This is a genomic window from Pseudomonas sp. S8 (assembly GCF_050473925.1).
Taxonomy (GTDB): Bacteria; Pseudomonadota; Gammaproteobacteria; order Pseudomonadales; family Pseudomonadaceae; genus Aquipseudomonas; species Aquipseudomonas parakoreensis.
This window is the reverse complement of record NZ_JBFDVZ010000016.1, coordinates 5648092-5704952: the sequence shown is the minus strand read 5'-3', so window position 1 is coordinate 5704952 and position 56861 is coordinate 5648092. Positions and strand designations below refer to the sequence as shown.

The following is a 56861-nucleotide window of genomic DNA, read 5'->3' as shown; positions in this document are numbered from 1 at the left end:
CTGACCCGGCTGCCGACACCGCGCTGAAAGCCGATCTGGCCGCTACCGAAGCCAAGATCCAGGTCATGGTCGATCACGCCAACAAGGGTGAGCACTACGACCAGTTGATCGCTGCGGGCAACACCGCCGGCAATCAGATCGTGCGTGACGCCATCGCCGCGCTGGTCAAGCAGACCGGTTCGATCGAAGCCGCTGCCGGCAAGCTGGGCATCAGCGACCTGAACCCGGACAACGCTGATCACGAGTTCTGATCACGCGCGTCTGCGTCAAAAAAGGCGACCTTCGGGTCGCCTTTTTCATGCCTGCTTTTTGCGGTGATGCTGATGGCCTCATCGCTGGCAAGCCAGCTCCCACAGGTTTCGCGGTGTTCACACACCCCGGGTACAACACAAATACTGTGGGAGCTGGCTTGCCAGCGATGGCTGCGCCTCGGTCTCGAGTGAAACCCTGCCGCAAATCAAGCAAACGATAATTCCTCTTATTCAAACTCCCCCGCCCTGTTAGACTTTGCGCCTTTGTTTTCGCCCGCCCGCAGGATGTCTGATGCCCTCGCTGCTGCTTCGCTTGTCCGCACTGTTTCTGGCCCTGGGCCTGAGTGCCTGCGATGACGCCCCGCGCTTTACCAAGGCTGAGCCCGGTGAAGCGCGTTCGGGCGGGGCGACGACTGTGCGCAAGACCGATCAGAATGCGTTCTCGCTGCCTTCGGCCAATCTACCGCCGTCGCGTCGGGTCGACTTCAGTGTCGGCAACAGTTTCTTCCGCAGTCCGTGGGTGATCGCCCCGTCGACCACCACCGCCCGCGATGGCCTCGGCCCGTTGTTCAACACCAACGCCTGCCAGAACTGCCACATCAAGGATGGTCGTGGACATCCGCCAACGCCGGATGCGGCGAACGCGGTGTCGATGCTGGTGCGCCTGTCGATTCCTGATTCGCCGGCCTATGCCAACGTCATCGAGCAACTCGGCGTGGTGCCGGAGCCGATCTACGGGGGGCAGTTCCAGGACATGGCCGTGCCCGGTGTCACGCCCGAAGGCAAGGTGCGCGTCGAGTACACCCCGCTGCCGATTCGTTTCAAGGACGGCACCGAAGTGGAGCTGCGCAAACCGGTTCTGCAATTCACTCAGTTGGGCTACGGCCCGATGCACCCGGACACGCGTTTCTCGGCCCGGGTTGCGCCGCCGATGATCGGCCTCGGCCTGCTCGAAGCCATTCCCGAAGAAGCGATCCTCGCCAACGCCGCCGCGCAGGCCAAAGAGAACAACGGCATCAATGGCCGAGCGAATCGAGTATGGGATGACGCATTGCAGAAGACCGTCATGGGTCGATTCGGCTGGAAAGCCGGGCAACCCAATCTCAATCAGCAGAATGTCCACGCGTTTTCCGGAGACATGGGCCTCACGACCAGCCTGCGCCCCTTCGATGACTGCACCGACGCACAAACTGCGTGCAAACAGGCGCCGAACGGCAATGGCCCGGACGGCGAGCCGGAAGTCAGCGACAACATCCTGCGTCTGGTGCTGTTCTACACACGCAACCTCGCAGTGCCGGCACGTCGTGGCGTCAATGACGAACAAGTGCTGGCCGGCAAGAACCTGTTCTTCCAGGCCGGCTGCCAGTCCTGTCACACCCCTCAATACACCACCGCCGCCAACGCCGCCGAACCTGAATTGGCCAATCAAGTGATTCGCCCGTACAGCGATCTGCTGCTGCACGACATGGGCGACGGCCTGGCCGACCACCGCAGCGAATTCCAGGCCTCCGGCCGCGACTGGCGCACCCCGCCGTTGTGGGGCATTGGCCTGACGCAGGCAGTCAGTGGTCACACCCAGTTTCTGCATGACGGCCGCGCCCGCAACCTGCTCGAAGCCGTGCTCTGGCATGGCGGCGAAGCGCAGCAGGCGCAGCAACAGGTTTTGTCTTTCAACGCCGAGCAGCGTGCTGCGCTGCTGGCGTTCTTGAACTCACTTTAAACACTTAAAAGAATCGGGAGCCCGACATGTTCCGTCCCAAGTTGTTGTTCACCAGCCTTGCCGCACTCGCCCTCGGCGCCTGCTCGCCGCAGGACCCGCAAGCAGTCACGTCGGCGGCCATCGCCAAATCGGTGATCCTGCCCACCTACACCCGTTGGGTCGAAGCCGACAAGCAACTGGCGGTCAGCGCCCTCGCCTACTGCCAAGGCAAGGAAACCCTGGAAACCGCCCGCGCCGACTTCCTGCACGCGCAGAAAGCCTGGGCCGAGCTGCAACCGCTGCTGATCGGGCCATTGGCCGAGGGCAACCGTTCGTGGCAGGTGCAATTCTGGCCGGACAAGAAAAACCTCGTTGGTCGTCAGGTCGAGCAACTGGTCACCGCCCAGCCGCAGATCGACGCCGCCGCACTGGCCAAATCCAGCGTGGTGGTACAGGGCCTGTCGGCGTACGAGTACATCCTTTTCGATGAAAAGCCGGACGTCGCCAACGCCGAGCAGAAAGCCAAGTACTGCCCGTTGCTGATCGCCATCGGCGAGCGTCAGAAGCAACTGGCCGAGGAGATTCTGCAGAGCTGGAACAACACCGACGGCATGCTCGCGCAGATGAGCAAATTCCCCAACCAGCGCTACGCCGACTCCCACGAAGCGATTGCCGATCTGCTGCGCGTTCAGGTTACCGCCCTCGACACCCTGAAGAAAAAACTCGGCACGCCAATGGGCCGTCAGAGCAAGGGTGTGCCGCAACCGTTCCAGGCCGATGCATGGCGTAGCCAGTCGTCGCTGACCGCGCTGGAAGCCAGTCTGGCAGCGGCCAAAACCGTCTGGGAAGGCGTCGACAACAAGGGCCTGCGCGGTCTGTTGCCGGCCGAGCAGAAACCGTTGGCAGACAAAATCGACGCCGCTTACGCCGCGTCGCTGGAGCTGTTCGGCAGCACGCAGCGCTCGCTGACCGAAATGCTCCAGGACGACGCCGGTCGTCAACAACTCAACGATCTCTACGACAGCCTCAACGTCGTCCATCGCCTGCACGAAGGCGAACTGGCCAAGGCGCTGGGCATCCAACTGGGCTTCAACGCCAACGACGGTGACTGATGAGGGCAAGTGCCATGCTGCGACGCCAGGCTCTGACTTTAGGTAGTTTGCTGCTGGGAGCAGTGACACTGGGCGGCTGGACGCTGTTCAAGCGCAAGGATCAGAGCCCGCTGTTGCTCTCGGCGCGCGATGACACCGACGGCAAGCATTACGCCGTCGGTTATCGGCTGGACGGTACGCGAGTGTTCGCCACCGAAGTCGGCCAGCGTTGTCACGACATCATCAACCACCCGACGCTGCCGATCGCGCTGTTCGTCGCCCGCCGCCCGGGCACCGAGAGCTACCTGATCGACCTGCGCGACGGGACCTTGCTGCAAACCGTGACCTCGCAGCCGAACCGGCATTTCTACGGCCACGCCGTGGTGCACAAGGACGGCGAATACCTGTACGCCACCGAGAACGACACCACTGATCCGGGGCGTGGCCTGCTCGGGGTGTACAGGTTCGAAGGCGAGCGGCTGGTGCACAGCGGCGAGATTTCCACCCATGGCCTCGGCCCGCATCAGGTGTCGTGGATGCCCGATGGCGAAACCCTGGTGGTGGCCAACGGCGGGATCCGCACCGAGGCCGAAAGCCGCGTCGACATGAACCTCAACGCCATGGAACCGAGCCTGGTGCTGATGCAGCGCAACGGTACCCTGCTGAGCAAGGAAACCCTTGCGCAGCAGATGAACAGCGTGCGCCACCTGGGCATTGCCAGCGACGGCACCATCGTCGCCGGCCAGCAGTTCATGGGCGCGTCGCATGAGCGTTCCGAGCTGTTGGCGATCAAGCGTCCGGGCCAGCCTTTCGTGGCATTCCCGGTGCCGGAGCATCAGTTGCAGTCGATGGGGCATTACACCGCCAGCGTTGCGGTGCACAGTGAACTGCGTCTGGTGGCGTTGACCGCACCGCGCGGCAACCGCTTCTTCATCTGGGACCTGGACAGCGGCGAAGTGCGCCTCGACGCGCCGCTGCCCGATTGCGCCGGTGTTGGTGCGGTGAAGGACGGCTTCGTCGTGACCTCGGGTCAGGGCCGTTGCCGTTACTACGATTGCCGCCAGGATCAACTGCTGGCCAAGCCGCTGGAATTGCCGGCGGGGCTCTGGGACAACCATCTGCACTTGATCGCATAACCCACCTGTTCTGAGTACGACTCATAACCTGTGGCGAGGGGATTTATCCCCGATCGGCTGCGCAGCAGTCGCAAAACCATCGCACACGGTTCAATTGACAGACCGCGGTGTCAGGTTTTGGGGCGGCTTCGCCACCCATCGGGGATGAATCCCCTCACCACAGGTTCAGTGTTCAGACTTCTTCACTCCGTCCTCCCCTGTAATAACTGGCAGTTGGAATCCCCACCTGAGTCGGGGTAATGTGCCCGCCTGTCTCACCTGATTTATCCAAGGAACTGGAAAAATGCTGCGTCGCCGCATGCTGATCATGTTGGGTGTTGTCTTGCTGGTCGTCCTGGTATTGGGCGGGTACAAAGCCTTTTCGATCTACACCATGATCCAGGGCTTTGCCAAACCGAAACCGCCGATCAGCGTCGCCGTGGCTCGCGCTACCGAACAGCCGTGGCAGATGCGTTTGCCCACCGTCGGTTCGCTCAAGGCCTTGCAAGGCGTCGAGCTGAGTCTTGAAGTCGCCGGCACCGTCACTGAACTCAAATTCGAATCCGGACAGAAGGTCAAGGCCGGGCAGCCACTGCTGCAGCTCGACAGTGCCGTCGAAGCCGCCCTGCTGGAAACCGCCAAGGCGGATCTGGGCCTGGCGCAACTGGATTTCGGCCGTGGCAGCCAGTTGATCGACAGCCGTGCCATCTCCAAAGGTGAATACGACCGGCTCTCGGCGGTGCTGCAAAAGGAGCGGGCCACGGTCAATCAGCTCAATGCAGCACTGGCGAAAAAGCGCATCGTCGCGCCGTTCAGCGGCACCATCGGGATTCGCCAGGTCGACATCGGCGACTACCTCGCCAGCGGCACTAAAATCGCCACCCTGCAGGATCTGAGCAGCCTCTACGCCGACTTCTATGTGCCGGAGCAATCGGTGCCAAAACTGGCTATCGGCCAACCGGTGCAGATCGGTGTCGCGGCCTATCCCGGACAGACCTTCCCCGGCGCCATCAGCGCGATCAACCCGATTGTCGAGAGCACCACGCGCAATATTCTGGTGCGCGCGACCCTGGCCAACCCCGACGGCAAGTTGCTGCCGGGCATGTTTGCCAGCCTCGACGTGCTGCTGCCCGATCCACAGCAACACATCGTGGTGCCGGAAAGCGCGATCACCTACACCCTCTACGGCAACTCGCTGTATGTGGTCGGGCAACAGAAGGCCGAGGATGGCAGCGTGATCAAGGACGACCAGGGCCAGCCGGTGCTGATCGCCGAACGCCGTTTCATCGAGACCGGTGAACGCCGCGATGGCCTGGTAATGATCAACAAGGGCGTGCAGAGCGGTGAACAAGTGGTGACCGCCGGCCAGATCAAACTGGACAACGGCGCACACATTGCCATCAGCGACGACAAGACCTTCGGCGAGCAGAACAGTCCGCCCCGCGCTGACTGATCAAGGAATCCCCATGGCTTTTACCGATCCGTTCATCCGCCGCCCGGTGCTCGCCACCGTGGTCAGCCTGCTGATTGTGCTGCTGGGTTTCCAGTCCTGGAGCAAACTGCCGCTGCGCCAATACCCGCAAATGGAAAACGCCCTGATCACGGTGACCACCGCCTACCCCGGGGCGAACGCCGAGACCATTCAGGGCTACATCACCCAACCGATGCAGCAAAGCCTGGCCAGCGCCGAAGGCATCGACTACATGACCTCGGTCAGCCGTCAGAACTTCTCGGTGATCTCGATCTACGCGCGCATCGGTTCCAACACCGACCGTTTGTTCACCGAACTGCTGGCCAAGGCCAACGAGGTGAAGAACAAACTGCCGCAAGACGCCGAAGACCCGGTGTTGAGCAAGGAATCAGCCGACGCCTCGGCGCTGATGTACATCAGTTTCTTCAGCAAGGATTTGAGCAACCCGCAGATCACCGACTACCTGTCGCGGGTGATCCAGCCGAAACTGGCGACCCTGCCGGGCATGGCCGAAGCGGAGATTCTCGGCAATCAGGTGTTCGCCATGCGCCTGTGGCTCGACCCGGTGAAGCTCGCCGGTTTCGGCCTCAGCGCCAGCGATGTGACCAACGCCGTGCGCCAGTACAACTTCCTCTCCGCCGCCGGCGAGGTGAAGGGCGAATACGTGGTGACCAGCATCAACGCCAACACCGAACTGAAATCCGCCGAAGCCTTCGCGGCGATTCCGCTCAAGGTCAGTGGCGACAGCCGCGTGCTGCTCAGTGACGTGGCGCGGGTCGAGATGGGCGCGGAAAACTACGATTCGATCAGCTCGTTCGGCGGCACGCCGTCGGTGTACATCGGCATCAAGGCCACGCCCGGGGCCAACCCGCTGGACGTGATCCGCGAAGTGCGCAAGCTGATGCCGGAGCTGGAAGCGCAGCTGCCGCCCAACCTCAAGAGCGAGATTGCCTACGACGCCACGCTGTTTATTCAGGCCTCGATCGATGAAGTGGTGAAAACCCTGTTCGAAGCGGTGCTGATCGTCATCGTGGTGGTGTTCCTGTTCCTCGGCGCGTTGCGCTCGGTGGTGATCCCGGTGGTGACCATCCCGCTGTCGATGATCGGCGTGATGTTCTTCATGCAGATGATGGGCTACTCGATCAACCTGCTGACCCTGCTGGCAATGGTGCTGGCCATCGGTCTGGTGGTGGACGACGCGATCGTGGTGGTGGAGAACATCCACCGGCATATCGAGGAAGGCAAGACGCCGCTGGAGGCCGCACTGGAAGGCGCACGGGAAATCGCCATGCCGGTGGTGTCGATGACCATCACCCTGGCGGCGGTGTATGCGCCGATCGGCTTCCTCACCGGACTGACCGGGGCCTTGTTCAAGGAGTTCGCCCTGACCCTGGCCGGTGCCGTGGTGATTTCCGGGATTGTCGCCCTGACCCTGTCGCCGATGATGTGCGCCCTGCTGTTGCGCCACGAAGAAAACCCCAGTGGCCTGGCACACCGCCTCGACCGCATTTTCGACAGCCTCAAACGCCGCTACCAGAGCATGCTCCACGGCACCTTGAACACGCGGCCGGTGGTGCTGGTGTTCGCAGTGATCGTGCTGTGCCTGATCCCGGTGTTTCTAAAGTTCACCAAGTCGGAACTGGCACCGGATGAGGATCAGGGCATCATCTTCATGATGGCCACGGCCCCCCAGCCGACCAACCTCGATTACCTGAGCACCTACACCGACGAATTCATCAAGATCTTCAAGGAGTTTCCGGAGTACTACTCCTCGTTCCAGATCAACGGCTACAACGGCGTGCAGGCGGGCATCGGTGGCTTCCTGCTCAAGCCGTGGAACGAGCGCAGCCGCACGCAGATGCAGATCCTGCCCGAGGTGCAAGGCAAACTGGCGAGTATCCCCGGCCTGCAGATTTTCGGCTTCAACCTGCCCTCCTTGCCCGGCACCGGTGAAGGTTTGCCGTTCGAATTCGTGGTCAATACCGCCAACGACTACGAATTGCTGCTGCAAGTGGCCGACCGGATCAAGAAACGTGCGATGGAGTCGGGTAAGTTCGCCTTCGTCGACCTCGACCTGGCATTCGACAAACCGGAAGTGGTGGTCGATATCGACCGTGCCAAAGCCGCGCAGATGGGCGTGTCGATGCTCGACCTGGGCGGCACCCTGGCGACGCTGCTGGGTGAGGCGGAAATCAACCGTTTCACCATCGAAGGCCGCAGTTACAAGGTGATTGCCCAGGTCGAGCGACCGTACCGCGAAAACCCCGGCTGGCTGAACAACTACTACGTGAAGAACACCCAGGGCGAGCTGCTGCCGCTGTCGACCCTGATCAAGGTCAGCGACCGGGCGCGACCGCGCCAGCTCAACCAGTTCCAGCAACTCAACGCGGCGAAGATTTCCGGATTCCCGCTGGTCAGCATGGGCGAGGCCATCGACACCGTGCTGCAGATCGCCCGGGAAGAAGCGCCGGCGGGTTTCGCTTTCGACTATGGTGGCGCCTCGCGCCAGTACGTGCAGGAAGGCAGCGCCCTGTGGGTAACCTTCGCCCTCGCGTTGGCGATTATTTTCCTGGTGCTGGCGGCGCAGTTCGAAAGCTTCCGCGACCCGTTGGTGATTCTGGTGACGGTGCCGCTGTCGATCTGTGGTGCGTTGATTCCGCTGTTCCTTGGCTGGTCGAGCATGAACATCTACACCCAGGTCGGTCTGGTGACATTGATCGGGTTGATCAGCAAGCACGGGATCCTGATCGTCGAATTCGCCAACCAGTTACGCAAGGACAAAGGCCTGACCGCGCGCGAAGCGGTCGAGGAAGCCGCGGCAATCCGCTTGCGCCCGGTGTTGATGACCACGGCGGCGATGGTGTTCGGCATGGTGCCGTTGATTCTGGCGACCGGTGCCGGTGCGGTGAGCCGGTTTGATATCGGCATGGTGATTGCCACGGGGATGTCGATCGGCACCTTGTTTACCCTGTTCGTTTTGCCATGCATCTACACCCTGCTGGCCAAACCTGATCCAAAGCCATGACCTGACCCCTGTAGGAGCTGCCGAAGGTTCGGGCCGCGTTCGGACGATCTTTTGATTTTGTTTTTAAAAGCCGAGATCAAGATCAAAAGATCGCAGCCTTCGGCAGCTCCTACACAGGGGATTTTCATTCATGCATAAAAAAGGCCTCGCATCTGCGAGGCCTTTCATTTTGGCTTCAATCGGTTCAACTCTGTGGCCTCATCCCTTGAGAAAGTCCGAACATGAACAACAACAGATCATGGTCGGGTTTAGTCGCCACGGTGGCTTTCGCCACCCGTGGTACTGCGCAGTGAGCATCGCCGGTAGTGGCACCGATCACCTGCATGCGGGGCTGCTCCCAGGCCGCCACCGCCAATGAAGCAACTGCCAAGGCTCCAACCAAAAACAAACCTCGTGCAATTTCGAGTTTCATCGCTATAAACCTTTGATAGCGCTGCCAAACGCCGTCTCATAAAAGTAGACGAGTTTTTTCCAGTCCGTGTCGCTGAACGACGAATGGCGACGCAATTGCTTCATGTCATGGGAGGCCGCGCGATAAGCGGTCAGACGCTGGCGGCATTTTTCCAGATCGATCAATGCCACCTCGACCTGCGCCGCGTCGCCCTCACCGGTCACCCGTACAAATACGTGTTTGATGTAGATACAGCTGTGCTGCCAGCGGCCCTTGTGCATGCGCGCGAGGTTTTCTGCCAGGTCCTTGAGCACGCGCTCGTAGACGGCTTCGCCGTATTGCGCACGACCACCGGCGGCTTCCCACTTTTCAAGTTCGTCGAAGCCGTCCAGTGACTTGGTCACCAACAGCGCACGCCACTTGTATTGCGGATCGGGCTGCGCGCCGCAGAAGACGATTTGCGGGACGCGGACGCCGAGACGGCTGACGCCGGTCAGCGCATCCAGCTCGCGCAAGACCGTCGGACGGCCGAAAGGATGCAACCAGCTGCGATAGATATGTCCGGTCTGGCGCTTGGCATACAGTAACTGGCCGTCACGGCCCACGACCCGTTGCACACCACTTTCCCCGCCACGGCGTACGTTGGGCTCTTCCACCCATTCACCGCGCTGGTTCCAGTAGTAATCGAAGCGATCCTGGGGAGCGACTTCCGTTTCTGCTGCTATTTGCACCACCATCCTGTTACCTCTTGCGTAATACGTAAACCCGCCACATGGCATAGAGCGGGATAAAATCGAGTTGTTCCTGAATGCGAAAACCTGCTTCTTCGAATTCTTTTTCAACTGTCACAGCCGGTAACACAAACCGGTTCTGGTAACCTTCCTGCCCGCGACGCCGCTCGGCGCGCTTGCGTTTCCAGGCCTTGAAATTACCGTCCACCCACAACGAAATGATGACGCTATCACGGGTGACGCGCTCGAACTCGCGCAGAATCGCCCGCCGGTGCTCGGCTTCACCGATGTGATGCAGCAACCGCATGCAGAAAATGCTGTCGACGGCGTTATCGGGCAAAGCAATGTCGAACGCTGACGTGTGCAAAGGTTGTACCCGTTTCACGACGTCAGCCGGTTGCGATTGCATCGCGGTCTTGATCATCGACTCGGAATTGTCCGCACCAATGATCACCCGGTTGGGTTTTTCCGCCAGCAACGGCCAGAAACGCCCTGCACCGCACGGCAGATCCAGAACCAGCCCCGGCTCGCCGGCCAGCGTCAACGCCTTGCGGGCCAACTGCTCGTCCCGCCAGTGAGACAACCGACGACCTAGACCGTCCTGATGCTTGCGCAAATATTTTTGTGCATGCTGGTCATCATACTTTTCGGAAAAATCGAGCTTGATCGGTCTGCTCATCATGGGGGCTCCTGATTGACTGATACCCTTACCATAGGTAGTGGCATGTCAGCGTCAGGTCGTCCCTATGTGAAAATTACGTCAGGTAAACCGACAAATTATTACAGGGTTTTACACGCGAAAAGCAATAGCGCGGGGCCATCAACGATCTTCAGCGCTTGCCCAGCGTGACCTCGAAGCGGCAACCATTAGGCTCCATGGTGCTCAACGTCACCTCCCAGCCCTGGTTTTCACAGATTCGCTGCACCAGTGACAAGCCCAGCCCCAAGCCTTCACCGCGCTTTTCATTGCCACGCACGAAGGGCTGGAACATGGCTTCGCGTTTTTCCTCGGGAATACCCACACCCGAGTCTTCGACGACGAAACCGTTGTCGTTGAGTGTCAGGCGAATGAATCCATGTTCGGTGTAGTGACAGGCATTGCGCAGCAGATTACCCATGACTGCGCTGAGCAGGGTGGCATTGAAGCAGGTGTCCGGCGGGTTGCCCGACTCGTACATCAGTCGCAGCCCTTTCGACTCGATCGGTTCACGCCAGATACCCAGCAGTCCGTCAGCCACCTGGGCAAGGGTCTGCTGCGGCGCGGAACCGGCGTCTTCCCGCTGAGCGCGGGCGAGCATCAAGAAGGTCTGCACCAGTTCGCGCATTTCCTCGCTGGCTCGGGCAATTCGCTCGACCTGGGCCCGACCGCGCTGATCCAGCCCCGGGTTTTCCAGAAGCAGCTCGCAGGAACTGGCCAACACCATCAACGGCGTACGCAGTTCGTGGCTGACATCGCTGGTGAACAGCCGCTCGCGGGTCAGTGCCTGCCGCAGACGCCCGAGCGTGGCATCGAACGCCACCGCCAGTTCGCCGACCTCATCCGCCGCATAATCCGGCGCCAGGGGTGGCGCCAGCCCCAGCAATTGATCGCGGTGGCGCACTTGCCGCGCCAGGCGCACCACTGGCGCCATGACCTTGCGCGCCAACACCCAGCCGAGAAACACCGCCAGCGCCAGACTGAGCACAAAACCCACCAGCACCACGGCAAACAGCACGCGTTCACGTTCTTCGAAATCGCTTTGATCCTGCAGCAGGACATAACGACGGCCGTCGACGATCTCGACCATCGCGTGATAAGACAACTGCTCGCGGAACACTTCGTGGAAGCCCGCATCAAGGTGACGCAGATCCTTGGGCAGCTCGAAATCGCCTGGCCCACCGCTGAAATAGAACAACTGATCCGGTTCCGGGCGATGGCTCCAGTCCGAGACGTTGTCCATCAGCAACAGACGTTGCAGGTCGCCGCCCAGCCCCGCCGAAATCAGTTTTTCCTCCACCAGGTGCACGGTCGCCACAATACCCATGGCGAAGGCCCCGGCCACCAGCGCACTCATCAGCGCAAAGGCGATGATGATCCGCTGTGAAAGGCTTTGCTTAAACTCCATCACGCCCCTCGGCCAGGCGGTAACCCACGCCGTGCACGGTTTGCAGCAACGGTTTGGCGAAGGGCTTGTCGATCACCTGACGCAATTGATGGACATGGCTGCGCAGGCTGTCGCTGTCCGGGCAGTCATCGCCCCACAGCGCTTCTTCGAGAATTTCCCGCCGCAGGACGTGAGGGCTCTTCTGCATCAACACCGCCAGCAGTTTGAGGCCGACCGGGTTGAGCTTGAGCAGCTTGCCCTCGCGGGTCACTTCCAGGGTGTCGAGGTCGTAGCTCAGGTCACCGACCTGCAGCGCACGGCGTCCGCCACCCTGAGTCCGGCGCATGACGGCCTCGACGCGCGCCGCCAGTTCGGACAGGGCAAACGGCTTGACCAGGTAATCGTCGGCCCCGGACTTGAAGCCCTGCAGACGATCGTCCAGTTGATCGCGGGCGGTGAGCATGATCACCGGCGTGTCGCGCCGCGCGTCTTCACGCAGGCGCTTGCACAGGGTGTAGCCATCGATCCCGGGCAACATGATGTCGAGCACAATCAGGTCGTAATGCTCGGTGGCCGCCAGATGCAAGCCCGACAAACCGTCCTGGGCGCAATCGACGGTATAGCCTTTGAGCCCCAGGTAATCGGCCAGATTGGCCAGGATATCGCGGTTGTCTTCGACCAATAGAATTCGCATTGGCATTTCCTCCGTACAGTAACGGCCGTCTTGGCCCGCGCAGCTTAAGGCCTACGCCGGTTCAGGGCTAGGGCCGGCATACGCGCAAGTCCATTTGCCCGGACAAATTAAATAATTAACAAAGTTTTCACTATCGATTCACAACCTGATTACAGTGACGCCGCGACACTCGCGCGCCATTGATATAAGGAAAACGAGACAATGGACTCTTTCAAGACAGCGCCCATGCGCTTTCTGCTGCTGATCACCGGCGCCTGGCTGGTCATTTTTCTCCTGACGCGAGCAGTCCTGCTGCTGACTCACCTGGATGAGGCCGGTGGCCTCGCCCTTTCCGTGTTCGGCATCGGTGCGCTGTATGACCTGGGGTTCCTTGCCTACGCGGCACTGCCAATGGGCCTGTACCTGCTGCTCTGCCCGCCGGGCCTGTGGCGTCGTCGCGGACATCGCGGATTCCTGCGCGTCCTGCTGACGATCAGCCTGTTCGCCATGTTGTTCGTGGCGGTGGCCGAATGGCTGTTCTGGGACGAGTTCGGCGTACGCTTCAACTTCATCGCCGTCGATTACCTGGTGTACTCCGACGAAGTGCTGAACAACGTCCTCGAATCCTACCCGATCGGCAAACTGCTGAGCCTCCTCGCCGTATTGGCCGTTGTCATCAGTTTCGCTTTGCGCAAGCCGTTCAATGCCGCCATGAATGCTCCGCTGCCAGCGCTGCGCGGACGTCTGCTCAGTGCCTTGGGCCTGTTGATCGTCGCGGGCCTTAGCCTGCAACTGCTCAGCCAGGACGCCCCTCGTGCCCAGGGCGGCAACGCCTACCAGAACGAACTGGCCAGCAACGGTCCGTATCAGTTCTTCGCCGCGTTCCGTAACAATGAACTGGACTACACCCAGTTCTACAAAAGCCTGCCGGCGGAAAAAGTCGCCAGCCAGATCCGTTCCGAGCTGAGTGAAAGCGACGCGCGCTTCATTGGCAAAGATCCACAGGACATCCGCCGGGTGATCGACAACCCGGGCACCCCGCGCAAGCCGAACATCGTGCTGGTGACCATCGAAAGCCTGAGCGCCAAGTACCTGGGCAGCAACGGCGACGGGCGCAACCTGACGCCGAACCTCGACGCCTTGCGCAAGCAGAGTCTGTACTTCAATAACTTCTACGCCACCGGCACCCGCACCGACCGCGGTCTGGAAGCCATCACCCTGGCCATCCCGCCAACGCCGGGCCGCTCGATCGTCAAGCGCATCGGTCGTGAGAGCGGTTTCGCCAGCCTTGGCCAACAGCTCAGCGCCGTAGGTTACGACAGTGTGTTCGTTTACGGCGGACGCGGTTACTTCGACAACATGAACGCGTTCTTCAGCGGCAACGGCTATCGCGTCGTCGATCAGAGCAGCGTCGATGAAGCCGAAATCCACTTCAAAAACGCCTGGGGCATGGCCGACGAAGATCTGTATCGCCAGACCCTGAAACTGGCGGACGCCGACTACGCCAAACAGCAGCCGTTTCTGCTGCAACTGATGACCACCTCAAACCATCGCCCTTACACCTACCCGGACAACCGCATCGACATCAAGTCCGGAAACGGCCGCGATGGCGCGGTGAAGTACACCGACTATGCGATTGGCCAGTTCCTCGAGCAGGCGCGGCAGAAACCGTGGTTCGACAATACGATCTTCATTTTCGTCGCTGACCACACTGCAGGCAGTGCCGGTAAAGAAGACTTGCCGATCACCAACTATCAGATCCCGCTGTTCATCTACGCGCCGAAAATGATCGAGGCTCGCGAAAGCGCGCAACTGGCCAGCCAGATCGATCTGGCCCCGACGCTGCTGGGCTTGCTGAACCTGGATTACACCTCGACGTTCTTCGGCCGCAACCTGTTGCAGGACAACCCGCTGCCACCGCGCGTGGTGGTCGGCAACTATCAACATCTGGGCCTGTTCGATGGCAAGGATCTGGCGATCCTCAGTCCGCGCCAGGGCTTGCGCCGGCATGACGATGCGTTGACCGAGAGCCGTGAATCGCGGGTCAGCAGTGACGACCCGCTGATTACCCGCGCGATCACCTATTACCAGACCGCCAGTTATGGCTTCAAACAGCAGTTGCTGAGCTGGAAGCCTGTGAAAGAAGAGGCTCCGCAGGTCAGTGATCGTTAACTGAAGATGGACATCGTTGTGTCAGTCAGCCTCTGTGTTGACTGACATGACGCCATCGCTGGCGAGCCAGCTCCCACAAGGATTGCGCTAAACCTGTGGGAGCTGGCTTGCCAGCGATGGGCGCACCTCGGTATAGCGCCAACGACAAATCGAAGGCAATAAAAAACCCCGCCTGCTCATCGCAGGCGGGGTTTTTCGTTACAGGGGTAAGGCTGGCTTACATCATGCCGCCCATGCCACCCATGCCGCCCATGTCTGGCATACCGCCGCCAGCCGAGCCTTCTTTCTTCGGTGCATCAGCAACAGCTGCTTCGGTGGTCAGGATCAGACCGCCGATCGAGGCTGCAGCTTGCAGAGCGGAACGGGTGACCTTGGTTGGGTCCAGGATGCCCATTTCGATCATGTCGCCGTATTCGCCGGAAGCAGCGTTGTAACCGAAGTTACCTTTGCCGTTCTTCACTTCGTTGACCACTACGCTTGGCTCGTCACCGGAGTTGGCAGCGATCTGACGCAGCGGCGCTTCAACGGCGCGACGCAGTACAGCGATACCGACGTTCTGGTCAGCGTTGTCGCCGGTCAGTTCGGTCAGGGCTTCCAGAGCACGGATCAGCGCAACGCCACCGCCAGGTACCACGCCTTCTTCAACGGCTGCACGGGTTGCGTGCAGGGCGTCTTCAACGCGGGCCTTCTTCTCTTTCATTTCAACTTCGGAACCAGCGCCAACCTTGATCACTGCAACGCCGCCGGACAGTTTGGCCAGACGCTCTTGCAGTTTTTCACGGTCGTAGTCCGAGGAAGTTTCGGCAACCTGAGCACGGATCTGAGCGATACGCGCCTGGATGTCGGCTTCAACGCCAGCACCGTCAACGATGATGGTGTTTTCCTTGGACAGGGTCACACGCTTGGCGTTACCCAGGTGCTCCAGGGTGGTGCTTTCCAGGCTCAGGCCGATCTCTTCGGAGATCACGGTACCGCCAGTCAGAACGGCGATGTCCTGCAGCATGGCCTTGCGACGGTCGCCGAAGCCTGGAGCCTTGACGGCTGCAACCTTGACGATGCCACGCATGTTGTTCACAACCAGAGTCGCCAGGGCTTCGCCTTCAACGTCTTCGGCAACGATCAGCAGTGGACGGCCGGCTTTGGCAACGGCTTCCAGCACTGGCAGCATTTCGCGGATGTTCGAGATCTTCTTGTCGACCAGCAGGATCAGCGGGCCGTCGAGCTCGGCCACCATGGTGTCCGGCTTGTTGACGAAGTACGGGGACAGGTAGCCACGGTCGAACTGCATGCCTTCTACAACCGACAGTTCGTTTTCCAGGCCCGAGCCTTCTTCAACGGTGATCACGCCTTCTTTACCGACCTTTTCCATGGCTTCGGCAATGATGTCGCCGATGGAGTTGTCGGAGTTGGCGGAGATGGTGCCGACCTGAGCGATTGCCTTGGTGTCAGCGCATGGCTTGGACAGGGCTTTCAGCTCTTTGACGATGGCGATGGTGGCTTTATCGATACCGCGCTTCAGGTCCATCGGGTTCATGCCGGCAGCGACGGCTTTCAGGCCTTCGTTGACGATCGACTGAGCCAGAACGGTCGCGGTGGTAGTACCGTCACCAGCGTCATCGTTGGCACGGGAGGCAACGTCTTTGACCAGCTGCGCGCCCATGTTTTCGAAGCGATCTTCGAGTTCGATTTCCTTGGCGACGGAAACGCCGTCCTTGGTGATGGTCGGAGCGCCGAAGCTCTTCTCGAGGATCACGTTACGGCCTTTCGGGCCCAGGGTCGCTTTTACCGCGTCAGCCAGAACGTTGACGCCTTTGAGCATCTTGGAGCGGGCGGCATCGCCGAACTTAACTTCTTTAGCAGCCATGATCGATATTCCTTAAATACTTTGTAGTAACGGGAAAATGAGCGGGGAAATCAGCCTTCCAGTACAGCGAGAATCTCGTTCTCAGCCATTACCAGCAGGTCTTCGCCGTCGACTTTCACAGTGTTGCTGCCGGAGTAAGGACCGAACACAACCTTGTCGCCGACTTTAACGGCCAGCGCACGCACTTCACCGTTTTCCAGAGTCTTGCCTGGGCCTGCAGCGACGATCACACCGTGGTTGGCTTTTTCAGCAGCCGAACCTGGCAGGACGATACCGCCAGCGGTTTTCTTTTCTTCTTCGCTGCGACGGATGACGACGCGGTCATGCAGAGGACGAAGCTTCATTGTCGATCTCTCCTAATTGTGGTTTTCATCGGCCGGTGTAGTCCCGGCGGGTTTAACAAATCCGGCCTGCGCCGGTTGCGGTTTGTCGAGCAAACCGCGGAAGTCTGTCCGGCTTGAATGCCGGAAACCTTTCGGTGACCGATACATAAGGGCGCATAAGCTTATTACAAGGGCGGGGACAGAAATTTTTTCATCATGTGCCCCTTGAATGCCGCGCATAAAGAAACGGCACCCGAAGGTGCCGTGTCGATGCAGGGGTTACTGGCTGTCGCGATGTTCGAACTCGCCTTCGATCACATCACCCTCGCGACCCAGAGGCTGACGCGGTGCAGGACCACCACGCGGTTGCAGGTCGTCGGCGAAAGCACGCTGACGGATGGCCTGCTCCTCGGCGCGCTGGCGCATCTTGTTCGCCAGCAGGCGACGGGTGAACGGCAACAACATCACCAGACCGACCACGTCACTGACGAAACCCGGCAGGATCAGCAGGCCACCGGCCAGTGCCAGCATCAGGCCTTCAAGCATGGTCTGCGCGGGCAGTTCACCGCGATTCAGGCTTTCACGGGCACGCAGTGCCGTGGCCAGACCGGCGATGCGCAGCACGAACACGCCGAACATCGAGCCGAGAATGATCAGCAGCAGGGCCGGGAAAAACCCGATCGCCCCTGCCACTTTGACGAATACGAACAGCTCCAGCACCGGAAACAGCAGAAAGAGCAACAAAAAAGGGCGCATCAAAGATTCCTCAACGCAAGAAATGCCTTGCAGTAAGCCTTAGATGACGTCGCCCTTTCGTGAATTCAAGCGTCGGCCACTGCATTTTTTGGCCAGACCTCGGCGTGAGCCAGAGAAACCAAGGCCTCGCGCACTTGTATCGGCGTATGACAAGGCGCTGGAAACGGCAGCCAATACAGTGCCTGACCGATGCGCAGGTGCATGCCTTCGCTGTCGATTCCGGCCAGTTGCGCCGGTACGGTTTGCGGCAATCCGCTGAGTTCCACGTAATGCGCGATGGCTTGGGCGTGATCGCTGTTCATATGCTCGACCATGCTGATTTCCGCCTTGCCGGCAAACGGGTTGGCCAGGGTCAACTGATCGACCCAGTGAATCGCGCCGAAACCGCCGATGTAGCGGTGACGTACCGGGTTGAGCACCCAGAAATCAAAATCGTGAGCCTTGTGGTAATTCTGCGAATCGGGGAAATAACGGTAGTAACGCTCGGCGGCGGCTTCGATAGCCGCCGGTTCTTCGAGCTTTTGCGCCTCGGCCAGATAGGTCAGGCGACCAACGGCCTGCACGTCGTCGGCCTCGCGTTCCCCCACCAGCAGCGAACACTTCGGGTCTTTCTGCAGGTTGTGAGTGTGCTGGGCGATGCGGCTGATCAGGATCAGCGGCCGGCCTTGCTCGTCCAGACAATACGGCACCACTGAGCCGAACGGGAAACCGGGCATCGATTTGGAGTGGGTCGACAATACGCCACGGTATTCCTTGAGAAGCAATTCTCGGGCATTCTTGGCCGCTTCAACGCTCAATTTATGACTCCTTAAATAGAATCCGTCGAAAAAACGGACAGGCGCCGGGGGATAAGTCCCTGTAGCGCCATCGGGCAATGCTCATGTGCAATCTGGCCATACCGGCACAGATCGAGCGTCGCCAATAACAAAAACCACTCAGACCGGCTATCGGGGCATGCGCATGCAACTCAACAACAAAGTAATCATTATCACCGGCGGTTGCCAGGGTTTGGGCCGCTCCATGGCCGAGTATTTCGCCGGCAAAGGCGCCAGGCTCGCACTGGTCGACCTCAATCAGGAAAAACTCGATGACGCGGTGGCAGCCTGCAAAGCCAAGGGCGTCGAGGCGCGCAGCTATCTGTGCAACGTGGCCAATGAAGAACAGGTTGAGCACATGGTCGCGCAGGTTGCCGAAGATTTCGGCGCGATCCACGGCCTGATCAACAACGCCGGGATCCTGCGCGATGGCCTGCTGCTCAAGGTCAAAGATGGCGAAATGACCAAAATGAGCCTGGCCCAGTGGCAGGCGGTGATCGACGTCAACCTGACCGGCGTGTTCCTGTGCACCCGTGAAGTGGCGGCGAAAATGGTCGAGCTGAAGACCAGCGGCGCGATCATCAACATCTCATCGATCTCCCGCGCCGGTAACGTCGGCCAGACCAACTATTCCGCCGCCAAGGCTGGCGTGGCCGCAGCCACTGTGACCTGGGCCAAGGAACTGGCGCGTTACGGCATTCGTGTGGCGGGCATTGCGCCGGGCTTCATCGAAACCGAGATGACCCTGGGCATGAAGCCCGAAGCGCTGGAGAAAATGACTTCGGGTATCCCGCTCAAGCGCATGGGCAAGCCGGAAGAGATTGCCCATTCGGCAGCGTACATCTTCGAGAACGACTACTACACCGGGCGGATTCTGGAGATGGATGGCGGGTTGCGCATCTAAAGCAAGATCAAAAGATCACAGCCTGCGGCAGCTCCTACACAGAGCTTTTCTGTAGGAGCTGCCGCAGGCTGCGATCTTTTAGCAAACGACGCCGATCAATCGTCGCTGATGCTGATGTTAGGCATCGCCGGCGTCGCCGCTTCCTGCAACACAATGCGCGCGCCGACGTGGCGGGCCAGTTCCTGATAGACCATCGCGATCTGGCTGTCCGGTTCGGCGATCACCGTTGGCTTGCCGCCATCGGCCTGCTCGCGGATCAGCATCGACAGCGGCAGCGAGGCCAGCAGTTCAACGCCATATTGGGTGGCCAGTTTCTCGCCACCGCCCTCACCGAACAGATGCTCGGCATGTCCGCAGTTCGAGCAGATGTGCACCGCCATGTTTTCCACCACGCCCAGCACCGGGATGTTGACCTTGCGGAACATTTCCACGCCTTTGCGTGCGTCCAGCAGCGCCAGATCCTGCGGGGTGGTGACGATCACCGCACCGGCCACCGGGACTTTCTGCGCCAGGGTCAGCTGGATATCGCCAGTGCCTGGCGGCATGTCGATGACCAGATAATCGAGATCGCCCCACGCGGTTTGCGTCACCAGTTGCAGCAACGCGCCGGAGACCATCGGCCCGCGCCAGACCATCGGCGTGTTGTCGTCGGTCAGGAACGCCATCGACATGACTTCGACACCGTGGGCCTTGAGCGGCACGAACCACTTCTGATCCTTGACCTCGGGGCGGGTGCGCTCGGGGATGCCGAACATGATGCCCTGGCTCGGGCCATAAATGTCAGCGTCGAGAATCCCCACTTTGGCGCCTTCACGGGCCAGCGCCAGCGCGAGGTTGGCCGCGGTGGTCGACTTGCCCACACCGCCCTTGCCCGAAGCCACGGCGACCACGTTCTTGACGTTGGCCAGCCCCGGGATCTGGGCCTGAGCCTTGTGCGCGGCGATCACGCTGTTGACCTCGACCATGGCGCTCGTCACCCCATCGAGGTTTTCGATGGCCAGTTGCAGCAACTGCGCCCAGCCGCTCTTGAACAGGCCGGCGGCGTAACCGATTTCCAGCTGAACCTTGACGCGGTCGCCATCGATCTCGATGTGCTTCACGCAACCGGCGCTGACCGGGTCCTGGTTCAGGTAGGGGTCGGTGTATTGGCTGAGGACGGCTTCCACCGCTGCGCGAGTGACGGCACTCATGGGCAACTCCGATAACAAGACTGGGAAAAGATGGCGGGTATCGTACGCTGGACGCTGATTTGTGGCGAACTGATTACTTCAACCCGTTAACCCCTGTGGCGAGGGGATTTATCCCCGATCGGCTGCGCAGCAGTCGCAAAACCATCACCCGCAGTGTGTCTGACAGGCCCTGATATCGGGTTTGGGGGCGGCTTCGCCACCCATCGGGGATAAATCCCCTCGCCACAAATGCTCTCAAAGTACCCAGCGGCACAGGGTGAAAAATATGCGCCAGCGCTTTATAGTGGCCGACCTCCGTTTCATCAAGTAGCGAAGCCCCACATGTCCGAACCACGCAAGATCCTCGTCACCAGCGCCCTGCCCTACGCCAACGGTTCGATCCACCTTGGCCATATGCTGGAATACATCCAGACCGATATGTGGGTGCGCTTCCAGAAGCATCGCGGCAATCAATGCATTTATGTCTGCGCCGACGACGCCCACGGTTCGGCGATCATGCTGCGCGCGGAAAAAGAAGGCATCACCCCGGAACAACTGATCGCCAATGTGCAGGCTGAACACAGCGCCGACTTTGCCGAGTTCCTGGTCGACTTCGACAACTTCCACTCCACTCACGCCGAAGAAAACCGTGAGCTGTCGAGCCAGATCTACCTGAAGCTGCGCGATGCCGGGCACATTGCCCAGCGCTCGATTACCCAGTATTTCGACCCGGAAAAGAAAATGTTCCTGGCCGACCGCTTCATCAAGGGCACCTGCCCGAAATGCGGCACTGAAGACCAGTACGGCGACAACTGCGAAAAATGCGGTGCGACCTACGCCCCGACCGACCTGAAGGATCCGAAGTCGGCCATCTCCGGCGCCACTCCGGTGCTCAAGGATTCCCAGCACTTCTTCTTCAAGCTGCCAGACTTCCAGCAGATGCTGCAGACCTGGACCCGCAGCGGCACCCTGCAGGACGCCGTGGCCAACAAGATCGCCGAGTGGCTGGACGCCGGCCTGCAACAGTGGGACATCTCCCGCGATGCGCCGTACTTCGGTTTCGAGATTCCGGACGAGCCGGGCAAATATTTCTATGTGTGGCTGGATGCGCCGATCGGCTACATGGCGAGCTTCAAGAACCTCTGCGACCGCACGCCGGAGCTGGACTTCGACGCGTTCTGGGGCAAGGACTCCACCGCCGAGCTGTACCACTTCATCGGCAAGGACATCGTCAACTTCCACGCCCTGTTCTGGCCTGCCATGCTCGAAGGCGCCGGTTTCCGCAAGCCGACCGGGATCAACGTGCACGGCTACCTGACCGTCAACGGCCAGAAGATGTCCAAGTCCCGTGGCACGTTCATCAAGGCGCGTACCTACCTGGATCACCTGTCGCCGGAATACCTGCGTTACTACTACGCGGCCAAATTGGGCCGTGGTGTCGATGACCTCGACCTGAACCTCGAAGACTTCGTGCAGAAGGTCAACTCCGACCTGGTCGGCAAAGTGGTCAACATCGCCAGCCGTTGCGCTGGTTTCATCCACAAGGGCAACGGCGGCCTGCTGGTCGACAACAATGCTGCGCCAGAACTGACCGAGGCCTTCCTCGCCGCGGCGCCAAGCATTGCCGACGCCTATGAAGCCCGCGACTTTGCCCGCGCCATGCGTGAAACCATGGCCCTGGCCGACCGCGCCAACGCCTGGATCGCCGACAAAGCCCCATGGTCGTTGAACAAGCAGGAAGGCAAGCAGGATGAAGTCCAGGCGATCTGCGCCACCGGCATCAACCTGTTCCGCCAACTGGTGATCTTCCTCAAACCGGTGCTGCCGCTGCTGGCCGCCGATGCCGAGGCGTTCCTCAACGTCGCCCCGCTGACCTGGAACGACCACACCACGCTGCTGGCCAACCATCAGCTCAATGAATTCAAGCCGTTGATGACCCGCATCGACCCGGTAAAAGTGCAAGCCATGACCGACGCCTCGAAAGAAGACCTGACCGCCAGCCAGACCGACACCGGCGCCGCCACACCTGCGGGCAATGGCGAACTGGCCAAGGATCCGCTGTCGCCGGAAATCGACTTCGACACCTTTGCCGCCGTCGACCTGCGCGTCGCGCTGATCGTCAAGGCTGAACATGTGGAAGGTGCCGACAAGCTGCTGCGCCTGACGCTGGACATCGGTGACGAGCAGCGCAACGTGTTCTCCGGAATCAAGAGCGCCTACCCGGACCCGTCGAAACTCGACGGTCGCCTGACCATGATGATCGCCAACCTCAAGCCGCGGAAAATGAAGTTCGGCATCTCCGAAGGCATGGTGATGGCCGCCGGCCCTGGCGGTGAAGAAATCTACCTGCTGAGCCCGGACAGCGGCGCCAAGCCGGGTCAACGCATCAAGTAAGACCCAGCGGTAAAACGATCCCACAGGCATGTTCTGCAGGCCTGTGGGATTTTTCATATCTGGCCCACCCTTCGCAGGTGCCGGATAATGCCTAACCTTAAGTGACACCCGCCCGTTGCTGCCGGCAGAACCATGACCGAACTTGCGCTTACGCTGATCAGTGCCGCCCTGCTCAACAACTTCGTGTTGCATTGGCCGCTGGGCGTCGATCCGTTGCTGGCCGGCAGTCGGCGCCAGGTGCATGCGCTGGGGCTGGCGACGGGGTGCCTGATGCTGAGCCTCGGCATCTCCGGTTACGCAATCTGGCACTGGCTGCTGGTACCGCTGCAACTGCAGGCCCTGCACCTGTTCGTGTTCTTGCCGCTCAACGCGCTGCTGATCGCGCCGGTATTGAAACTGCTGACCCGTGCGCTGCCTGACTGGCCCTTCGATGGGCTATGGCCATTGTTGCTGGGCAATGCCGGCGTGCTCGGGCTGGCCTTGATCAATGCGCAAAATGATCATGGCCTGTTGCAGGCGGCGGCACTGAGCCTCGGCGCCGGGCTAGGTTTCTGGCTGGTGCTGAGCCTGTTCAGCGACTTGCGTGAACGCACGGCGGACAACGACATTCCCCTGCCCTTTCGCGGCTTGCCGATCGACCTGATCGGCGCCGGACTGATCGCAGTGATTTTTCTCGGATTCAGTGGACTGATCAAAACATGAGTCTGATTCAACTCATCGATGCCCTCCTGCCGCAGACCCAGTGCGGCAAATGCGGCCACCCCGGGTGCAAGCCCTATGCGCAAGGCATCGTCGACGGCGAACCGATCAACAAGTGCCCGCCCGGCGGCGACGAAACCATCGCCGCCCTGGCTGAACTGTTGAACGTGCCGGTGCTGGAACTGGACGTCAGCCGCGGCGCGGCACCGCCACAAGTGGCGTACATCCGCGAGGCCGAGTGCATCGGCTGCACCAAGTGCATCCAGGCCTGCCCGATCGACGCCATCGTCGGCGCGGCGAAACTGATGCACACCGTGCTGATCGACGAATGCACCGGTTGCGACCTGTGCGTGGCACCGTGTCCGGTGGATTGCATCGAGATGCACCCGCTGCCGCTCGGCACCTTACCGGTGGTCGGTGGCCTGGCGACCAGCCTTGAAGAGCTGCGCGCACGCACGGCCAAACGCGATCATGCGCGCCAGCGTTTCGAACGCCGCAACGCCCGCCTGCAACGCGAAGAACAGCACAAACAGGCTGAGCGCGAAGCCCGCGCGCATCGGGCGGCGCAACCGGCGACGGCCACTCTCGATCCGGTGCAGGCAGCTCTGGAACGGGTGCGCGCGCAGAAAGCCGCAACCGCCGATGCGGCGCTGAAGAAAGCCAAGATCGATGTCGCCATGAGCCGCGCACAATTGCACAAATCGTTGAAAGCCTTCGGCCATCCACCGACCTTCGAACAGCAATCGCAACTGATCGTGCTGCAACAGCAGTTCGAAGCGGCAGAACAGGCGCTGGCGAAACTCGAAAGCAGCACCGCCGTTCCAGCCGCTGCGGCTCCGGCTCCAGCGAAAGACGCGGATCTGAAACGGGCAAAAATCCAGTTGGCCATGCGTCGCGCCGAACTGAAAAAGGCTCAGACCGCCGAAGCACCCGCGCAGCAGATTGCCACGCTGGAACAGGCACTGCGTGATGCCGAGCAAGCCCTGCATGTGGCCGAGGCGGCCAGTGAGCAGCCTGTGCCTGATCTGGTCCGGGTGGAAAAGCGCCCGATCGACAACCAGCTCCGCCAGTTGAAAACCGAATTGGCCTACGCCCGCGCCGACCTGAGCAAACTCGAACGCCGCGCCGACACACCGAATGACATCCTCGACAAGGCCCGCGCTCGCTTGCTGGCCGCCGAGCGTCAGGTGCAAGACCATGTCGCCCCGTGAGGCACCGGATGATCGCCTGCAACAGGCGATGAAGCAGGTGCTGCTGGCCACGCTGCCGGGATTGTTGGCACTGTTCTGGTGTTACGGCTGGGGCGTGCTGATCAATTTGATTCTGGCGGCGAGCACGGCGCTGCTGATCGAAGCCGGCGTCACCCGCCTGCGGCGCCAACCTTTGCAACCGACGCTCAGCGATGGCAGCGCGCTGGTCAGCGCGACACTGCTGGCCGCTGCCCTGCCGCCTTACTGCCCGTGGTGGCTGACCGTGACCGCGGTGGCTTCGGGTCTGCTGTTCGGCAAGCATGTGTACGGTGGTGTCGGCAAAAATCCGTTCAACCCGGCCATGCTCGGTTTCGCCCTGGCGATGGTGCTGTTCCCACAACCGATGACCCACTGGCCGGCGCACGGCATGAATCTGCAGGCCGCTTTTGCCCAAGTCCTGAATCTGGGCCAGGCCCCGGACGCCTGGGTGCAGGCCACTGCGCTGGACAGTCTGCGCATCAACAAGAGCCTGACCATGGATGAGTTGTTCGCCGCCAACCCGGCGTTCGGCCGCTTTGGCGGACGCGGCGTGGAGTGGATCAATCTGGCGTTTCTCGCCGGCGGGCTGTGGCTGTTGCAGCGCCGGGTAATCGCCTGGCAAGCGCCGGTCGGCATGCTGGCCAGCCTGTTTCTCGTCAGCCTGCTCTGCTGGAACGGTTCGGGTTCCAATTCCCACGGCTCACCGCTGTTTCACCTGCTGAGCGGGGCAACCATGCTCGGTGCCTTTTTCATCATTACCGAACCGGTGTCGGGCGCCAAAAGTGCGATGGCCCGGCTGCTGTTCGGCGTTGGCGTCGGCTTGCTCACCTACCTGATCCGCACCTGGGGCGGCTACCCGGACGGCGTTGCATTTGCCGTGTTGCTGATGAATCTCTGCGTGCCAGCGCTGGAACGTTTTGCCGCCGCCCGCCAGACGCAGGTGCAATCATGAGCCGCACGGTTTCTGTCGTGATGCTCGTGCTGCTGGCCGGCGCGGGGCTCGGCCTGACTTACGTGATGCAGCGCGCCAGTGCGCCGCAGATTGCCAGCGAGCAGGCCCTGCTCGACAGCCGCAAGCTGCTCGATGTACTCGCGGCCGATGCATACGACAATCAGCCGCTGGAGCAGCCACTGGCGTTGACTGATGCGACGTTGAGCCACAGCAAACTGCTGGCAGGTTACCGCGCCAGCAAAGCCGGGCAGCCGGTGGCGGTGCTGTTGCGCACGCAGACTGAGGGCTATGCCGGCGTTATCGAGCTGCTGATCGCCATCGATGCCAACGGCAGACTGCTGGGGGTCAAAACCCTGCGGCACAACGAAACGCCCGCACTCGGCGGACTGATTGGCGACTGGCCGAACCACTGGCTGGCGACATTTGCCGGGCAATCGCGTCACGCGCCTGACGACGCAGGCTGGGCGCTGAAAAAGGATCAGGGACAGTTCGATCAACTGGCGGGCGCGACCATCACCTCCCGGGCCACCGTCAATGCCATCCACGACGCCCTGCGCTACTTTGATGAGCACCGCACAACCTTGCTGGGGAGCGGATCATGAATCGGCCGACGAACCTGACGAATGCTTCGATGCTGGTTGTGCTACTTGGCACCAGTACAACACTGGCTAGCGCACTGGGCATGCTGCTGATGTCGGGCGTCGTCGTGGCGGTTTACGGTGTCTGTTTCGGCGCATTGCGCTCGCGACTGTCTGACCGCGACCGGATGCTGGCCAGTCTGCTGCTGGCCGCCACCCTGACCAGTTGCGCCAATATCCTCGCGCAACGCTGGGCGTTGCAGTGGCAACAGTCACTCGGAATCTATACCGGGCTGATCGCCTTGCAATGCGTAGTGCTGGAATACAATGGATTCTTTGCCCAGGCACTTGGCCTGCGCCTGAAGTTTTTTGGCCTGTCGAGCGGGCTGCTACTAGCGCTGGCGGCACTGCGTGAACTGTTCGGTCAGGGCCATATCGGCCGTGGCCTGCCTGAGCACTGGCAAGGCCTGGTGCTGTTCAACGAAGGGCTGCACCTGTTCACCCTGGTTCCCGGCGCATTCATCGCGCTTGGGCTTCTGCTCGCCGCCCGCCAGGCCTGGACCCGCTCGAACGCTCTCTCCAAGGAAACACATCATCCATGAATGCCGCAAAACGTCTGGAAATCTTCCGCAGACTTCACGAAGACAATCCCGAGCCGAAGACCGAACTGGCCTATTCCTCGCCGTTCGAGTTGTTGATCGCGGTCATTCTTTCGGCGCAATCAACCGACGTCGGCGTCAACAAGGCCACGGCAAAACTGTTCCCGGTGGCTAACACCCCCGCTGCAATCCACGCACTGGGCGTCGAAGGGCTGTCCGAATACATCAAAACCATCGGTCTCTATAACAGCAAAGCGAAAAACGTGATCGAGACCTGCCGCATGCTGGTCGAACTGCACAATGGCGAAGTCCCGCAGACGCGCGAAGAACTGGAAGCGCTGCCCGGCGTCGGCCGCAAGACGGCCAACGTGGTCCTGAATACCGCTTTCCGTCAGTTGACCATGGCGGTCGACACGCACATTTTTCGTGTGAGCAACCGCACCGGTATTGCCCCGGGTAAAAATGTCGTTGAAGTTGAAAAGAAGCTGATGAAATTTGTGCCAAAAGACTACCTGCTGGATTCTCACCACTGGCTGATTCTGCACGGTCGCTATGTGTGTCTGGCGCGCAAGCCACGCTGTGGCAGCTGCCGAATCGAGGATTTGTGCGAGTACAAACACAAAACCTCTGACGATTGATTGGCTATTGGAATAATTGATTTATCGATTGAAAAAATCTTTTTTACCCGCAGCAGGAATATCGATATAAGGAGCGCCAAAGGCAGTCTTAGCCTGGAGTTCACCTTATGACTGACAGCAAAGAACAACTGGATGTAGATGACGATTTCACCGCTGTAGAAACCGACGACGCCGAACCGGTGGTCGAAGTCGCCAAGACCAATCTGAGCAAACGCCGCACCATCGACAACCTGCTTGAGGAGCGCCGACTGCAAAAGCAATTGGCCGATTACGATTTTGATCTTTGACACTTGAAAGCCTCCCTGACCGGAGGCTTTTTACTTTCTGCAGCATCTGACATGGCGCAGCCCACGTTGCCTCGGGCTTCAGGAGCATCAGACAAGCCCGTTGCGTTGCGCCAGTTCAATCAGATCCACCAACGACCGGGCATTGAGTTTCAATAGCAGGCGGGTCTTGTAAGTGCTGACCGTCTTGTTGCTGAGGAACATGCCATCGGCAATTTCCTTGTTCGTTTTACCCCGCGCCAACTGCTGCAACACCATCATTTCCCGCCCGGACAGGCGGTCTACCATATCGGCCTCGCTGGCATTACCGAGGCTGGTACGTACGGTATGCAGGGCCTGATTGGGAAAATAACTGTATCCGGACAGTACGGCTTTGATCGCACTGAGCAGCTCCGTCAGATCCTGCTGTTTACAGACATACCCTGCCGCCCCCGATTGCATGCAGCGCATTGAAAAATGCCCTGGGGCCTGGGAAGTCAACACCAAAACTTTCAAGGGCATCGGTGTCGAGTTCAGACGCGCAATAACTTCAAGACCATCGAGCTTCGGTATTCCAATATCCAGGATAACAATATCCGGCATCTGTTCACGCGCAAGTTGCAAAGCATCTACACCGTTATCCGTTTCTGCAATGACTTCGTAGCCATGACGCTCCATCAGCATACGCACAGCAAGACGAATGACGGGATGATCATCCACGATCAGCACTTTATTCATGGGCAAGTCCAGTTTCGCTGTTCGAATTTTTAGAGCACGCACAATAGCCCAGTCACTTCCGACATGGCACAAGAGAGTTCCATCGCACTCCCAGCGAAAGACATCCCCTACAACAAATAAAGACTATTCCTACAAAAAAACCCACTTACGCACTATTTCCATGACACGACTGTTTCCCCCCCCCTGCACCGACGTGAAAAATACTACGCCCTGAAGCCCTTGCGCACTCGCTTTCAGAGCAAGTTGCTCATCGAATGCAGACAGAATATTGCTGTTCAATGAATACCTGTGACTCATTCGCGATCGGCACTTGGCAGATGACCAATTGTAAAAAACAACATACAAACCATTCAAAGCACTTTAACAATAAATATCTGAAACAAGATACTTCTACCCAACTGATTTTCTTTAATATAAAAATAGCCTCACGTATAAACTTCAACCCACACCCAACCAATCCACCTATTGGAAACACACATTTAATGAGCACGCCCCATGATAAAAGTCAGAAAAAAGATAACCAACCCCATGACCATAATTGCGATATTTGCATTTATTTCAGAATCATCAGCCGCCATTTCCTTGCCTTTTTTAGATAACAACGAAAGGGAGGTCTATGTCTGGTTTCTGATCAGCTTCCCGTTTTACTTGTTGCTGCTGTTTTTTTTAACACTGAACTTCAACTACCGTTCTCTGTACGCCCCCTCGGATTTCGAGAAAGACGACAGCTTTCTAAAAACCTTTGAGGAACTCAAGACCACCGAGAGCAACCCGGATTTGTCTCCGACAGACACTTCAATTGCAACCGGCAAGAAATCAAATTCGAATAAACCAGAACCAACGCTACCAACACACGGTACTGACCAGACGCAATCCCATCGGTCTGCTGAAATAGCCTGCCCCGAGGAACCGTGGATTGAACACAACATTCAGTTACCCAAACCCATGGGCACGTTGCGTGCCATAGATGTTCGTCCGATGAACAACTCACAGGCGTTCAATACGCTGGTCGCACACTTTCCGCGCCTAGGCAAACAATCGGCCAAGGCAGTGCTTTTTTTGACTGATCCCGCATCCGAGGTTTTGCTCAAGCAAATGACGCTCAGCCTTATCAGACAGTCGAAGAAAAGCGGCGGCGCGAAACTCTTGGTCGCCTATAACGTGAGTACGCAAAGCACTACGGTTCTGAGCGAACTATGAAACGCAAGGCAGATGCCTGAAATGGGTATTCAAGAAAACCCCGGAGTGGGCCGTAGCGACAGACAATCCAGGAGAGCGCCAGACGAGCATAAAAAAATGGCGGCATTGTCCAGGGACAAGCCGCCATTTTTCATACAGACCTGCGTGACTTAAAACAGCTTGCGGCCCTTGTTGGCTGCAATGCGCATGCGCAGCGCGTTAAGCTTGATGAAGCCCGCCGCGTCAGCCTGGTTGTAAGCGCCGCCGTCTTCTTCGAAGGTCGCAATATTAGCGTCGAACAACGAATCGTCGGACTTGCGGCCGGTAACGATCACGTTGCCTTTGTACAGCTTCAGACGAACCACACCGTTCACGTTGACCTGCGAAGCGTCGATCATCTGTTGCAGCATCAGACGCTCCGGGCTCCACCAGTAACCGGTGTAGATCAGGCTGGCGTATTTCGGCATCAACTCGTCTTTGAGGTGAGCGACTTCGCGGTCCAGAGTGATCGATTCGATGGCGCGGTGTGCACGCAGCATAATGGTGCCGCCCGGGGTTTCGTAGCAACCACGGGACTTCATGCCGACATAGCGGTTTTCCACGATGTCGAGACGGCCGATGCCGTGAGCACCACCGATCTTGTTCAGCGTCGCCAATACGGTGGCCGGAGTCATTTCGACGCCGTCGAGGGCAACGATGTCGCCGTTGCGGTAGGTCAGTTCCAGGTATTGCGGGGTGTCGGGAGCCTTCTCCGGGGAGACGGTCCAGCGCCACATGTCTTCTTCGTGCTCGGTCCAGGTGTCTTCCAGCACGCCGCCTTCATAAGAGATGTGCAGCAGGTTGGCATCCATCGAGTACGGGGACTTCTTCTTGCCGTGACGCTCGATCGGGATCGCGTGCTTTTCGGCGTAGTCCATCAGCTTCTCGCGCGACAACAGGTCCCACTCACGCCATGGCGCGATCACTTTCACGCCTGGCTTGAGCGCGTAGGCACCCAGTTCAAAACGCACTTGATCGTTACCCTTGCCGGTGGCGCCATGGGAAATGGCGTCGGCGCCGGTTTCGTTGGCGATTTCGATCAGGCGCTTGGCAATCAGCGGACGTGCGATGGAAGTACCCAGCAGGTACTCGCCTTCGTAAACGGTGTTGGCGCGGAACATCGGGAACACGAAGTCACGCACGAACTCTTCGCGCAGGTCGTCAATGTAGATTTCTTTGACGCCCATGGCCTGAGCCTTGGCGCGAGCCGGCTCGACCTCTTCGCCCTGACCCAGGTCAGCGGTGAAAGTCACCACTTCACAGTTATAAGTATCCTGCAGCCACTTGAGGATCACCGAAGTGTCCAGGCCGCCGGAATACGCCAGAACGACCTTGTTTACGTCCGCCATGCCATCACTCCACGGGGTTCTACGGAAAGCCGAAGAGTCTACCGCTCAAATCCGATAATTTACAGAGGCGCGACAGCTTAAGACGACAAAGCGACAGAATCTGTCGAGAGCGCGACGATGACCGGCGGGTCAGGAAGTCGCTGCAGCATTGGCAGGCGTACTGGCTTGCGGGGCTGGTGCGGTGGTCGGCGCCACTCGCGCCAGCTTCACGCTGACCCGGCGATTCTTCGCCCGGTTAGCTGCATTGTTGTTCGGCACCAGCGGGTATTGCTCGCCGTGGAAGCGCACGGTGATCTGCGATTCGGCGATGCCGTTGGCCTTGAAGAAATCGACCACCGCCAGCGCGCGCCGGCGCGACAGTTCACGATTGGTCAGACGATTACCGCTGTTGTCGGAATAGCCATCCAGTTCGATGTGATTGACCGTCGGGTCGGCCTTCATGAACTCGAGCATCACCTGCAGCCTGGCCTTGGCGTCGGCATCCAGATCGGTGCCTTCGCCAGGAAAGCCTATCTGCGAGTGTTTGACCTGATCGAAATTCTGCGGCAGCAGCTTCGCCACGCATGTCTGGTATTCGTTGAACGCCTTGCTGAACTTGACCGGCAACAGACGCACTTCCGAAACCCGGCCATCGCCGGACGCACGGCGCACCACCGGACTGCGGCCGTCCAGCAAGCCACTGATCAGCCCCCCGGCCTGTGATTGCGAACTGTTGAACAGCACATTGCCGGTGCCGATCCTGACGCTGCCCAGATTAATGTCGTTGCGCCCCGGCTGCCAGGGCGCTGCCGCCGCCAGCAACGTCGCCGAACCGCCGCCGAGCATGGCGTTGTAGGCATTCAGGCGGAATATCGCCTGCTCGCCGGCTTTGCGCACGAACTGGCCCGAGCCGAAATCGGTGATCGGCTGGGTCAGGCGGCACTCGAACTTGTCGCCCTCGACCGTCCACTCAATGTTCTCCAGACGCGTCTGGTAGGTGAGCGCCATCGCGGGGAGGCTGGCAAACACACTGAGCAAGGCTAAATATCGCTGGCGCACGGGAGGCTCCATTGGCTTCTGTAACACAAAGACCGATTCACACTATGTTTACGGCATACCTACGGGCTATCGGAAGGTTCCGGCAAAACTTGATAGCGAGTGCCTGCAAGAGTCTTTTCCGGTAGCATTCCCCTCAGTTTGACCCGCCTGGAATCCCCTCATGTCCGACCGCCTGACCCTGCTGCGTCCCGACGACTGGCACATTCATCTTCGCGATGGTGCCGTGTTGACCAATACCGTTGCCGATGTGGCGCGCACCTTTGGCCGCGCCATCATCATGCCCAACCTGGTACCACCGGTGCGCAACGCCGCTGAAGCCGATGGCTATCGCCAGCGGATTCTCGCTGCCCGCCCGGCCGGCAGTCGTTTCGAACCGCTGATGGTGCTGTACCTCACCGACCGCACCCAGCCCGAAGAAATTCGTGAGGCCAAGGCCAGCGGTTTCGTGCACGCCGCCAAGCTGTACCCGGCTGGCGCCACCACCAACTCCGATTCCGGAGTCACCAGCATCGACAAGATCTTCCCGGCGCTGGAAGCCATGGCCGAAGTCGGCATGCCGCTGCTGATCCACGGCGAAGTCACCCGTGGCGATGTCGATGTCTTCGACCGCGAAAAGATTTTCATCGATGAGCACATGCGCCGGGTGGTCGAGCGTTTCCCGACGCTCAAAGTGGTGTTCGAACACATCACCACCGGCGACGCCGTGCAGTTCGTCAACGAGGCTTCGGCCAATGTCGGCGCGACCATCACCGCGCATCACCTGCTGTACAACCGCAACCACATGTTGGTGGGCGGGATCCGGCCGCACTTCTATTGCCTGCCGATCCTCAAGCGCAATACTCATCAGGAAGCCCTGCTCGACGCCGCCACCAGCGGCAGCGCGAAGTTCTTCCTCGGCACCGACTCGGCGCCGCACGCCCAGCACGCCAAGGAAGCCGCCTGCGGCTGCGCCGGCTGCTACACCGCGTACGCCGCCATCGAGCTGTATGCCGAAGCGTTCGAACAGCGTAATGCGCTGGACAAGCTCGAAGCGTTTGCCAGCCTCAACGGCCCGCGCTTCTACGGTCTGCCGGCCAACACCGATCGCATCACCCTGGTTCGCGAAGAATGGACCGCCCCGACCAGCCTGCCATTCGGCGAGCTGAACGTTATCCCGCTGCGCGCCGGTGAAAAACTGCGCTGGCGCCTGCTGGAGGAACACGCGTGAGTGAAGACCATTTCGACGACGAACTGGACGGTCAAGGTGGCGGCGGCGGTTCCCGTCACCCAATGGCAGCACGTTTTCGCGGTTACCTGCCGGTTGTCGTCGACGTAGAGACCGGTGGCTTCAACTCGGCCACCGACGCTCTGCTGGAGATTGCTGCGACCACCATCGCCATGGATGAAAAGGGTTTCGTTTACCCGGACCACACCTACTTCTTCCGCGTTGAGCCGTTCGAAGGCGCCAACATCGAAGCGGCAGCGCTGGAATTCACCGGGATCAAGCTCGATCACCCGTTGCGCATGGCGGTCAGCGAAGAAACCGCGCTGACCGACATCTTCCGTGGCGTGCGCAAGGCGCTGAAGGCCAATGGTTGCAAACGCGCGATCCTGGTCGGGCACAACAGCAGTTTCGACCTTGGCTTCCTGAATGCCGCGGTGGCGCGACTGGACATGAAGCGCAATCCGTTCCATCCGTTCTCCAGCTTCGACACCGCGACGCTGGCCGGCCTGGCTTACGGTCAAACCGTTCTGGCGAAAGCCTGTCAGGCCGCCGACATCGACTTCGATGGCCGTGAAGCGCATTCGGCGCGTTACGACACCGAGAAGACCGCCGAGCTGTTCTGCGGCATCGTCAACCGCTGGAAACAGATGGGCGGCTGGGAAGACTTCGACGACTGATCCTCGTCGGGTATTTCCCGCGCATGAAAAAACCGGCCACTTGGGCCGGTTTTTTTGTACCGCGACGTTGCGCCTTACAGGGCAGCAGCGTTCTCGGTCAGGTAAGCCGCGACGCCTTCTGGCGAAGCGTTCATGCCTTTGTCGCCTTTCTTCCAGTTGGCAGGGCAAACTTCACCGTGCTCTTCGTGGAATTGCAGAGCGTCGACCAGACGGATCAGCTCTTCCATGTTACGACCCAGCGGCAGGTCGTTGATGATCTGCGAACGGACGACGCCCTTGTCGTCGATCAGGAACGCGCCACGGAAAGCCACGCCGCCTTCGGACTCAACGTCGTAGGCCTTGGCGATTTCGTGCTTCATGTCGGCAGCCATGGTGTATTTCACCTGGCCGATGCCGCCGTTGTTGACCGGGGTGTTGCGCCAGGCGTTGTGGGTGAAGTGCGAGTCGATCGACACGGCGACCACTTCCACGTTGCGCGCCTTGAAGTCAGCCATGCGGTTGTCCAGAGCGATCAGCTCGGACGGGCAGACGAAGGTGAAGTCCAGCGGGTAGAAGAACACCAGGCCGTATTTGCCTTTGATGGCCGAGGACAGGGTGAAGCTGTCAACGATCTCGCCATTGCCGAGTACGGCCGGGACGGTGAAGTCAGGGGCTTGTTTGCCTACGAGTACGCTCATGGATATCTCCTGGTGAATAACTTTGAAGTTCAGGGTCCGGGCCAGCCTGCCACCCTCAGGCGACAGCCCTGTGACACGAACCCTCTTCGCAAGGGCCGACCATCATACACTGCGTTTTTCGCCTGTCCTTAACGGTTTTTGCCCAAGGCCGATAACGGACCAGCATTTTCGGGGCCAGGCAATTCGCCATTAATCACCGTTCGTCAGCGGCCGGCCTTTCGATCGAAAACCATTCAGAAAGCACTTTGACAATCATTCTCGTTAACATTAAGATCCATCGCAATTGAGTCACAACCAGCGACGGTTCTCACTTATGTATGTTTGCCTCTGCACTGGCGTCACCGACGGACAGATCCGCGAAGCGATCTATGAAGGTTGCTGCAGCTACAAAGAAGTCCGCCAGGCCACTGGCGTCGCCAGCCAATGCGGCAAATGTGCCTGCCTGGCCAAGGAAGTGGTTCGCGAAACCCTGACCAAGCTGCAAACTGCTCAGGCCGCGATCCCCTATCCGGTAGAATTTACGGCTGCGTAATTACAAAGATTTCGAAGAACCGGACTTATGTCCGGTTTTTTTATGTCCGCAAATCAAGTGCTTAGGTGCCAGACGCGGAACACAAACATTCTTATTCAGATTTAATTTCATTTATTATTCAATAACTTAGGTTTGACACTTATAAATACCCGGCTCAAACTCCGCCCTATATACGGCTATTACAGGGCAGGACTCCCATCATGAAAGGCGACATTACAGTCATCCAGCATCTCAACAAGATCCTTGCCAATGAGCTGGTCGCGATCAATCAGTACTTCCTGCATGCCCGCATGTATGAAGATTGGGGCCTGAACAAGCTGGGCAAGCACGAGTACCACGAATCCATCGACGAGATGAAACACGCGGACAAGCTGATCAAGCGCATCCTGTTCCTCGAAGGCCTGCCGAACGTGCAGGATCTGGGCAAGCTGCACATCGGCGAGCACACCCAGGAGATGCTGGAATGTGACCTGCGTATCGAGAAGACCGGCCACGCCGACCTGAAAGCCGCCATCGCCCATTGCGAATCGGTTGGCGACTTCGGCAGCCGTGAATTGCTTGAAGACATTCTCGAATCCGAAGAAGAGCATATCGACTGGCTGGAAACCCAACTGGGTCTGATCGATAAAGTCGGTCTCGAGAACTATCTGCAATCGCAGATGGGCGAAGAGTAGGAGCTGCCGCAGGCTGCGATCTTTTCAGATTGCACCGGCAACTCGCGTTAACTTTTCCAGCGCACTAAAAAGCCCCGCCCTCTTTCGAGGTGCGGGGCTTTTTATTGGCTGAAGATCAAAAGATCGCCGCCTCGTTTCACTCGACAGCTCCTATAGCAGAAGCACGTGCCGAGTGAAAGCCGGATCAGGCCTCGGACTTGGCCGCAGCCGCCTTGGCCGATGCTTCCTTGACCAGAGTCTGCAGCTCACCGTTGGCGAACATTTCAGCCATGATGTCGCTGCCGCCGACCAGTTCACCACCAACCCACAGTTGCGGGAAAGTCGGCCAGTTGGCGTACTTTGGCAGGTTGGCGCGGATTTCCGGGTTCTGCAGGATGTCGACGTAGGCGAACTTCTCGCCACAGCCCATTACAGCCTGCGCAGCTTTCGCGGAAAAGCCACACTGTGGGGCATTCGGCGAGCCTTTCATGTAAAGCAGAATGGTGTTGTTGGCAATCTGCTCTTTAATCGTTTCGATGATATCCATGGAGCACCTCGGCTGAACTTTCCGACTCATGGGTCGGCACGGTGACGCATTGTAACGGAATCCCGAGCGCGCTGCTCGGTCTCCCCGACAGGCATATTCAAGCCGCCACCACCGTCACCGGCACGCCATTGAGCGCCGCGTTGCCCGACAGCTCGTCGAGCTGGCATTCATCGGTCAGGTCGTTGGCGCTCGACCCCGGCTGACCACTGGCAATCGCCATCTGCACGCCCGGGCGCGCATGCCCCCAGCCATGGGGCAGGCTGACCACGCCTTTCATCATGTCCAGGCTACCGAGCACCTCCACTTCGATCTGTCCGACCCGCGAACTGACGCGCACCAATTGCCCGTCGTCGAGCCCGCGACTGGCCAGATCGTCCGGGTGCATCAGCAGTTGATGACGCGGTTTGCCCTTCACTAGCCGATGGTAATTGTGCATCCACGAATTATTGCTGCGCACATGGCGCCGGCCGATCATCAACAACTCATCGGCTGCCGGCGCCTGCAAGGCCGCAAAGCGTGCGAGATCAGCGAGGATCTCCGGCGGCGCAGCCTGCACCCGTTGATTTGGCGTCTTGAGGCGAGCGGCAAGATTCGGTTTCAACGCCCCAAGATCAATCCCGTGCGGATGATCGAACAATGTCGCCAACGAGAGTTTCTGATCGGACGTATCGCCATACAGCCCCATGCGCAGGCCCATGTCGATCATCTTCGCCGGCGGCATCGTCGGCTTCAGTTCCTTGCCGGTCTTTTCGGCGAAAGCCTTGGCCAGGCCGACGAAAATTTCCCAATCGTGCAGCGCACCCTCTGGCTTGGCGAGAATCGCCCGGTTGAAACGAGTGACATTGCGCACCGCGAACAGGTTGAACGTAGTGTCGTAGTGATCGTTCTCCAGCGCCGAGGTCGACGGCAGGATCAGGTCGGCGTAACGCGTGGTTTCGTTGATGTACAGGTCGATGCTGAGCATGAACTCCAGACCGTCCAGCGCCTGCTCCAGTTGCCGGCCGTTGGGCGTCGACAATACCGGATTGCCGGCCACTGTGATCAGCGCGCGAATCTGCCCTTCGCCTTCAGTGAGCATCTCTTCGGCCAGCGCCGAGACTGGCAGCTCGCCGCCGTACTCGGGCCGTCCGGACACCCGGCTCTGCCATTTGTTGAAATGCCCGCCCGAGGTCGACGCCACCAGATCCACCGCCGGCTCGGTGCACAACGCGCCACCCACGCGGTCAAGGTTGCCGGTGACCAGATTGATCAACTGCACCAGCCAATGACACAGGGTGCCGAACGCCTGCGTTGAAACGCCCATGCGCCCGTAGCACACCGCACTCGGCGCCGCAGCGAAATCCCGCGCCAGTTGGCGGATCTGCTCGGCCGGCACCGCACACAGCGGACTCATGGCTTCGGCAGTGAAGGTTGCGACGGCTGCGCGCACTTCATCAAGGCCATCAACCGGCAAGTGGCTGTCACGGGTCAGGCCTTCGCTGAACAAGGTGTTGAGCACCCCGAACAGAAGCGCCGCGTCGCCACCGGGCCGCACGAACAGGTGCTGATCGGCGATGGCCGCCGTTTCGCTGCGCCGGGGATCGACCACCACCACTTTGCCGCCGCGCGCCTGAATCGCCTTCAGGCGTTTCTCGACATCCGGCACGGTCATGATGCTGCCGTTGGACGCCAGCGGGTTGCCGCCGAGGATCAGCATGAAATCAGTGTGATCGATGTCCGGGATCGGCAGCAGCAAGCCATGGCCGTACATCAGGTAACTGCTCAGGTGATGCGGCAACTGATCGACCGAAGTCGCCGAGAAGCGATTGCGCGTCTTCAGCAGGCCGAGAAAGTAGTTGCTGTGGGTCATCAGCCCGTAGTTGTGCACGCTCGGGTTGCCTTGATAAACCGCCACCGCGTTTTGCCCGTGACGCTCCTGAATCGCCGCCAGACGCTCGGCCACCAGTGCAAAGGCCTCGTCCCACTCGATCGGCAGCCATTCGCTGCCGACCCGGCGCATCGGCTGACGCAGGCGATCGGGGTCATTCTGGATGTCTTGCAGTGCCACGGCCTTGGGGCAGATATGCCCACGACTGAAGGTGTCGAGGGCATCACCCTTGATCGAGGTGATCGCGACGTTGCCATCGGTTTCGGTGGTCTCGATGGTCAGGCCGCAGATGGCTTCGCACAGGTGGCAGGCGCGGTGATGGAGAGTCTTGGTCATGGCCAGTCTCTGTCTTGTTCTGGGCAGGCAACGGGCATGCCTGCGGGAACAAAACTATGGCCCGTGCAAGGGAGCGATGCCAGCGATGTTCGTCTTGTGAATCGACGGCTATCAGGCGAGCCGATAGCCTGTCAGGTTCAGTTGGACGGCAGCTGCGGCGGCGCCTGCAACTGGATTTCCTGAATGGTCTCGATCTGCTCGTGAGCGATGTGCACGCCGGTGAGTTCGCCGATCAGCCGCCAGTGCTCGTCGAGCCCGGCACTGATGGTCGCCATGCGATCGATCATGTGACGGCCGGCGGTCTTGACCACTTCGTCGTCGCTGCGCAGCAGTTCGAAGGACATTGAGGTCACCGACGCGGTGAGATGGGTCAAAGAGCGAGCCGTGTGACCCAGCAGTTCCATTAACAGTTTTTCTTTCGATTCCATGCGGAGGCTTCCTGCGTCGCTCGAAACTTATTTATAACCCAGCACTTTGCTTTAGCAAATGTTTCAGTCCGAGCATCCGACCAAGTGATGGCATGGCGCCACGGTCGTAAACCGACCCAGGCGACTCGATCCCCGCCACGCTGAATTGCCAAGCCCTGCAAGGCCAGTGTACAAAGAGGCTCGTAGCGGCTCTGAACCCGGCTTCATCAAATGTGCGACAGCAACATCCGACGCCCCACCGAATCCCGCAAAATCCGTAGCCTATTGGCGTAACGCGACATTTAGTGTCAATATCGCGCCTCCCCCTATTTCGTCGCCCCGTGCGGCTTACGCCGCAGGTCTCGCCCGTTGTTCCGTTAAACAAGGCTTTGAGCATCTGCGGTTTGTAACAAAAAGGTAGTCAATGATGAGCGCAAGGCACTTTCTCTCCCTGATGGATTGCACGCCCGAAGAGCTGGTCAGCGTGATCCGTCGAGGCGTTGAGCTCAAGGACCTGCGTAACCGCGGCGTACTGTTCGAGCCGCTGAAAAACCGCGTCCTGGGGATGATTTTCGAGAAATCCTCGACCCGTACCCGGATCTCCTTCGAGGCCGGCATGATCCAGCTCGGTGGCCAGGCGATCTTCCTGTCGCCGCGTGACACCCAGCTGGGCCGTGGCGAGCCGATTGGCGACTGCGCCATCGTCATGTCGAGCATGCTCGACGCGGTGATGATCCGTACCTTTGCCCACAGCACCCTGACCGAATTCGCCGCCAACTCGCGCGTGCCAGTGATCAACGGCCTGTCCGATGACCTGCACCCGTGCCAGTTGCTGGCCGACATGCAGACCTTCCTCGAACACCGTGGCTCGATTCAGGGCAAGACCGTGGCGTGGATCGGCGACGGCAACAACATGTGCAACAGCTATATAGAAGCGGCGATCCAGTTCGACTTCCAGTTGCGCGTTGCCTGCCCGCAAGGCTACGAGCCCAATCCTGAGTTCGTCGCCCGCGCCGGCGATCGCGTGACCATCGTCCGTGATCCGCAAGACGCCGTGCGCGGTGCGCACCTGGTGAGCACTGACGTCTGGACTTCGATGGGTCAGGAAGAGGAAACTGCCAAGCGCCTGAAGCTGTTTGCACCGTTCCAGGTGACCCGCGCCCTGCTCGATCTGGCGGCTGAAGATGTGCTGTTCATGCACTGCCTGCCGGCGCACCGCGGTGAAGAAATCAGCCTCGACCTGCTCGATGACCCGCGCTCCGTTGCCTGGGATCAGGCAGAAAACCGTCTCCACGCACAGAAGGCCCTGCTTGAGTTCCTCGTCGAACCGGCATATCACCACGCATGAGTCATGAATTACTGCTGAACCTGCGCAACCTCGCTTGCGGCTACCAAGATCAACGCGTGGTGCAGAACCTCAATCTGCACCTCAACGCCGGCGACATCGGCTGCCTGCTCGGCTCGTCCGGCTGCGGCAAGACCACCACCCTGCGCGCGATTGCCGGTTTTGAACCGGTGCACGAAGGGGAAATCACTTTGGGCGGCGAAACCATTTCCAGCGCCGGTTTCACTCTGGCCCCGGAGAAACGCCGGATCGGCATGGTGTTCCAGGACTACGCACTGTTCCCGCACCTCAGCGTCGCGGACAACATCGCCTTCGGGATCCGCAAGCACCCGAACAAGGCGCGCGTCACCGAAGAGCTGCTGGAGCTGGTCAACCTGAAGAACCTCGGCAAACGCTTCCCGCACGAGCTCTCCGGCGGCCAGCAACAACGCGTCGCCCTCGCCCGCGCACTGGCGCCGGAACCGCAACTGCTGCTGCTCGACGAACCGTTCTCCAACCTCGATGGCGAACTGCGGCGCAAGCTCAGTCACGAAGTGCGTGACATCCTCAATGCCCGTGGCACCAGTGCGATTCTGGTGACCCACGACCAGGAAGAAGCCTTCGCCGTGAGCGATCACGTTGGCGTATTCAAGGAAGGTCGGCTGGAGCAGTGGGACACACCCTACAATCTCTACCACGAGCCGGCGACGCCTTTTGTGGCCAGTTTCATTGGTCAGGGTTATTTCATTCGCGGTCAGCTCGGCAGCCCGGAATCGGTGCAGACCGAACTCGGCGAACTGCGCGGCAACCGGGCCTATACCTGGCCTGTGGGCGGCGCGGTGGATGTGTTGCTGCGTCCGGATGACATCGTTTATGCGCCGGACAGCGCGTTGAAAGCACGCATCGTCGGCAAGACCTTCCTCGGTGCCTCGACCCTGTATCGCCTGCAACTGCCGACCGGCGCGCAGCTGGAATCGATCTTCCCCAGCCATGCGGACCATCAGGTGGGTACGGATGTCGGGATTCGGGTTGCTGCAGAACACCTGGTCCTGTTCCAGGCATCGGGCAGCACCGCCGCACAAATCCCGGCAGTGGAAAACGGCGTCCGCCGCTACAGCACCGCCCTCTGATCAAACAGAACATCGGAGTGTGGAGGTTTTTTGTGGTGAGGGGATTTATCCCCGATGGGGCGCGAAGCGGCCCTTTAACCTGCACCGCGGAGTGCCTGGCACTGTGCAAGTAATGGTTTGGGGCTGCTGCTCAGCCCATCGGGGATAAATCCCCTCACTACAAAGGCTCACTCCAACAAAGTCTTGCGTTAACCGAGGATCAGTGTACCGCTGGCCACCAGCGTCGCATTCCCGCCGATCTTCACCCGCTCCCCCTCCAGCCGACAGAACAACTCCCCGCCCCGCGCCGAACGCTGGCACGCGGTCAGGCTCGACTTGCCCAGACGTTTCGACCAGTACGGAATCAAGCTGCAATGCGTCGAACCAGTGACCGGGTCTTCGTTGATACCAATGGCCGGCGCGAAATAACGCGAGACAAAATCATGCTGATTGCCGCGCGCCGTCACGATGGCGCCGAGCCACGGCAGTTTCGCCAGCGCGACCATGTCCGGTGTGCAGTCGAGCACTGCCTGCTCCGACTCCAGCACCACGAACAACTCGTTGGAACCGAGCACATCCACCGCCTCGACACCCAGCGCACGCTCGACATCCAGCGTCACGCCAATCGCCGATGGCACGATCGACGGAAAGTCCAGCCACAGGCGATCGCCTTCGCGGCTGACGCTCAACGGCCCGGACTTGCAGGTGAAGTCCAGACGCTCGACGTTTTCCTTGTAGACCTCGAACAACACGTGGGCACTGGCCAGCGTCGCATGCCCGCACAATGGCACTTCGGTGGTCGGAGTGAACCAGCGGATGTGCCACGCGGCGCCTTCGCGCACCACGAACGCGGTTTCCGCCAGATTGTGTTCGGCGGCGATCTTCTGCATCAACTCATCCGCAAGCCATGCGTCGAGCCGATACACCATCGCCGGATTGCCACTGAACGGCCGGTCGCTGAACGCGTCGACCTGATGAAACTCAAGCTGCATAACCTTCTCCCTAAGTCCGTGGGCAGAGCATGCGGCGCGGGCCGGTTCAGCGCCAGTGACAGAACCGGCCAATTTTCTTCATACAGAATTCAGCGTTATACCCGACCGATGTCGGCAAATTTGGCCTGGGTGTGCTCGGCGAGCACGGCGGGCGCCAACTCGACCTCCAGGCCACGTCGGCCAGCACTGACATAAATAGTCGCAAAACCCTGAGCCGAGTTATCGATGAAGGTGCGCAGACGCTTCTTCTGCCCCAGCGGACTGATCCCGCCCAGCAGGTAACCGGTGGAACGCTGCGCCGCCGCCGGGTCAGCCATTTCGACTTTCTTCACGCCCGCCGCGTGTGCCAGCCCCTTGAGATCAAGGCTTCCGACGACCGGCACCACCGCCACCAGCAATTCACCTTTTTCGCTGGCAGCGAGCAACGTCTTGAACACCTGCGCCGGCTCCAGCGCCAGTTTCTCTGCGGCCTCCAGCCCGTAGGACGCGGCCTTCGGGTCATGTTCGTAACTGTGCACGCGATGTTCGGCACGAACTTTTTTCAACAAGTCCAACGCAGGGGTCATGGCAGCTCCAGGCTCGGCATCAACAGAAAAATCCTGCGCCGGATTCTAGGTCATCACAACGCAAAAGGCTCTAGCGCAAGCCCCGTTTTCCGGGCTTTGCGCATGAGCCGCCAGGCTATCGCCGCCGCCATCGGCAGGACCATTCAGCAGGTTGATAGTTGAATTGTGACCGATGGTTCACTTTCGACCTTTGACAGGTTTGTTTCTTGTCTATATTTTTTCGAATCTGAATAATGTAAGAATTATCGGCACCGCAGCACCCAGCAGTAAACCGGGAACAGGATGGGGATCCTGCCCCGGGGAAAATCGCGCCTTGCCCTGACGGCAAACGCGCCAGACAACAACAAAAACCGAGGTTTTCAATGACAACTGCTTTACAGCAACCATCGCTTTCCGGCCAATGCCTGGCCGAGTTTCTGGGGACTGCACTTCTGATCTTTTTCGGCACTGGCTGTGTCGCCGCGCTCAAAGTCGCGGGCGCCAGCTTCGGTCTGTGGGAAATCAGTATCATCTGGGGCGTCGGCGTGAGCATGGCGATCTACCTGACCGCCGGCGTTTCCGGCGCGCACCTGAACCCTGCCGTGAGTATCGCCCTGAGCATTTTCGCCGACTTCGAAAAGCGCAAACTGCCGTTCTATATCCTGTCGCAGATCGCTGGCGCCTTCTGCGGCGCGCTGTTGGTTTACACGCTGTACAGCAACCTGTTCTTCGATTACGAACAAACCCATCACATGGTGCGTGGCACGGCCGCCAGCCTCGAACTGGCCTCGGTGTTCTCGACGTTCCCCAACCCAGTGCTGTCCACCGCCCAGGCGTTCCTGGTCGAGATGATCATCACCGCGATCCTGATGGGCGTGATCATGGCCCTGACCGACGACAACAACGGTCTGCCGAAAGGCCCGATGGCCCCGCTGCTGATCGGTTTGCTGATTGCCGTGATCGGCAGTTCGATGGGCCCGCTGACCGGTTTTGCGATGAACCCGGCACGGGACTTCGGTCCGAAACTGATGACTTTCTTCGCCGGCTGGGGTGAAATTTCCTTCACTGGCGGCCGCGATATTCCGTACTTCCTGATACCGATTTTTGCACCGATTGTCGGTGCCTGCCTCGGCGCCGCCGGGTATCGCGGGCTCATTGCCCGTCACCTGACCGGCGCCACACCTGCTACAAAGGATGCAGAACCGGCCATTGACGGCAAACCAAGAACTTCTTGAAACAGTCGGCGCGGGCTCCTGCCCATTTAGAACCCGCGCCACGGCCCACTCTCCCTTATTTCGTCCAAGGCAATCGACATGACCGACATTCAGAATAAGAACTACATCATTGCCCTCGATCAGGGTACGACCAGCTCCCGCGCAATCATCTTCGACCGCGACGCGAACGTGGTCTGCACCGCCCAGCGCGAATTCGCCCAGCATTACCCGCAAGCCGGTTGGGTCGAACACGATCCGATGGAAATCTTTGCCACCCAGAGCGCGGTAATGGTCGAAGCGCTGGCCCAGGCCGGTCTGCATCACGATCAGGTCGCCGCCATCGGTATCACCAACCAGCGTGAAACCACGGTGGTCTGGGACAAGACCACCGGTCGTCCGGTGTACAACGCCATCGTCTGGCAGTGCCGCCGCAGCACCGAGATCTGCCAGCAGCTCAAGCGCGATGGCCATGAAGAGTACATCCGCGACAACACCGGTCTGGTCACCGACCCGTACTTCTCCGGCACTAAACTGAAGTGGATCCTCGACAACGTCGAAGGCAGCCGCGAGCGTGCGCGTAACGGCGAACTGCTGTTCGGCACCGTCGATAGCTGGCTGATCTGGAAATTCACCGGCGGCAAGGTGCACGTCACCGACTACACCAACGCCTCGCGCACCATGCTCTTCAACATCCACTCGCTGGAGTGGGACTCGAAGATGCTGGAAATCCTCGACATCCCGCGCGAGATGCTCCCGGAAGTGAAAGCGTCTTCGGAAATCTACGGTCGCACCAAGAGCGGCATCGCCATCGGCGGTATCGCCGGTGACCAGCAAGCGGCACTGTTCGGCCAGATGTGCGTCGAGCCGGGCCAGGCAAAAAACACCTACGGCACTGGCTGCTTCCTGCTGATGAACACCGGCGACAAAGCGGTGAAGTCGCAGCACGGCATGCTCACCACCATCGCTTGCGGCCCGCGTGGCGAAGTGGCTTACGCCCTGGAAGGCGCAGTTTTCAACGGTGGCTCGACCGTGCAGTGGCTGCGCGATGAACTGAAGATCGTCAACGACGCTCACGACACCGAATACTTCGCCAACAAAGTGAAGGACAGCAACGGCGTGTACCTGGTACCGGCGTTCACCGGTCTGGGCGCTCCGTACTGGGACCCGTATGCCCGTGGCGCACTGTTCGGCCTGACGCGCGGCGTGCGCGTGGATCACATCATCCGTGCCGCGCTGGAATCGATCGCCTACCAGACCCGCGATGTGCTCGACGCCATGCAACAGGACTCCGGCGAACGCCTCAAGGCCCTGCGCGTGGACGGCGGCGCGGTCGCCAACAACTTCCTCATGCAGTTCCAGGCCGACATCCTCGGCACCCAGGTCGAGCGCCCGCAAATGCGCGAAACCACGGCACTGGGCGCGGCGTATCTGGCCGGTCTGGCGTGCGGTTTCTGGGGCAGCCTGGAAGAACTGCGCGGCAAAGCGGTAATCGAGCGGGAGTTCGAACCGAGCCTGGACGAAGTCGAGAAAGAGAAACTGTACAAAGGCTGGAAAAAAGCCGTCAGCCGCACCCGTGACTGGGCGCGTGAAGACGCTGAATAAGCCAGTCTGAAGACTGACTTAAGCTGTCCAAACAGCGTGAAAGCGTAGCGAGCGAAGGCAAGACAAGGCAAAAACAGGCGAGGACGCGGAGTTTACGGGTTTGTAAATGAGCAGTCCGAGCCTGTTTTTAACGCAGGATTGCCGAGCGCAGTAGCTTTCACGTTGTTTGGAAACTGGTCGGGAGGAGATTCCTGCGTCATCATGGGCAAATTTTGCACGGCAGCCCAAAGGAAGCCCCATGAATCTGCCTCCCCGTCAGCAGCAAATCCTCGAGCTGGTCCGCGAACGCGGCTATGTGAGCATCGAGGAAATGGCCACGCTGTTCGTTGTGACCCCGCAAACCATCCGCCGCGACATCAATCAGCTCGCGGAAGCCAATCTGTTGCGTCGCTACCATGGCGGCGCGGCCTACGATTCCAGCGTCGAAAACACCGCCTATGCGATGCGCGCCGATCAGATGCGCGACGAAAAACAACGCATCGGTGAAGCCATCGCGGCGCAGATCCCCGATCACGCCTCGCTGTTCATCAACATCGGCACCACCACCGAATCGATTGCCCGCGCCCTGCTCAATCACAACCATCTGAAGATCATCACCAACAACCTGCACGTCGCCTCAATGCTCAGTGCCAAGGATGATTTCGATGTGCTGCTGACTGGCGGCAACGTGCGCCGTGATGGTGGCGTGGTCGGTCAGGCGAGCGTGGACTTCATCAATCAGTTCAAGGTTGATTTCGCCCTGGTGGGTATCAGCGGCATCGACGAAGACGGCAGCCTGCTCGACTTCGATTATCAGGAAGTACGCGTGTCGCAGGCGATCATCGCCAACGCGCGACAGGTGATTCTGGCGGCGGACTCGAGCAAATTCGGGCGTAACGCGATGATTCGTTTGGGGCCGATCAGCCTGATCGACTGCCTGGTGACCGATCAGCAACCGGTGCCGGCGCTGGCGCAATTGCTGAGCCAGCACAAGATTCGCCTGGAAGTCGTTTAAACCCGTCGACATTCCCCTGTGGCGAGGGGATTTATCCCCGATGAGCTGCGAAGCAGTCCCAAAACCACCCAATGCGGTGTGCCTGATATCCAACATTGAGGGGCCGCTACGCGGCCCATCGGGGATAAATCCCCTCGCCACAGAGACCATCCCCGCCGCAATAATGTTCGAATATTTTCTTTTAGCCGTCCTTCGATGAGTTTTTTCAATCGAAGGCGACTGGCTGCGCGCGTCTTTATGGGCTACCATTTTCACAAATGAACATTTATGTTCGATTTCCAAGACAGAAAATCAAAAGAGCCCGAGGCCAGCCGATGTCCACCTCTACCTTGCGTACGCCCCCGATTGCCGAGATCTATGATGTTGCCGTGATTGGCGGCGGGATCAATGGCGTGGGGATTGCAGCGGATGCCGCCGGTCGCGGTCTTTCGGTGTTCCTTTGCGAAAAGGATGACCTGGCCAGCCACACTTCGTCGGCCAGCAGCAAGCTGATCCACGGTGGCCTGCGCTACCTCGAACATTACGAATTTCGTCTAGTGCGTGAAGCACTGGCCGAGCGCGAAGTGCTGCTGGCCAAGGCGCCACACATCGTCAAGCCGATGCGTTTCGTGCTGCCGCACCGCCCGCACCTGCGTCCGGCGTGGATGATCCGCGCGGGCCTGTTCCTTTATGACAACCTCGGCAAGCGCGAAAAGCTGCCAGGTTCGAAAAGCCTGAAGTTCGGCGCCGACAGCGCACTGAAAAGCGAAATCAAGAAAGGCTTCGAATACTCCGACTGCTGGGTCGATGACGCCCGCCTCGTTGTGTTGAATGCGATGGCTGCTCGTGAACACGGCGCGCACATTCACACCCAGACCCGTTGCGTCAGCGCCCGCCGCGCCAAGGGTCTGTGGTACCTGAACCTGGAACGCGCCGATGGCAGCCTGTTTTCGATCACCGCCAAAGCGCTGGTGAACGCCGCCGGTCCATGGGTCGCCAAGTTCATCCGTGACGACCTGAAGATGGAATCGCCGTACGGCATTCGCCTGATTCAGGGCAGCCACATCATTGTGCCGAAGCTGTACGAAGGCGATCACGCGCATATCCTGCAAAACGAAGATCAGCGCATCGTTTTCACTATTCCGTACCTGAACCACTTCACTCTGATCGGCACCACCGACCGTGAGTACACCGGCGATCCGGCAAAAGTGGCAATCACCGACGGCGAAACCGATTACCTGCTGAAAGTGGTCAACGCCCACTTCAAGAAGCAGATCAGCCGCGACGACATCCAGCACAGCTACTCGGGCGTGCGCCCGCTGTGCAATGACGAATCCGACAACCCGTCGGCCGTGACCCGCGACTACACCCTGGCCCTGTCTGGCGGCGGCGAAGAGGCACCGCTGCTGTCGGTGTTCGGCGGCAAGCTGACCACCTACCGCAAGCTCGCAGAGTCGGCGATGGCCCAGTTGATGCCGTACTTCACCCAGATGCGCCCGAGCTGGACCGCCACCGCGACCCTGCCCGGCGGCGAAGACATGACCACCCCACAAGCCTTGAGCGCACAGATCCGCGACAAGTTCGACTTCGTCCCGAGCGAAATCGCTCGCCGCTGGGCCACCACCTACGGCAGCCGCACCTGGCGCATGCTCGAAGGCGTGGAAACGCTGGCCGACATGGGCGAACACCTCGGCGGCGGGCTCTATACCCGTGAGGTTGACTACCTGTGCAACGAAGAATGGGCGACCACGGCGCACGACATTTTGTGGCGTCGCAGCAAACTGGGCCTGTTCACCACCCCGGCCGAGCAGGAGAAACTGGCGGCCTACCTGGGCAAGGTCGAGCAGAACCGCAAGACTGAAGCGGCGTGATTTGAACATCGCTTAAAACGAAAGCCCCTGAATTGAGAGATTCAGGGGCTTTTTGCTGCGTGACTTACTTTGCCTGCCACAAGGGAATGTGGGCTCGAACGATCATCAATATGAGGGCGGCGATTAAAAGATCGTTCGGTTTTCCGAACGCGACCTCCCGGTCGATTCGGATAACCGGATCAATTTCAGCCAAAAACATTAACTAAAAACTTTAATTTCCTTATTAATCAATCAGTTGACCCACCGCAACTGGTCTGGCACGACTCATGCTCTACACTCTCTCGACGAATGCCTGCCGTGCCAACACTTCAGGAGCCGTCAGGCATTCGAAGCACAAAAGGGCCGACGAACTGGCTCCATAAAAAAAACAATTCGAGGAAAATTTGATGCGCATCGTTCCCCCTATCCTGGGCGCAGCCATTGCGGCCGCTCTGATCAGCACACCAGTTTTCGCCGCCGAACTCACCGGCACCCTGAAGAAAATCAACGATTCCGGCACCATCACCCTCGCTCACCGCGACAGCTCCATCCCGTTTTCCTACATCGCGGATGCTTCCGGCAAGCCAGTGGGCTACTCCCACGACATTCAAGTGGCCATCGTTGAAGCCCTGAAAAAAGACCTGAACAAGCCAGACCTGCAGGTCAAGTACAACCTGGTGACCTCGCAAACCCGTATCCCGCTGATCCAGAACGGCACCGCGGATATCGAGTGCGGCTCGACCACCAACAACGCCGAACGCGCCCAACAGGTCGACTTCACCGTCAACATCTTCGAAATCGGCACCCGTCTGCTGGTCAAGAAAGACAAGGATGGCAACCCGTCCTACAAAGACTTCGCCGACCTCAAGGGCAAAAACGTCGTGACCACCGCCGGCACCACGTCCGAGCGCATCATCAAAGCGATGAACGCCGACAAGCAGATGGGCATGAACATCATCTCCGCCAAGGACCACGGCGAATCCTTCAACATGCTGGAAAGCGGCCGCGCCGTTGCCTTCATGATGGACGACGCCCTGCTGGCCGGTGAAGAAGCCAAGGCCAAGAAGCCGACTGACTGGGTCATCACCGGTACGCCACAGTCCTTCGAAGCCTACGCGTGCATGGTGCGTAAAGACGACCCGGCGTTCAAGAAAGCGGTGGATGACGCCATCGTCGGCCTGTACAAGTCCGGTGAAATCAACAAGATCTACAAGAAGTGGTTCGAAAGCGCGATTCCACCGAAAGGCCTGAACCTCAACTTCCCGATGAGCGACAAGGTGAAAGAGCTGATCGCCAATCCGAGCGACAAGCCTGCGCCTGACGTAAAAATCTGATTCCTGACTAACCTGTCGTCTGAGGGAGCAACCTCCCTCAGACGTCTGTTACTACCTGCTGGCTTTACTGTGGAACACTCGACCAGGCGGTTTCCGAGCCGATCGCGTGTGCCCGACGTTCAACGTCGGACGGGAAAGGATCTTCCCCAAGCGGGTGCTTGTACATCGATCGATTTCGAGGGGAGACCCTAATGAATTACAACTGGGACTGGGGCGTGTTCTTCAAGTCCACCGGCGTGGGCAGCGAGACGTATCTCGACTGGTTCATTTCCGGTCTGGGCTGGACCATTGCCATCGCCGTCGTGGCCTGGATCATCGCTTTGCTGCTGGGCTCCATTCTGGGGGTCATGCGCACCGTGCCGAGCCGCCTCGTGTCGGGCATCGCGACGTGCTACGTCGAGCTGTTTCGCAACGTGCCGCTGCTGGTTCAGCTGTTCATCTGGTACTTCCTGGTGCCCGACCTGCTGCCGCAAAACCTGCAGGACTGGTACAAACAGGATCTGAACCCGACCACCTCGGCCTACCTGAGCGTCGTCGTGTGCCTGGGCCTGTTCACCGCCGCCCGGGTCTGCGAGCAAGTGCGCACCGGTATCCAGGCGCTGCCGCGGGGCCAGGAATCCGCTGCCCGCGCCATGGGTTTCAAGCTGCCGCAGATCTACTGGAACGTGCTGCTGCCCCAGGCCTACCGCATCATCATTCCGCCGCTGACCTCGGAATTCCTCAACGTCTTCAAGAACTCCTCCGTGGCGTCCCTGATCGGCCTGATGGAACTGCTGGCGCAAACCAAACAGACCGCCGAATTCTCGGCCAACCTGTTTGAAGCGTTCACCCTGGCCACGCTGATCTACTTCACCCTGAACATGAGCCTGATGCTGCTGATGCGCATGGTCGAGAAGAAAGTCGCGGTGCCCGGCCTGATCTCCGTGGGGGGTAAATAATGGACTTCGATTTCAGCGGCATCATCCCCGCGATCCCGGGCCTGTGGAACGGCATGCTCATGACCTTGAAGCTCATGCTCATGGGCGTGGTCGGCGGCATCGTGCTCGGTACGATCCTCGCGCTGATGCGCCTGTCGTCCAGCAAACTGCTGTCCCGCGTGGCCGGCGCCTATGTGAACTATTTCCGCTCGATCCCGCTGCTGCTGGTGATCACCTGGTTCTACCTCGCGGTACCGTTCGTGCTGCGCTGGATCACCGGCGAAGACACCCCGATCGGCGCGTTCACCTCCTGCGTCGTGGCCTTCATGATGTTCGAAGCCGCGTACTTCTGTGAAATCGTCCGGGCCGGCGTGCAGTCGATCCCCAAAGGCCAGATGGCCGCCGCGCAGGCGATGGGCATGACCTATGGCCAGACCATGCGTCTGATCATCCTGCCCCAGGCGTTCCGCAAGATGACCCCGTTGCTGCTGCAACAGTCGATCATCCTGTTCCAGGACACCTCGCTGGTCTACACCGTGGGCCTGGTGGACTTCCTCAACTCCGCCCGCTCCAGCGGCGACATCATCGGTCGTTCCAACGAGTTCCTGATCTTTGCCGGTGTCGTTTACTTCATCATCAGCTTTTCCGCCTCGCTGCTGGTCAAGCGTCTGCAAAAAAGGTTTGCCGTATGATCTCCATCAAGAACATCAACAAGTGGTATGGCGACTTCCAGGTGCTGACTGATTGCAGCACCGAGGTCAAGAAAGGCGAAGTGATCGTGGTCTGCGGCCCGTCGGGCTCGGGCAAGTCGACCCTGATCAAGTGCGTCAACGCGCTGGAGCCGTTCCAGAAAGGCGACATCGTCGTCGATGGCACCTCGATTGCCGACCCGAAGACCAACCTGCCGAAACTGCGCTCGCGCGTCGGCATGGTGTTCCAGCATTTCGAGCTGTTCCCGCACCTGACCATTACCGAAAACCTGACCATTGCGCAGATCAAGGTATTGGGCCGCAGCAAGGAAGAAGCGACCAAAAAAGGTCTGCAACTGCTGGAACGCGTTGGCCTGTCGGCGCATGCCCACAAGCACCCGGGGCAACTGTCCGGCGGTCAGCAGCAGCGTGTGGCGATTGCCCGTGCGCTGGCGATGGACCCGATCGTCATGCTGTTCGACGAACCGACCTCGGCGCTCGATCCGGAAATGGTCAACGAAGTGCTCGACGTGATGGTGCAACTGGCCCAGGAAGGCATGACCATGATGTGCGTAACCCACGAAATGGGCTTCGCCCGCAAAGTGGCTGACCGCGTGATTTTCATGGATGCCGGCAAGATCATCGAAGACTGCAAGAAAGAAGAGTTCTTTGGCGACATCAGCCAACGCTCCGAACGCGCGCAGCATTTCCTCGAGAAAATCCTGCAGCACTAAAAGCAACACACTGAACGCTGTGGCGAGGGAGCTTTGTGGCGAGGGGATTTATCCCCGATGGGCCGCGAAGCGACCCCAGCATTTCAAAATCAAACCGCATCTGCCGGTTTGACGACTGCTTTGCAGCCGATCGGGGATAAATCCCCTCGCCACAGGTTCCGCGCTCGAACAAACCAGGATGCTGTTAGCCATGCTGGTTGACCCAAGGCAACTGTGATGAAATGCGACCCCAATCTCTATCGCGCAGCGCCGCCATCACTTGCCGTGAAGCCTCGTCTGATTCGCCATCTGTTTCTGCCGCCGCTGATCATCGTGCTGATGATCGGACTGGGTTACGCCGGTTTCTGGACCAGTGAACATTTCGGCATCCGCAGCCTCAGCGAAAACGGCCAGCGTCAGCTTGAACTGCACGCGCGCACCGTCGAAAGCGAGATCAGCAAATACACCTACCTGCCCAGCCTGCTGGAACTGGAAACCAGCGTCCCGCAATTGCTGGCCGACCCGACCCCGGAACACCGGCAAACGGTCAATGCTTACCTTGAAGGCCTGAACCGGCGCAGCCGCAGTCGGGCCATCTATGTCATGGACACCACCGGCCGCGTGATGGCCACCAGCAACTGGCGCGACGTCGACAGTTACCTCGGTGAAGACCTGTCGTTCCGCGCCTATTTCCAGAAAGCCGTGCGCGGCGAACCCGGACGTTTCTACGGCATCGGCAGCACCAGCGGCGAACCCGGTTACTACCTCGCCCACGGCCTGGAAGAGCACGGCAAGATCATTGGCGTCGCCGTGGTCAAAGTGCGTCTCGAAGCCCTGGAAGAACGCTGGCAGCGCGCCCGTCTGGAAGCCTTCGTCAGCGACGAGAACGGCATCATCATTCTTTCCAGCGATCCGGCGCGGCGCCTGAAATCGGTGGTTCCGCTGAGCGATGAAACCAAAGAGAAGCTCGCCCGCAGCCTGCAGTATTACTGGTTCCCGCTCAACGAACTGCAACCACTGGCCCGCGAAACCCTGGCCGAAGGCGTGGAGAAACTGACCTTCCCCGCCAACAGCGAAGTGAGCGCCGATGACGACAGCATCAGCTATCTGGCTCAGACCCGGCCACTGAGCGACACACCGTGGAATTTCACCTTGCTCACGCCGTTGCAGGACCTGCGCCGCGAAGCGATCAACCAAGGCATTCTGGTGGCGGTGGCGTTCGCTCTGGTGGCGTTTTTGCTGATTGCCTGGAACGAGCGGCGCAAGGTCATCGCCACCCGCCTCGCCGCTCGCGAAGCCTTGCAGGAGGCCAACAGTCAACTCGAGCGACGGATCACCGAACGCACCGGCGACCTGCGCGCCAGCAACGAACGCCTCAAGAGCCAGATCCGCGAACGACGGCAGGCCGAAGAAACCCTGCGCCGCGCTCAGGACGAACTGGTGCAGGCCGGCAAACTCGCAGCCATCGGACAGATGTCGACCAGCATTGCCCACGAATTGAACCAGCCGCTGGCGGCGATGCGCACCCTGTCCGGCAACACCATTCGGTTCCTCGAACGCGGCCAGCTCGACGTCGCCAGCACCAACCTCAAGACCATCAATGACCTGATCGACCGCATGGGCCGGATCACGGCCAGCCTGCGCTCGTTCGCCCGACGCGGGGACGACAAGGGCCAGGCCAGTCTCGGCAAAGCGGTGGACGCCGCGCTGCAGGTGCTGGGTGCCAGGGTCGAGAGCGCGTCACTGCAACTGCATCGGCAATTCATCGACGTGCAAGTGCAGATCGACCAGACCCGCCTCGAACAGATTCTGGTCAACCTGATCGGCAATGCCCTCGACGCCATGCAGGCGCAGCCGCAGCCGGAACTGTGGCTGGAGGGCGAAGAGTTCAACGGCAAATATCGTTTGCGGGTGCGCGACAACGGCCACGGCGTCGATGCCGAGGCGCGCAAGCATCTGTTCGAGCCGTTCTTCACCACCAAACCCGGCGAACAGGGCCTGGGCCTCGGCCTGACCCTCTCCGCCAGCCTCGCTGCCGCCACCGGCGGGCACCTGGGTGTCGAACATCCGGCCAGCGGTGGCACCACCTTCGTCCTCAGTTTACCGTTGGTAAGCCCTACTCCTGCCGAGCCAATATGAACCACGACCTTAGTGTGCTGATCGTCGAAGACGACCCCCATGTGCTGCTCGGCTGCCAGCAGGCACTGACCCTGGAAGACATTCCCTGCATCGGTGTCGGCAGTGCCGAAGAAGCGCTGGAGCAGGTTGGCGACAACTTCGCCGGCATCGTCATCAGCGACATCCGCCTGCCGGGCATCGATGGCCTGGAACTGCTGACCCGCCTCAAGCAACGCGACCGCAGTCTGCCGGTGGTGCTGATCACCGGTCATGGTGACATCTCAATGGCAGTCGGTGCGATGCAGAAAGGCGCCTACGATTTCATGGAGAAACCATTCTCGCCGGAGCGTCTGGTCGACGTCGCCCGCCGCGCACTGGAGCAACGCAGCCTCGCCCGCGAAGTCTCGTCGCTGCGTCGGCAACTGGCCGAACGCGACTCCCTCGAAGGCCGGATCATCGGTCGTTCCCCCGCGATGCAGAACCTGCGTGAACTGATCGCCAACGTCGCCGACACCTCGGCCAACGTATTGATCGAAGGCGAGACCGGCACCGGCAAGGAACTGGTCGCCCGTTGTCTGCACGACTTCAGCCGCCGCCACACCAAGCAATTCGTCGCGCTGAACTGTGGCGGCCTGCCGGAGAACCTGTTCGAAAGCGAGATTTTCGGCCACGAAGCCAACGCCTTCACCGGTGCCGGCAAACGGCGCATCGGCAAGATCGAACACGCCGACGGCGGCACGCTGTTCCTCGATGAAGTGGAAAGCATGCCGCTGCCGTTGCAGATCAAACTGCTGCGTGTATTGCAGGAACGCACCCTCGAACGCCTCGGCTCGAACCAGAGCGTGGCGGTGGATTGCCGGGTGATCGCCGCGACCAAATCCGACCTCGACGAAGCGAGCAAGGCCGGCGAGTTTCGCAGCGACTTGTACTACCGCCTCAACGTGGTGACGCTGGAACTGCCGCCGCTGCGCGAGCGCCGCGAGGACATCCTGCAACTGTTCGAACACTTCACCCAGCAGTCGGCGCTGCGTTTCGACCGCGCGTTGCCCGAGCTGGACAACCAGACCCTGTCAAACCTGATGAGCCACGACTGGCCGGGCAACGTGCGCGAACTGCGTAACGTCGCCGAGCGCTTTGCCCTCGGCCTGCCGGCGTTCAAGAAGTCCGGCGCCAGCAGCGGCGGTCAGGGGCTGGCGTTCGCCGAAGCGGTGGAAGCCTTCGAGCGCAATCTGCTCAATGACGCCTTGCAACGCAGTGGCGGCAACCTGACCCAGGCCAGCCTGGAGCTGGGCATGGCCAAGACCACGCTGTTCGACAAAGTGAAAAAATACGGGTTGAGCCACTGATGGATCTGATTCTCAAAGCCGCCCTCGGCGCCGCAGTGGTGGTGATCCTCGCCGCGCTGTCGAAGACCAAAAACTATTACATCGCCGGACTGGTGCCGCTGTTTCCGACCTTCGCGCTGATTGCCCACTACATCGTCGGCAAGGGCCGTTCGGTCGATGATCTGAAAGCGACCATCGTGTTCGGCATGTGGTCGATCATTCCCTACTTCATCTATCTGGCGACGCTGTACGTGATGGTCGACCGCATGCGCCTGGAAGCGTCACTGGCGGTGGCGGTGGTCGCGTGGTTGATCGCGGCGACCGTACTGGTCTCGGTGTGGGTACGCCTGCACAGCTGATCACAGTCCGCTCCCTCAAGCGAACCGCATTGCAAATGTGGGAGCCGGCTTGCTCGCGAAGAGGCCCGAGTCAACACCGTCAAAACCTCAGCTACAGCAGGTTGCCGCTTGCCACCGGCTCGATCTGCGCCCAGTGCGACGTGTCTTCACGATGCGCTTGCAAATACGGCAACACCGCCGCCAGCAACGGCGCCTTGAACGCCTCTTGAAAACGATGGGCCAGCCCCGGAATCAGCTTCAACTGACTGCCACGAATATGCGCCGCCAGATGCACGCCGTGCATCACCGGCAACAGCGGATCCGCCGTGCCGTGCACCACCAGGGTCGGCACCCGCAGTTGATTGAGCAACGTCACCCGGCTCGGCTCGGCGAGGATCGCCATGATCTGGCGCTTCACGCCTTCCGGGTTGAACGCCCGGTCGTAGGCCACCGCCGCCTGATGCAGCAACGCCTGCCGGTCATCCGTGACAGCCGGGCTGCCGAGCGCTGCCAGCAGATCGGCCTGCTGCTCCAGCGCCACTTCGCGATTCGGCGCGCCACGCCGCGCCAGCAGTTGCACCAGCGCCGCACTCGGTGCCGGCAAGCCTTCGGCGCCGGAGCTGGTCATGATCAGTGTCAGGCTTTCCACCCGTTGTGGCGCCATCGCCGCCAAGTGCTGGGCGATCATC

At 60.0% G+C, this 56861-nt stretch carries 54 protein-coding genes (2 of these 54 only partly in view); 34 read left to right on the top strand and 20 right to left on the bottom strand.

Going from position 1 to position 56861, the window contains the following annotated elements; translation table 11 throughout:
- The 6 genes from AB1J88_RS26970 to AB1J88_RS26945 all read left to right on the top strand — a co-directional run.
- Positions 1-251, top strand: partial view of an imelysin family protein gene (locus AB1J88_RS26970; RefSeq protein ID WP_430292367.1) — the final stretch only. The gene continues 1093 nt to the left of window position 1, outside the view; 251 of the gene's 1344 nt are visible here — the last part of the coding sequence; the start codon falls outside the window, past its left edge; the stop codon is at positions 249-251.
- Positions 252-543: 292 nt separating this feature from the next.
- Positions 544-1971 carry a di-heme oxidoredictase family protein gene (locus tag AB1J88_RS26965; RefSeq protein WP_430292365.1) on the top strand — a complete coding sequence of 476 codons (1428 nt, stop codon included), beginning with the start codon at positions 544-546 and terminating at the stop codon, positions 1969-1971.
- 26 nt (positions 1972-1997) lie between these two features.
- Positions 1998-3062, top strand: coding sequence for an imelysin family protein (locus tag AB1J88_RS26960; RefSeq protein ID WP_108183658.1), 1065 nt, complete (start codon positions 1998-2000; stop codon positions 3060-3062).
- A gap of 14 nt (positions 3063-3076) precedes the next feature.
- Positions 3077-4177 (top strand): DUF1513 domain-containing protein, encoded by a 1101-nt coding sequence (locus tag AB1J88_RS26955; RefSeq protein ID WP_430292363.1) that lies wholly within the window; start codon positions 3077-3079, stop codon positions 4175-4177.
- Between the two features lie 283 nt (positions 4178-4460).
- Positions 4461-5609, top strand: coding sequence for an efflux RND transporter periplasmic adaptor subunit (locus AB1J88_RS26950; RefSeq protein WP_430292361.1), 1149 nt, complete (start codon positions 4461-4463; stop codon positions 5607-5609).
- 13 nt (positions 5610-5622) lie between these two features.
- Positions 5623-8652 carry a multidrug efflux RND transporter permease subunit gene (locus AB1J88_RS26945; protein ID WP_430292360.1) on the top strand — a complete coding sequence of 1010 codons (3030 nt, stop codon included), beginning with the start codon at positions 5623-5625 and terminating at the stop codon, positions 8650-8652.
- A 184-nt stretch (positions 8653-8836) separates the two neighbouring features.
- Here AB1J88_RS26945 and AB1J88_RS26940 read toward each other — a convergent pair whose 3' ends face one another.
- The 5 genes from AB1J88_RS26940 to colR all read right to left on the bottom strand — a co-directional run bounded on the left by AB1J88_RS26940 (position 8837) and on the right by colR (position 12552).
- A complete protein-coding gene (locus tag AB1J88_RS26940) occupies positions 8837-9064 on the bottom strand; it encodes a hypothetical protein (protein ID WP_041068407.1) in 228 nt (75 codons plus the stop codon).
- A gap of 2 nt (positions 9065-9066) precedes the next feature.
- Positions 9067-9780: a lipopolysaccharide kinase InaA family protein gene (locus AB1J88_RS26935; protein ID WP_041068405.1), complete on the bottom strand. Its 714-nt coding sequence runs from the start codon at positions 9778-9780 to the stop codon at positions 9067-9069.
- Between the two features lie 4 nt (positions 9781-9784).
- Positions 9785-10453 (bottom strand): class I SAM-dependent methyltransferase, encoded by a 669-nt coding sequence (locus AB1J88_RS26930; protein ID WP_041068703.1) that lies wholly within the window; start codon positions 10451-10453, stop codon positions 9785-9787.
- A 151-nt stretch (positions 10454-10604) separates the two neighbouring features.
- A complete protein-coding gene (locus AB1J88_RS26925) occupies positions 10605-11879 on the bottom strand; it encodes a sensor histidine kinase (RefSeq protein WP_041068403.1) in 1275 nt (424 codons plus the stop codon).
- Complete coding sequence (colR, locus tag AB1J88_RS26920; RefSeq protein ID WP_041068401.1) at positions 11869-12552, bottom strand: two-component system response regulator ColR; 684 nt, start codon at positions 12550-12552, stop codon at positions 11869-11871. Before colR ends, AB1J88_RS26925 begins: the two co-directional genes overlap by 11 nt.
- 201 nt (positions 12553-12753) lie before the next feature.
- Here colR and AB1J88_RS26915 point away from each other — a divergent pair, with 201 nt between their 5' ends.
- A complete protein-coding gene (locus AB1J88_RS26915; RefSeq protein WP_041068398.1) occupies positions 12754-14703 on the top strand; it encodes an LTA synthase family protein in 1950 nt (649 codons plus the stop codon).
- Positions 14704-14920: 217 nt separating this feature from the next.
- On the opposite strand, the gene groL is transcribed toward AB1J88_RS26915, so the two are convergent.
- The 4 genes from groL to AB1J88_RS26895 all read right to left on the bottom strand — a co-directional run bounded on the left by groL (position 14921) and on the right by AB1J88_RS26895 (position 18443).
- Positions 14921-16567: a chaperonin GroEL gene (groL, locus tag AB1J88_RS26910; RefSeq protein WP_041068396.1), complete on the bottom strand. Its 1647-nt coding sequence runs from the start codon at positions 16565-16567 to the stop codon at positions 14921-14923.
- 50 nt (positions 16568-16617) lie between these two features.
- The gene (locus tag AB1J88_RS26905; RefSeq protein WP_003227685.1) at positions 16618-16911 is read right to left on the bottom strand and encodes a co-chaperone GroES; all 294 of its coding nucleotides are present in this window, start codon (positions 16909-16911) and stop codon (positions 16618-16620) included.
- A gap of 258 nt (positions 16912-17169) precedes the next feature.
- Positions 17170-17646 (bottom strand): FxsA family protein, encoded by a 477-nt coding sequence (locus AB1J88_RS26900; RefSeq protein WP_086791786.1) that lies wholly within the window; start codon positions 17644-17646, stop codon positions 17170-17172.
- A gap of 65 nt (positions 17647-17711) precedes the next feature.
- Positions 17712-18443, bottom strand: a complete 732-nt coding sequence (locus tag AB1J88_RS26895; RefSeq protein ID WP_108183664.1) for a HugZ family protein — start codon at positions 18441-18443, stop codon at positions 17712-17714.
- A gap of 163 nt (positions 18444-18606) precedes the next feature.
- Between AB1J88_RS26895 and AB1J88_RS26890 the strand changes: the two genes are divergently transcribed.
- Complete coding sequence (locus tag AB1J88_RS26890) at positions 18607-19365, top strand: SDR family oxidoreductase (RefSeq protein WP_430292358.1); 759 nt, start codon at positions 18607-18609, stop codon at positions 19363-19365.
- A 95-nt stretch (positions 19366-19460) separates the two neighbouring features.
- On the opposite strand, the gene apbC is transcribed toward AB1J88_RS26890, so the two are convergent.
- Positions 19461-20555: an iron-sulfur cluster carrier protein ApbC gene (gene apbC / locus AB1J88_RS26885; protein WP_430292356.1), complete on the bottom strand. Its 1095-nt coding sequence runs from the start codon at positions 20553-20555 to the stop codon at positions 19461-19463.
- A 321-nt stretch (positions 20556-20876) separates the two neighbouring features.
- On the opposite strand from apbC, the gene metG reads away from it, so the two are divergent.
- From metG to AB1J88_RS26845, 8 genes are all read left to right on the top strand, one after another.
- Complete coding sequence (gene metG / locus AB1J88_RS26880; RefSeq protein WP_430292354.1) at positions 20877-22928, top strand: methionine--tRNA ligase; 2052 nt, start codon at positions 20877-20879, stop codon at positions 22926-22928.
- Positions 22929-23060: 132 nt separating this feature from the next.
- Complete coding sequence (locus AB1J88_RS26875) at positions 23061-23630, top strand: electron transport complex protein RnfA (RefSeq protein ID WP_430292352.1); 570 nt, start codon at positions 23061-23063, stop codon at positions 23628-23630.
- Positions 23627-24838, top strand: a complete 1212-nt coding sequence (gene rsxB / locus AB1J88_RS26870) for an electron transport complex subunit RsxB (protein ID WP_430292350.1) — start codon at positions 23627-23629, stop codon at positions 24836-24838. The genes AB1J88_RS26875 and rsxB overlap by 4 nt, the downstream gene beginning before the upstream one ends.
- Complete coding sequence (locus tag AB1J88_RS26865) at positions 24825-25808, top strand: RnfABCDGE type electron transport complex subunit D (RefSeq protein ID WP_430292348.1); 984 nt, start codon at positions 24825-24827, stop codon at positions 25806-25808. Before rsxB ends, AB1J88_RS26865 begins: the two co-directional genes overlap by 14 nt.
- Complete coding sequence (locus AB1J88_RS26860; protein ID WP_222018509.1) at positions 25805-26410, top strand: RnfABCDGE type electron transport complex subunit G; 606 nt, start codon at positions 25805-25807, stop codon at positions 26408-26410. The genes AB1J88_RS26865 and AB1J88_RS26860 overlap by 4 nt, the downstream gene beginning before the upstream one ends.
- Complete coding sequence (locus tag AB1J88_RS26855) at positions 26407-26988, top strand: Rnf-Nqr domain containing protein (protein WP_430292347.1); 582 nt, start codon at positions 26407-26409, stop codon at positions 26986-26988. Before AB1J88_RS26860 ends, AB1J88_RS26855 begins: the two co-directional genes overlap by 4 nt.
- Positions 26985-27623 (top strand): endonuclease III, encoded by a 639-nt coding sequence (gene nth, locus AB1J88_RS26850; RefSeq protein WP_003227707.1) that lies wholly within the window; start codon positions 26985-26987, stop codon positions 27621-27623. The genes AB1J88_RS26855 and nth overlap by 4 nt, the downstream gene beginning before the upstream one ends.
- 107 nt (positions 27624-27730) lie before the next feature.
- A complete protein-coding gene (locus AB1J88_RS26845) occupies positions 27731-27910 on the top strand; it encodes a PA3496 family putative envelope integrity protein (RefSeq protein WP_041068377.1) in 180 nt (59 codons plus the stop codon).
- 87 nt (positions 27911-27997) lie between these two features.
- Here the strand turns inward: AB1J88_RS26845 and AB1J88_RS26840 are convergent, their stop codons facing one another.
- Positions 27998-28624, bottom strand: a complete 627-nt coding sequence (locus AB1J88_RS26840) for a response regulator transcription factor (protein WP_003227711.1) — start codon at positions 28622-28624, stop codon at positions 27998-28000.
- Between the two features lie 495 nt (positions 28625-29119).
- Here AB1J88_RS26840 and AB1J88_RS26835 point away from each other — a divergent pair, with 495 nt between their 5' ends.
- Entirely contained in the window at positions 29120-29824 is a 705-nt protein-coding gene (locus AB1J88_RS26835) for a hypothetical protein (RefSeq protein WP_430292345.1), read from the top strand.
- A 149-nt stretch (positions 29825-29973) separates the two neighbouring features.
- Here the strand turns inward: AB1J88_RS26835 and AB1J88_RS26830 are convergent, their stop codons facing one another.
- Entirely contained in the window at positions 29974-31191 is a 1218-nt protein-coding gene (locus AB1J88_RS26830) for an argininosuccinate synthase (RefSeq protein ID WP_027612065.1), read from the bottom strand.
- A gap of 129 nt (positions 31192-31320) precedes the next feature.
- Positions 31321-32229 (bottom strand): flagellar protein MotY, encoded by a 909-nt coding sequence (locus tag AB1J88_RS26825; protein WP_086791774.1) that lies wholly within the window; start codon positions 32227-32229, stop codon positions 31321-31323.
- A 160-nt stretch (positions 32230-32389) separates the two neighbouring features.
- Here AB1J88_RS26825 and pyrC point away from each other — a divergent pair, with 160 nt between their 5' ends.
- Both pyrC and rnt read left to right on the top strand, forming a co-directional pair.
- Positions 32390-33436 carry a dihydroorotase gene (gene pyrC / locus AB1J88_RS26820; protein WP_047296199.1) on the top strand — a complete coding sequence of 349 codons (1047 nt, stop codon included), beginning with the start codon at positions 32390-32392 and terminating at the stop codon, positions 33434-33436.
- Positions 33433-34110, top strand: a complete 678-nt coding sequence (rnt, locus tag AB1J88_RS26815; RefSeq protein ID WP_003227721.1) for a ribonuclease T — start codon at positions 33433-33435, stop codon at positions 34108-34110. Before pyrC ends, rnt begins: the two co-directional genes overlap by 4 nt.
- Positions 34111-34184: 74 nt before the next feature.
- Here the strand turns inward: rnt and AB1J88_RS26810 are convergent, their stop codons facing one another.
- Positions 34185-34787: a peroxiredoxin gene (locus AB1J88_RS26810; protein ID WP_007963972.1), complete on the bottom strand. Its 603-nt coding sequence runs from the start codon at positions 34785-34787 to the stop codon at positions 34185-34187.
- A gap of 313 nt (positions 34788-35100) precedes the next feature.
- On the opposite strand from AB1J88_RS26810, the gene AB1J88_RS26805 reads away from it, so the two are divergent.
- On the top strand, positions 35101-35319 hold the full coding sequence (locus AB1J88_RS26805) for a bacterioferritin-associated ferredoxin (RefSeq protein ID WP_003227725.1): 219 nt from the start codon (positions 35101-35103) through the stop codon (positions 35317-35319).
- A 200-nt stretch (positions 35320-35519) separates the two neighbouring features.
- Positions 35520-35993 (top strand): bacterioferritin, encoded by a 474-nt coding sequence (gene bfr / locus AB1J88_RS26800; RefSeq protein WP_003227727.1) that lies wholly within the window; start codon positions 35520-35522, stop codon positions 35991-35993.
- Between the two features lie 184 nt (positions 35994-36177).
- On the opposite strand, the gene grxD is transcribed toward bfr, so the two are convergent.
- From grxD to AB1J88_RS26785, 3 genes are all read right to left on the bottom strand, one after another.
- Positions 36178-36519 (bottom strand): Grx4 family monothiol glutaredoxin, encoded by a 342-nt coding sequence (gene grxD / locus AB1J88_RS26795; protein WP_003227729.1) that lies wholly within the window; start codon positions 36517-36519, stop codon positions 36178-36180.
- 97 nt (positions 36520-36616) lie between these two features.
- Complete coding sequence (locus AB1J88_RS26790) at positions 36617-38722, bottom strand: molybdopterin oxidoreductase family protein (RefSeq protein ID WP_430292343.1); 2106 nt, start codon at positions 38720-38722, stop codon at positions 36617-36619.
- 137 nt (positions 38723-38859) lie between these two features.
- Positions 38860-39150 carry a hypothetical protein gene (locus AB1J88_RS26785; RefSeq protein ID WP_041068361.1) on the bottom strand — a complete coding sequence of 97 codons (291 nt, stop codon included), beginning with the start codon at positions 39148-39150 and terminating at the stop codon, positions 38860-38862.
- Positions 39151-39556: 406 nt separating this feature from the next.
- Here AB1J88_RS26785 and argF point away from each other — a divergent pair, with 406 nt between their 5' ends.
- Positions 39557-40477 carry an ornithine carbamoyltransferase gene (argF, locus tag AB1J88_RS26780; protein WP_047296204.1) on the top strand — a complete coding sequence of 307 codons (921 nt, stop codon included), beginning with the start codon at positions 39557-39559 and terminating at the stop codon, positions 40475-40477.
- Entirely contained in the window at positions 40474-41583 is a 1110-nt protein-coding gene (locus tag AB1J88_RS26775; protein ID WP_430292342.1) for an ABC transporter ATP-binding protein, read from the top strand. The genes argF and AB1J88_RS26775 overlap by 4 nt, the downstream gene beginning before the upstream one ends.
- Before the next feature lie 188 nt (positions 41584-41771).
- Here the strand turns inward: AB1J88_RS26775 and AB1J88_RS26770 are convergent, their stop codons facing one another.
- Together AB1J88_RS26770 and ybaK are read right to left on the bottom strand one after the other, a co-directional pair.
- Positions 41772-42554: a PhzF family phenazine biosynthesis protein gene (locus AB1J88_RS26770; protein ID WP_041068354.1), complete on the bottom strand. Its 783-nt coding sequence runs from the start codon at positions 42552-42554 to the stop codon at positions 41772-41774.
- Positions 42555-42649: 95 nt separating this feature from the next.
- On the bottom strand, positions 42650-43120 hold the full coding sequence (gene ybaK, locus AB1J88_RS26765; protein WP_041068352.1) for a Cys-tRNA(Pro) deacylase: 471 nt from the start codon (positions 43118-43120) through the stop codon (positions 42650-42652).
- A gap of 362 nt (positions 43121-43482) precedes the next feature.
- On the opposite strand from ybaK, the gene AB1J88_RS26760 reads away from it, so the two are divergent.
- The 11 genes from AB1J88_RS26760 to AB1J88_RS26710 all read left to right on the top strand — a co-directional run bounded on the left by AB1J88_RS26760 (position 43483) and on the right by AB1J88_RS26710 (position 56193).
- Positions 43483-44334, top strand: coding sequence for an MIP/aquaporin family protein (locus AB1J88_RS26760; protein ID WP_027612073.1), 852 nt, complete (start codon positions 43483-43485; stop codon positions 44332-44334).
- Between the two features lie 78 nt (positions 44335-44412).
- Positions 44413-45915, top strand: a complete 1503-nt coding sequence (gene glpK / locus AB1J88_RS26755; protein ID WP_041068348.1) for a glycerol kinase GlpK — start codon at positions 44413-44415, stop codon at positions 45913-45915.
- Positions 45916-46153: 238 nt separating this feature from the next.
- Entirely contained in the window at positions 46154-46909 is a 756-nt protein-coding gene (locus AB1J88_RS26750) for a DeoR/GlpR family transcriptional regulator (protein WP_007916700.1), read from the top strand.
- A 314-nt stretch (positions 46910-47223) separates the two neighbouring features.
- Positions 47224-48759, top strand: a complete 1536-nt coding sequence (gene glpD / locus AB1J88_RS26745; protein ID WP_430292339.1) for a glycerol-3-phosphate dehydrogenase — start codon at positions 47224-47226, stop codon at positions 48757-48759.
- Between the two features lie 386 nt (positions 48760-49145).
- On the top strand, positions 49146-50072 hold the full coding sequence (locus AB1J88_RS26740) for a glutamate/aspartate ABC transporter substrate-binding protein (RefSeq protein WP_108183679.1): 927 nt from the start codon (positions 49146-49148) through the stop codon (positions 50070-50072).
- Between the two features lie 191 nt (positions 50073-50263).
- A complete protein-coding gene (locus AB1J88_RS26735) occupies positions 50264-51010 on the top strand; it encodes an amino acid ABC transporter permease (protein WP_041068336.1) in 747 nt (248 codons plus the stop codon).
- A complete protein-coding gene (locus tag AB1J88_RS26730) occupies positions 51010-51681 on the top strand; it encodes an amino acid ABC transporter permease (RefSeq protein WP_047296216.1) in 672 nt (223 codons plus the stop codon). The genes AB1J88_RS26735 and AB1J88_RS26730 overlap by 1 nt, the downstream gene beginning before the upstream one ends.
- Positions 51678-52412, top strand: a complete 735-nt coding sequence (locus tag AB1J88_RS26725) for an amino acid ABC transporter ATP-binding protein (RefSeq protein ID WP_041068333.1) — start codon at positions 51678-51680, stop codon at positions 52410-52412. The genes AB1J88_RS26730 and AB1J88_RS26725 overlap by 4 nt, the downstream gene beginning before the upstream one ends.
- A gap of 216 nt (positions 52413-52628) precedes the next feature.
- Positions 52629-54530, top strand: coding sequence for a sensor histidine kinase (locus AB1J88_RS26720; RefSeq protein WP_047296219.1), 1902 nt, complete (start codon positions 52629-52631; stop codon positions 54528-54530).
- Entirely contained in the window at positions 54527-55855 is a 1329-nt protein-coding gene (locus tag AB1J88_RS26715; RefSeq protein WP_041068329.1) for a sigma-54-dependent transcriptional regulator, read from the top strand. The genes AB1J88_RS26720 and AB1J88_RS26715 overlap by 4 nt, the downstream gene beginning before the upstream one ends.
- A gap of 8 nt (positions 55856-55863) precedes the next feature.
- Positions 55864-56193, top strand: a complete 330-nt coding sequence (locus tag AB1J88_RS26710) for a GlpM family protein (protein WP_198758263.1) — start codon at positions 55864-55866, stop codon at positions 56191-56193.
- 91 nt (positions 56194-56284) lie between these two features.
- On the opposite strand, the gene AB1J88_RS26705 is transcribed toward AB1J88_RS26710, so the two are convergent.
- Positions 56285-56861: the 3' portion of an alpha/beta fold hydrolase gene (locus AB1J88_RS26705; protein ID WP_222018498.1), read on the bottom strand. 443 nt of this gene lie beyond the right edge of the window; only the last 577 of its 1020 coding nucleotides appear in the window; its start codon lies off the right edge, out of view; its stop codon occupies positions 56285-56287.

Excerpts from the sequence above, each read along its gene's own strand:
- AB1J88_RS26965 (WP_430292365.1), top strand. The coding sequence starts at position 544 with ATGCCCTCGCTGCTGCTTCGCTTGTCCGCACTGTTTCTGGCCCTGGGC.
- AB1J88_RS26960 (WP_108183658.1), top strand. The coding sequence starts at position 1,998 with ATGTTCCGTCCCAAGTTGTTGTTCACCAGCCTTGCCGCACTCGCCCTC.
- AB1J88_RS26955 (WP_430292363.1), top strand. The coding sequence starts at position 3,077 with ATGCTGCGACGCCAGGCTCTGACTTTAGGTAGTTTGCTGCTGGGAGCA.
- AB1J88_RS26950 (WP_430292361.1), top strand. The coding sequence starts at position 4,461 with ATGCTGCGTCGCCGCATGCTGATCATGTTGGGTGTTGTCTTGCTGGTC.
- AB1J88_RS26945 (WP_430292360.1), top strand. The coding sequence starts at position 5,623 with ATGGCTTTTACCGATCCGTTCATCCGCCGCCCGGTGCTCGCCACCGTG.
- AB1J88_RS26940 (WP_041068407.1), bottom strand. The coding sequence starts at position 9,064 with ATGAAACTCGAAATTGCACGAGGTTTGTTTTTGGTTGGAGCCTTGGCA.
- AB1J88_RS26935 (WP_041068405.1), bottom strand. The coding sequence starts at position 9,780 with ATGGTGGTGCAAATAGCAGCAGAAACGGAAGTCGCTCCCCAGGATCGC.
- AB1J88_RS26930 (WP_041068703.1), bottom strand. The coding sequence starts at position 10,453 with ATGAGCAGACCGATCAAGCTCGATTTTTCCGAAAAGTATGATGACCAG.
- AB1J88_RS26925 (WP_041068403.1), bottom strand. The coding sequence starts at position 11,879 with ATGGAGTTTAAGCAAAGCCTTTCACAGCGGATCATCATCGCCTTTGCG.
- colR (WP_041068401.1), bottom strand. The coding sequence starts at position 12,552 with ATGCGAATTCTATTGGTCGAAGACAACCGCGATATCCTGGCCAATCTG.
- AB1J88_RS26915 (WP_041068398.1), top strand. The coding sequence starts at position 12,754 with ATGGACTCTTTCAAGACAGCGCCCATGCGCTTTCTGCTGCTGATCACC.
- groL (WP_041068396.1), bottom strand. The coding sequence starts at position 16,567 with ATGGCTGCTAAAGAAGTTAAGTTCGGCGATGCCGCCCGCTCCAAGATG.
- AB1J88_RS26905 (WP_003227685.1), bottom strand. The coding sequence starts at position 16,911 with ATGAAGCTTCGTCCTCTGCATGACCGCGTCGTCATCCGTCGCAGCGAA.
- AB1J88_RS26900 (WP_086791786.1), bottom strand. The coding sequence starts at position 17,646 with ATGCGCCCTTTTTTGTTGCTCTTTCTGCTGTTTCCGGTGCTGGAGCTG.
- AB1J88_RS26890 (WP_430292358.1), top strand. The coding sequence starts at position 18,607 with ATGCAACTCAACAACAAAGTAATCATTATCACCGGCGGTTGCCAGGGT.
- apbC (WP_430292356.1), bottom strand. The coding sequence starts at position 20,555 with ATGAGTGCCGTCACTCGCGCAGCGGTGGAAGCCGTCCTCAGCCAATAC.
- metG (WP_430292354.1), top strand. The coding sequence starts at position 20,877 with ATGTCCGAACCACGCAAGATCCTCGTCACCAGCGCCCTGCCCTACGCC.
- AB1J88_RS26875 (WP_430292352.1), top strand. The coding sequence starts at position 23,061 with ATGACCGAACTTGCGCTTACGCTGATCAGTGCCGCCCTGCTCAACAAC.
- rsxB (WP_430292350.1), top strand. The coding sequence starts at position 23,627 with ATGAGTCTGATTCAACTCATCGATGCCCTCCTGCCGCAGACCCAGTGC.
- AB1J88_RS26865 (WP_430292348.1), top strand. The coding sequence starts at position 24,825 with ATGTCGCCCCGTGAGGCACCGGATGATCGCCTGCAACAGGCGATGAAG.
- AB1J88_RS26860 (WP_222018509.1), top strand. The coding sequence starts at position 25,805 with ATGAGCCGCACGGTTTCTGTCGTGATGCTCGTGCTGCTGGCCGGCGCG.
- AB1J88_RS26855 (WP_430292347.1), top strand. The coding sequence starts at position 26,407 with ATGAATCGGCCGACGAACCTGACGAATGCTTCGATGCTGGTTGTGCTA.
- nth (WP_003227707.1), top strand. The coding sequence starts at position 26,985 with ATGAATGCCGCAAAACGTCTGGAAATCTTCCGCAGACTTCACGAAGAC.
- AB1J88_RS26845 (WP_041068377.1), top strand. The coding sequence starts at position 27,731 with ATGACTGACAGCAAAGAACAACTGGATGTAGATGACGATTTCACCGCT.
- AB1J88_RS26840 (WP_003227711.1), bottom strand. The coding sequence starts at position 28,624 with ATGAATAAAGTGCTGATCGTGGATGATCATCCCGTCATTCGTCTTGCT.
- AB1J88_RS26835 (WP_430292345.1), top strand. The coding sequence starts at position 29,120 with ATGATAAAAGTCAGAAAAAAGATAACCAACCCCATGACCATAATTGCG.
- AB1J88_RS26830 (WP_027612065.1), bottom strand. The coding sequence starts at position 31,191 with ATGGCGGACGTAAACAAGGTCGTTCTGGCGTATTCCGGCGGCCTGGAC.
- pyrC (WP_047296199.1), top strand. The coding sequence starts at position 32,390 with ATGTCCGACCGCCTGACCCTGCTGCGTCCCGACGACTGGCACATTCAT.
- AB1J88_RS26810 (WP_007963972.1), bottom strand. The coding sequence starts at position 34,787 with ATGAGCGTACTCGTAGGCAAACAAGCCCCTGACTTCACCGTCCCGGCC.
- AB1J88_RS26805 (WP_003227725.1), top strand. The coding sequence starts at position 35,101 with ATGTATGTTTGCCTCTGCACTGGCGTCACCGACGGACAGATCCGCGAA.
- bfr (WP_003227727.1), top strand. The coding sequence starts at position 35,520 with ATGAAAGGCGACATTACAGTCATCCAGCATCTCAACAAGATCCTTGCC.
- grxD (WP_003227729.1), bottom strand. The coding sequence starts at position 36,519 with ATGGATATCATCGAAACGATTAAAGAGCAGATTGCCAACAACACCATT.
- AB1J88_RS26790 (WP_430292343.1), bottom strand. The coding sequence starts at position 38,722 with ATGACCAAGACTCTCCATCACCGCGCCTGCCACCTGTGCGAAGCCATC.
- AB1J88_RS26785 (WP_041068361.1), bottom strand. The coding sequence starts at position 39,150 with ATGGAATCGAAAGAAAAACTGTTAATGGAACTGCTGGGTCACACGGCT.
- argF (WP_047296204.1), top strand. The coding sequence starts at position 39,557 with ATGAGCGCAAGGCACTTTCTCTCCCTGATGGATTGCACGCCCGAAGAG.
- AB1J88_RS26775 (WP_430292342.1), top strand. The coding sequence starts at position 40,474 with ATGAGTCATGAATTACTGCTGAACCTGCGCAACCTCGCTTGCGGCTAC.
- AB1J88_RS26770 (WP_041068354.1), bottom strand. The coding sequence starts at position 42,554 with ATGCAGCTTGAGTTTCATCAGGTCGACGCGTTCAGCGACCGGCCGTTC.
- ybaK (WP_041068352.1), bottom strand. The coding sequence starts at position 43,120 with ATGACCCCTGCGTTGGACTTGTTGAAAAAAGTTCGTGCCGAACATCGC.
- AB1J88_RS26760 (WP_027612073.1), top strand. The coding sequence starts at position 43,483 with ATGACAACTGCTTTACAGCAACCATCGCTTTCCGGCCAATGCCTGGCC.
- glpK (WP_041068348.1), top strand. The coding sequence starts at position 44,413 with ATGACCGACATTCAGAATAAGAACTACATCATTGCCCTCGATCAGGGT.
- AB1J88_RS26750 (WP_007916700.1), top strand. The coding sequence starts at position 46,154 with ATGAATCTGCCTCCCCGTCAGCAGCAAATCCTCGAGCTGGTCCGCGAA.
- glpD (WP_430292339.1), top strand. The coding sequence starts at position 47,224 with ATGTCCACCTCTACCTTGCGTACGCCCCCGATTGCCGAGATCTATGAT.
- AB1J88_RS26740 (WP_108183679.1), top strand. The coding sequence starts at position 49,146 with ATGCGCATCGTTCCCCCTATCCTGGGCGCAGCCATTGCGGCCGCTCTG.
- AB1J88_RS26735 (WP_041068336.1), top strand. The coding sequence starts at position 50,264 with ATGAATTACAACTGGGACTGGGGCGTGTTCTTCAAGTCCACCGGCGTG.
- AB1J88_RS26730 (WP_047296216.1), top strand. The coding sequence starts at position 51,010 with ATGGACTTCGATTTCAGCGGCATCATCCCCGCGATCCCGGGCCTGTGG.
- AB1J88_RS26725 (WP_041068333.1), top strand. The coding sequence starts at position 51,678 with ATGATCTCCATCAAGAACATCAACAAGTGGTATGGCGACTTCCAGGTG.
- AB1J88_RS26720 (WP_047296219.1), top strand. The coding sequence starts at position 52,629 with ATGAAATGCGACCCCAATCTCTATCGCGCAGCGCCGCCATCACTTGCC.
- AB1J88_RS26715 (WP_041068329.1), top strand. The coding sequence starts at position 54,527 with ATGAACCACGACCTTAGTGTGCTGATCGTCGAAGACGACCCCCATGTG.